Below are 57671 nucleotides of genomic sequence, written 5' to 3' on the forward strand. Positions count from 1 at the left end.
TTCCATTGCAAGGAAGATCGCTTCCATTACAAGGAAGATCGCTTCCATTGCAAGGGAGTGGGTAAATACTGGCTCTTTTCTGATAATGCGAGATTGAAAAGGCGATGTCTAGCGACAAGCCGCTCTGCGTCTACGCTTTGTTGAGATAATGCGATCGCCCAAATATCAAGCCGGATTTTTCGAGTTGGTGTTAAAACTCAATTCTATGAATATAGTCCGTCAACTGATACAAAGTGATGCGTATAAGAGCGATCACCAGCCCTCGTTCTGTACGAATAATAGCTTCCATATTACGCCACACAAAACCGTCCCTCTCCGGCTTGGAGAAAGACGGATCAGTTATAAAATTCACTGTTCACTGATTTAATGGCTACAGCTAGCTAGCTTCGTTTTAATGATTACCTTTACATCCACCTTCGTGATGATGGTGGTGATGACCATCGCCATGAGAACAGCCTTGTAAATCTTTGCTCATCAGGTTTTCAGCCATTTCTCGGAAGGATTCATCTACAGGCTGTAAACCAATCCAAGCATCAAGCTTTTCGACATCAAACCCTACCTCGCGGCGATCGCCTACTTGAATTAACGGACGGCGAATTAATAGCGGATCTTGCAGCATCAGCGATAAGGCGGTATCTGCATTAATGTTTTCTGGAACCACCTCACCAGATTTTACCCGTGGCGCGCTACGATTAAACCATTCGGCTACGGGGCGATCGCCAAAAAATGAGCGCAAACGTTTGGCTGTCCAAGGTTCTGTAAGTAAGCTATGCGCTACTACTTCATGGCCTGCGGCTGTTAGTAAAACTTTCTGTTTTGTACCACCTTTACAGCCTGGTTTTTCATAAAAAATTACTCTAGCCATTTAGCGATCTCCTAGTTATGTCTGTTGTAAGGTGAGTGATTTTAAACGCAGAGAGACGCTGAGGAAAGCGCAAAGTAACGCAGAGTTATTTAACAAGCCTAAAACTTTTTAGCGATATGAGCCACTGGATCAAACTCAAATCTTTCCTTTGGATCGGTTTCTCCATAAATGTTAAAAGTCACAGTCGGTTCATCTCCTACTGCTTGCACACAATGAATTGCATCAGGAGTAAAGCTAATAATATCTCCCGGTGATAAGTTGACCTCTCCCGTTTTTTCAATTTTATTTTGTGCATCTGGGCTAGGGTTTCGCCGCCAAAAGGTATTTTTTTCTTGACCTTTTAAAACAGCGACTATTCCCCAAGTTCCATGATTGTGAATCGTCGAGAATGTTCCTGGTGCAAATGTTACTGTTTGCACTGTTAGGGGAAAACCTAACTCATCATAAAGAAGTAGAACAGATTCTCCTGCTTTCGGTGAAGGTTCTAAATATTGACTATTTACCCAGTAAGAATTAACAATCAATCGCCTTACCAGCATCCTAAGTTCTGGAAGGCGACTTGATTCATCATCAACATTATTGAGAACATCTTCTACCTCAGTCAAAAACCGATAAAGGCGATAATTCTCACGCAGCAAATCCCATGCTCTCGCAGATTTACAAGCTTGTAACTTGCCGTCGCCAGTTACAAGCCAATCCCTACCTTGCATAAATTTTAACCCATAAATCGAAAAGAGTTTAGAGGAAAAACAGGCGCAGGGGGATTTATGGGAGTAATTATAGGTATAGGCTGAATCGGAATAATAGGATTAGCAATCAAAGTAGGAGGAGTAACGGAAGATGATGAGAGAGGGTGATAAAAAGATGGATTTTTGGATAAAAAATGACTCATAGTTGTTGAATTTTGCCTCTTCAGTTTTAGTAAGATGCGGCGAAGAATCAATCATCTTCTTCCGGCGGTCGTGTGAGGATATCTAAGAGAATTCCCGCTCCAAAATCATTGTTCTCGTCTATCTCTTTTACTCTGCCGCTGATTATTTTAGCTTGCTCAATATCTCCTAGCTTGGCTAATACTAATCCAGAAGCAGCATAAGCATTCAAATACAGTCTGATTTGGGAATCTTCTTTCCGAATAACTAAAATTGGCTTTAGTTGCTCCCAATCATCAGGAAATTTTTCTGCTTCTTTAATTTTATCTAACAATTGCTTTGTTGTTTGTAAAGCTAGAACATAATTATTTTTGTAATAAAAATACCTATATGCTGCTACTAAAACCTCTGTATATTCACCAGTTTTAGCTATAGCTTGTTGCATATATTTCTCTGATTTTGATGTATCCTCCCAGGTCTGTGCAGCCAATATCAATAACTGTTTGATATCCTCTGGAACTTGGAACCATGAGAATTTGTTTGTATCAACTTGCATATTGGGGATTGGGTATTAGGGATTGGGGATTGGGTATTGGGTATTGGGTATTGGGTATTGGGTATTGGGTATTAGGAATTGGGTATTGGGTATTGGGTATTGGGTATTGGGTATTGGGTATTGGGTATTAGGAATTGGGTATTGGTAATTGCTATTGTCCCTAGTCCCTAGTCCCTAATCCCCAGTCCCCAGTCTCTTCCAGTTCCCAATTCTTTAAAACAAAGTGAGAATGTACACTAAGGTGAAGAGAACAATCCAGATGATGTCTACAAAGTGCCAGTAAATTTCTGTCATTTCGATGAAAGTATGATTGGTTGTAGAATATTCACCGGGAAGACGCGATCGCCACAATACACGTAATATCAATAACAGTCCCACAAAAACGTGCAAACCGTGGAACCCAGTCATGATATAGAAGCAGTTGGCGAAGACGTTGGTAGTCAGACCATATCCTAAAGTTGAGTACTCATAAACCTGACCACCCAAGAAAATTGCACCCATGATTGCAGTAATTGTGTACCACAGTTGCATTCCCTTGACGTTATTCTTTTTAATCGCCTTATCACCGAAGTGAATAACGAAACTGCTGGATACCAGGATAATGGTGTTAATCGTCGGTACAAGTAGTTCTACTTCACTACCTTCTGGAGGCCAAACTGCTGTAGTACCTCGGAAAAACAAGTAAGTGGCAAAAAATCCCCCAAACATCAGGGATTCAGAGGCGAGAAAAGTCAACAATCCCCAAACTCGTAAATCGGGATGATGCTCTTCGTGATGTTCGCTCGTTGTTGTCGCTATGGTCATATTGTAGTTGTGGAGAGAAGGCAGAGGGCAGAAGGCAGAGGGCAGAAGGGAAGAGTGTTTCTATCTCGTGCTTGTCGTTCTTCTTCGCACCTTTGCGCCTTTGCGCCTTTGCGTGAGACAAAAAAAGATTTGGTTGAAGGTGGGCAAATTGCCCAACCTACAATATTTCTGTTAGTAGCAAGTAATAAATACTTAACTAAGCACTAACTTCCGGCGTTCCTACTGGCACACTATCATGGCCGTAGTCATAAGGGCCGTGAGTCACAACGGGCAACACTTCCCAGTTTTCAATCGCTGGTGGTGAGCTAGTTGTCCATTCTAAGGTCAAGGCTTCCCAAGGGTTATCACCTGCCAAAGGCCCTTTCATCCAACTTTGGATGATGTTAATGGTGAAGGGAACAACTGAAAGCCCTAAGATAATTGAACCAATGGTACAAAGCTGATTGAGGTCAACAAATTGTGGATCGTACATTGCCACTCTGCGAGGCATTCCTTGCAAACCCAATTCGTGCATCGGTAGGAAGGTGAGGTTTGTACCGATCAAGGTGAGGGCAAAGTGAATCCGTCCCCAAGTTTCATTCAGCATTCGTCCGGTCATTTTGGGGAACCAGTGATAGATACCTGCGTAAATCCCAAACACGGAACCGCCAAACAAGACGTAGTGGAAGTGTGCCACTACATAATAAGTGTCGTGGACATGGACATCAAAGGGAGCTGTTCCCATGGTCACGCCGCTTAAACCGCCCATAACAAACATCGACAACAAGCCGATCGCAAACAACATGGCGCTGGTAAACCGGATTTTTCCACCCCAAAGAGTCGCAACCCAACCGAAAATCTTCACGCCAGTGGGAACAGCAACGATTAAGGTAGAGATGGTGAAGAACATCCGCATCCAACCGGGTGTACCACTCGTAAACATATGGTGTACCCAGACGAATAAACCGACAACGCAGATTGCCAAACTCGAATAAGCGATCGCTTTATATCCGAAAATTGGCTTACGGGCGTGAACGGGAATGACTTCGGACATAATGCCGAAGATGGGCAGAATCATTAAATATACTGCCGGGTGAGAATAGAACCAGAATAAGTGTTGGTAAATAACAACGTTACCGCCTGCATCTGGTTTAAAGAAAGAAGTGCCAAAGTTGAGGTCAAACAATAACAACACCAAACCGGCTGCTAACACTGGTGTAGAGAGGAGTGCTAACACGGAAGTTGCCAAAATTGCCCAGCAGAATAAAGGTAGTTGATCCCATTTCATGCTGGGAACCTTCATCATCAGGATGGTAATGACAAAGTTCACCGAACCCAAAATTGAGGAAGTTCCCACCAACACGATCGCCAAAATCCACATACTTTGAGCGATTGGTGCTGTAACTAAGCTTAAAGGTGGGTAAGCTGTCCAACCAGATTGAGAACCGCCAAAGATAAAACTACCTAGTATTAACAAACCTGCTGGTGGGTTTAGCCAAAAGGCGATCGCATTCAGTTTGGGGAAAGCCATATCTCTAGCACCAACCATCAGCGGTACTAGGAAGTTACCAAATCCCCCAATTGCACTTGGGACAATCCACAGGAAGATCATGATCGTCCCGTGATTGGTCATGAAAGCGTTGTAAAGGTTGGGGTCGAGGAAATCTGATTCTGGTGTTGCTAGTTCAGTACGGATGGCGATCGCCATCAGTCCACCAATCAGATAAAACACAAATGCGGTCACTAGGTATTGGATACCAATTACCTTGTGATCAACATTAAATGTAAAGTAATCCTGCCATTTCCACGCCTTCGGGTGGGAGGCGTGACCAACCACCACTGGCGGTTTATCTTCTGGTGGCGTATTCCGCGGAAATTCTACTTTTGTCATATTTTTTACTGTTACGCAAAGTCCAGGGTCAAAAGTCCAGAGTCTAAAGCAATTCCTCTTGACCATTGGCTCTTGACTCTTGACTAATGACTTTTGACCAATGGCTCTAGAGTTGCTGCACTCACTCCCAGATCATGAACATGGGGAGCAAGAAATTCTGATGTTGATAAATTGGCTGGGTTAATAGCAACAGCTTGATGCAAGTCTTGCTTTTGAGCAATTTGGTTTTCTGTCAGCCAGCTATCAAACTCTTCTGGTGTGTGGACAACTACCTGCGATCGCATTGAGCCGTGGTAACCACCGCACAATTCAGCGCAAACTACAGGATATGTACCTGGTTTGGTAGCGACGAATCGCAATTGGGTAGGGATACCGGGAATTGCGTCTTGCTTTAACCGGAAGTTAGGAACCCAAAATGAGTGAATTACATCTTGTGCTGAAAGATTGAGTTGCACATCAGCACCAACCGGAACGTGCAATTCTCCAGTAGTAATGCCACTATCGGGATAGTTAAATATCCAGGCGTACTGCATCCCTTGAACATCGACAGTTAAGTCGGCTGCTTTATTTCGGGTTGCAGGACTAGCACCAATGCCGATTGTGGGTGCAGTTGCCGATTCTGAGGGATTATCCAGGGTAGCAGCTATTGCACTTCCGCTCGTATGAGCAACATGAGCCGCACCATGAGGATGACCGACTGCTTCAAATCCTCCCATTCTGTTAAAAACATCTACGCTGTAGATGCCTAAGCAGAGGACAATCAGTGATGGGATTGCCGTCCAAAAAATTTCTAAAGGAACGTTACCTTCAACTCGCACGCCATCGGTATTATCTCCCCGACGGCGACGGTACTTAACCAAAAAAATCAGAATTGTTCCTTCTACTACCAAAAAAAGAGCGATCGCAATGGTAAACATGATATTAAAAAATCCGTCTACCATAGGCGCTTGTAGTGACGCTTGTACTGGTAATAGACTGTGGTGTTGACCAATCCAAATGCTGATTGCTGTAACTAATATTCCAGCAACCAAAGTCCAAAGCGAAACAGGAATTTGTTCCATATCTACTACCTGCTCTGTAAAACGCCGTCAAAAGGGATTGGGTATTGGGTATTGGGTATTGGGTATTGGGGATTGGGTATCGGGTATTGGGGATTGGGTATCGGGTATTGGGTATCGGGTATTGGGCATTAAGTAAATTTTCCTTGTCCCCTTATCCCCTTTTCCTTTTGTCCCCTTGTCCCCTTGTCCCCAGTCCCCAGTCCCCAGCCAGTCCCTTCATCTACAGGGCAGCGTTTTTGTTTTCTCTCACTATTTTTCTAACTTACGCTTATAGAAATTGGGGGAATTTTCCAGATTTTTTTCATATCTTTTCCCCCAAAAAAATTCCATATATTCTTCAGTTCCTATAACAAAGGAGTCTGTGGCTTATAGAAAAGCTATTCAGGAAGGCACTATCAGCCCTATTATTAATTAGGCTAAATTTGCAGCAAGTATAAATTGGTTAATAGATAACATTTTAAGATTTACGCATTTGTTTACTACAAACTTTTTGCCAGTTTGAGTAAATATCTAGTGCAGCGAAAGAGTGCTGAGTCTTGAGTGTTGAGTAAAGATACTAGTCCCCAATCCCCAATCCCCAATCCCTAATTCCCAATGCCCATAACATTCCCCTCTAATACCTTGCTTTCTTGAATTAATGCCTCCTTGAATGCACAACTACTTTGACAAATGCCAAACAACCTTAATTGTTTAATGCGGCATGGGTGTAACAGTTCTTGGGACAAATCCGCGCACAAGCTTGGCAACCAATACAGTTTTCTGGAGAAGCAACTGTCATTACTTTGCGTTCAATTTCTTCATCATCTTCATCTTCGACAAATTCGCCTTCTTCATTGAGTGCCTTCAAATCCAACACATTATACCCACATACTTTAACGCATCTGCCACAGCCGATACATTTGTCTTTATCAATCTCTTGGGCAAATTTGGGTGTCCAAGCTTTACCTCCGAATGTCAATCCTGTTAGTTGTGCCATGTATAATCCCTCGGCAATTTTGCCTACAAACTGTTTGTACTTTGATTATCATCCTAACTTAATCTTAATTCTCTATTTTTGTCATTAAAGACTTATTTTTGTATAGTCAAAATTTTATGACTTTTGTACCAAGTATTAATTATTTTTTCTGAACTCGTTTAAATGCAATACTTTGCCAATAATTGTTAGCTAGATTAATTCTATCAATGCTTGTTAAACATTTAAAATTATCTAGTAATCCTAAACGGTAGGGTGGACAATGCCCACTCTACAAGAATTAAAATTTTTGACGAACGTACTATTTAGGTATCCTATATCTTGCCTTCAGGGATAATATACTCTGATTGCTAGAAGTAAAAATCAATTAAATAAATATTTGCTGGGTATAAGAAGATGGAATTTATCCAGTTGGTTATTTGATTTAATAAAAATTTCCTTGCCTGGACATAGAGAAATTACTTAAATAGTATGTAAATATACAAATTTATGTTTTATTATAGGACTCATATTTGATTTTTGAACAAAATTCAGTACACCTTTATTCCTTCTTCCCAGTCCCCAGTCCCCAATCCCCAGTCCCTTACCTCTACGAGTGATTCAGAAATCAAATCGGATTGCTATAGTTGTATTCCTATCTCTTCATTATTTGTTTCGTAGATATCAATTGCAAACTTAACCCTATCAATATTTGATACAAATTTTGTAAAAGCGAATGTTATCTTTGGACATTAACTCAAATTTTAAAAGGAAATTCTTGAATGAGGAAAAATGTAATCTTTATAGCAGAATATTAAGCAATGCAAAATATTAAAATTCTTAATAAATAAAATGAAGACTACTAATAAAAATCCTAAATGTTTACCAAAAACTCTTCGGGTAAGGTTTTATAGTCAAATAAAAACAGTTTTTAGGGCAGTTATAAATAAAAAATATTAAGAAGTATTTCTAAGCTCATTATGAACAAACTCATCAAAATGGTTATGAAATGTATAGTAAATAAAGAACTAATATGAGGCTTAGATGAAGAGCCTTAAATAGCTTCCAACTGGATGAAAAGTCTAAATACGGATGTGGGTGATTAGTGAGGCAAGAAAAAATTTTTCTTGTTTAGGAAATAATTTGCTAGCGAGTCGTGAATATTATGAAGAAAAAGGACACATCCAGGGGAGACTTGAGCCAAACATCTCAACGAGAATAGTGGGAAGTGCATTATGCCTTATACAATTCCTAATAACAGTTGCGTTGGATGTGACAATTGCCGTCCCCAATGTCCTACGGGTGCAATCAAAATCGAAAACAATGAATACTGGATCGATCCTGGTCTTTGTAACAATTGTGAGGGTTATTATCCCGAACCGCAATGTGTAATCGCTTGCCCTACTAAGTCTCCCATTCCTTGGCAGGCAAAAAAGGGAAGATGTAAAGTAGAACCAAGAGATGCTACTAGCCCAGATTTATTTTCTAATGGCAAGAATCACCCATTTGCTTCAGCAATCGTTATTTGGGAAGCTTGCAATGTACTGGCACAGAGAACATCTCTACATTGGGAAATCGATGAAGCAGGGTATTTATGTTATAGCCGACAAGTCAAGCAAGGTAGAGGTGCGATCGCATTTCATATCCAAGATCCATTCAATGTCAGTACTCGCATAACAGAGTTAGAAGCAATTGAGGAACTAGATATTAGAGCAGCTTGCATACATCTAATTCTAGCAGCTCATGCTACAGTCCTTGAGCAACCTTGGGAGCAAGAATTTTCCATTGATGAACGACAATTAGAGAAATATTTGGGCTTAGAGAAACGCAAAGACCTAAGCAAAAATGCCAAGCTGGGTTTAATGAAAAACATCGTGCAGCAAGCTTGCTCATTGATAGTTTCCATTGACTGGCCCCAACAAGGTCGAGTTCAAAGATTCTCAGTTGCAGGAAGCCGCTTGTGGCACTTACTAGACATTGAACACCACTTTCAAGAAGACGATCTGGGATGCAAATACTTAGTTGGGCTAACTTTCAAAGTGAAAGCAGGAATCTGGGCACAGCATTTCTTAAATAAACAAGCTTGTAAGGAGCGAACTGCATTCTATCAATATGGCAACTTACCTAAAACGCTATTAACTACAGTTATGAGCATTTGGCAGCAACATGAAGGAGCAGTAAGATTAATGCTGTGGTTGCTGTTTAAAACTAAAATGGGTAGAGAGCAACGTATTACAGTTCCCACTTTACTGCGTGTTGCTTATGGTGAGGAAAAAGTTACCCTAGCTTCCAGACAAAGAGAAGAACGCAAACGTCTGTTGCGGACTTTTGAAAGTGATTTGGAAATGCTCAATCATTATGGAGTTAAACCACTTTTCGACCCGATTACTTACCCGCTAGAAATCCAACCGTTGTGGGCAAAGTTAGTAGATTTGCCGGAAGATCCAGAAGCAGCATTAGAATTTTGGACTAATGATGGTTGCGGTGCAACCCGCCTCACAGATACAGGCCCCCGTGGTAAATGGAATCTGCTAATGAATGCGCGAATTTTATCCTTTCAACTACCACCAGAATGGGAGCAACAACACTCAGACTCAGAAAAAAAGCAGCGACGCACAGTAAATAAAACTAAAAGAATCCCCAAAATCACAAACGACTTGCTTGGCGAACAGATTTTGCAAGCGCGAAAAAATTTGAACCTTTCCCAAAGAGAGTTAGCAAAGTTGACAGGTAAAAGCCAAAGCTGGATTCGTGATGTCGAAAATGGTCGTTTAAAAGCCAAGTTAGAAGACCAAGCACTGTTACGGAAAGTGCTGAACATGGCTTAATAGATTAGTTCTGTCTTGCAGTTTAGTAGAAACATCGCCGTGTTATTTAATTGCATCGGTCTACAACTCAATTGCATTGGCTTGCAATTTAATTGCATCGGCTTGCACAAATTAAATTTGCCCTTGAGAACGCTGGAATTTTCAGGTTGTATTGGTTTGGCGATCGCAATTTTAGAATACATCAAGCAATTAAGTTCTATATGCTACTAAATTATTGACAATTCAGCCACTTCAGGAAATACAAAGGTACTGCTAGATAGCGATCGCTCTGTACCAGTTGTGTAAGTCCTGTTTGAGTAAAAAGCTCGACATTCCAAGTTTCAAGCTTGACGTTCCAAGTAATGAAGTGCTGAGTGCTGAGTAATAATTTCTCCCCTTGTCCCCTAGTCCCCTTCCAATCCCCAATCCCTTTTACGCCACAACTTTCATTGGCAGGTTGACAATGAAGGTAGCCCCTTGCCCAATGCCTGCACTTTCAACAGTAACTGTACCACCATGTAATTCTACTAAGTGGCGCACGATCGCCAGTCCTAATCCTAACCCACCATGAGGGCGTGTCTTGGAGCTATCAGCTTGGCGAAAGCGGTCAAACACATAAGGTAGGAAGTCGGAGGTAATGCCTTCTCCTGAATCACTTACCCGAAGTTGCACGAGGGAATCAAGGCGCTCTAGTTGCACTTCCACTCTACCTCCGTTGGGTGTAAACTTGACGGCATTAGAGATCAAATTCCAGAAAACCTGTTGTAAGCGGTCACCATCGCCCACTACTATCCCTATATTTGGATCAAGTCTGCATTCAATCTGAATTTCCTTAGCATCGGCAGCTGGACGTATAGTATCAATGACTGCTTCTACCACCGATAGAAGTTCTACTTTTTCTAGACGCAAGCAGAGTTTACCTTGAATAGTTCGGGAAACATTCAAGACACCTTCTATCAAGTGTGCCAAAGTTTTAGTATTGCGGTCGATAGTCTCTAAGGCACGAGCAGTAGTAGTTTCATCAAACTTGCGGGTTCTAAGTAGGTGTATCCAGCCAACCATAGCATTGAGAGGGGTGCGGAGTTCGTGAGAGAGTACGCCTAAAAACTCATCTTTGAGAAGGTTTGCGGCTTCTGCTTGGGTGCGTGCTACTTTTTCGCGTTCTAGGAGTTGTTCACGTTCTTGCTCTGCGAGCTTGCGATCGGTAATATCAATCATGAACCCATGCAATAGCTGTGACCCATCTTCACCCCTTACCACATTAACAATGTCATACAGCCATACTACTCTGCCATCTGCTGCTAACATTCTGTATTCAAATTCGTAATCATCTAATGACTGCGAAGATTCTGTGCAATAGTTAATTGCCCATTCCCGATCTTCTGGGTGGATGTGTTCCTCCCAAAAATTGTTGGTGTACCAATCTGTCAATGGATAGCCAAGAATCTCAACAGTTTGCGGCCCTATATAGGTAAAATTCCCTGTAATGGCATCTATCTCCCAAGGAATCACGCGCACCTTTTCTGTAAGTTTGCGAAATCGTTCTTCACTTTGTTTGAGAGATTGTTCTGCTTGCTTGTTCTCCGTAATATCGTTAATTAGGGCAACAAATCCCTCTGTTTCTCCCCCTTGACTGAACTGAGGAACATAAGAGATATTCACATAACGTTTGCTGCCATCTGGGGCGAGAATTTGGGTTTCGTAATTTACTGGTTTTCCTGATAAAACTGTTTCTATATACGGACGAATTGAATCATAAACTGAATCGCCCACAACATCTTTGATGTGCTTGCCATAAAGTTCCGAAGCTTTAATCCCATACCATTCTTCGTATTTTTTATTATTAAAACGGTAGCGTTGTTGGGCATCAACATAGGAAATAAATACAGGTAAAGCATTTGTAATTAGCCGCAGTTGCTCTTCATGTTGACGTAGTGCTTCTTGTGCTTGTTTTTGAGCAGTTAAATCTAGGGAAAAAGCAATAATTTCTTCTTGCTCAACATCAGATCCCTGCAATAATGCACGACCGATGAGAATGGGGACGCGACTACCATCTTTGCGGATATATTCTTTTTCAAAAGGAGGGGCAACTCCATTTTTCCTCAGTTCTTCTGCTGCTTGGATATCTAAATATAGATATTCTGATGGAGTCATGGCATCCCAGCGCACTTCACCTGCAAGCATATCTTCTAAGGTGTAGCCTACCATGTTTAAGAAATAATCATTAGCATATTTTATGCGTCCGTTGAAGTCACCAAAGGCAACTCCAAAAATATTTGACTCTACTAATCGCCGAAAACGCTTTTCACTTTCTTGAAGTGCCTCTTGAGATAAGCGCAAGGCAGCGGCAGAGCGTTCTGCTGCATGACGGCTATTATTCAGCGATCGCACCATAGCAAATAGTACTAAACTAATTGCTGCCCCAGTAAACCCAATATAAGGTACTAAATTTCTTAGCGACAGCGAATTCATTTCAGGCTTTGAAGTGAAAACTATCGTCCAAGTCCGTCCGGCAATTGCAATAGTTTTATTTGTTTGAAACCGGGGGTTCTCAGTATTATTGCGATAAGAATATAGCAAATTATCTGGTTTAATTTCCGTGCCGTCATAAATGTCAAAATCAATTAAGCGTTGTTTTTCGCTGCCAAAAATATCTTGCAGCAAATCACCTGCACGATACGGACTGTAAACAAAGCCGAGTAAATTTGCTCTGCGTTCACTTACTGTATTGGTTCTGATGCCGTTACGGTAAACCGGAATGTATATTAAAAAGCCCGCTTGCTTGTGGCGATCAATTTCTTGTACTAGGGTGACTTTACCAGATGCTGCAACTGTGCCACTATCACGGGCACGTTCCATTGCCGCACGCCGCACTGTATCCGTGAACATATCAAAACCGATGGCTGCCTGATTACGCTGATCCAACGGTTCTAAGTAAATAATTGAGTGATACTCACTGCGGGGAAAATTCGGCCGGATGCTAAAGTTTTCTACTCCCTGCCTTTTCATCTCGCTGATGAGTGCTGTTAATTCTTCTGGACTAACTCGCCGCGAAAATCCGATTCCCTGTATCCCTGGATAGCGTTCTCGTAGGTTAAGTTGCTTAACAAAGGTGTGGAACTGTGCCCGACTTACTTGATCATTAACAGCAAACACAGCACTACCTGCCCCTGACAAGGCGATGTAAGTATCCAAGCGATTTTGAATATTGTCCTGGGTGCGAGTAATTGCATTCTGGAAACGGAACTTATCTTGAGATTCCGCTGTCATCGCCACTAAAAATGTGGCTCCAGCAGTAAGCAGCAATGTTCCTACTAAGACAAAATAGGAAGTCCCGGCAGGATGCTTAAAAATGGTTTTCAATGATAAGTCCGGTCGCATACGAAGCTTTTACTCATAATTCTTGACAGAGGACAGGTGAAAAATTGGTAGTTCGTAGTTAAGTTTTGATGGTAATTTAGACGCCAACCAAAACAGGGCTGCTTATAGATACAGGGGGACTCTAACTGGAATTTTAATTACGAATTACAAATTAGTAATTACTAATTGTGTTAATTTAGTACTACCTCACAGTACAAATGCCACCAACTAAGGATGTTGTCTGGAGTAACAATAAATAATGAAATGCTAACTGATAGCAAGTAATCTACTTCCAAGAAGCGATACCAGTAATTAACCCCGGCGTCAGACAAAAACAGCGGTAAAAAGGATTGCCTCAGTAGCGATTTTAACAAAAGTAGCATTGCTACTGCTACATTTACAGAACAAAATGCCACAGCATAAAGCGTGACAAAGAAGTATATTCCTTCCAATGTTGCCTCTCCTTTGGTGTAGCTAGCTGTAGGGACTATTTCCGAAATTAGCTAGAGCAAGCGATCGCTTAACACTTATTATGCATTGGATAAATACATAGCCAACATTTGTTTATTGCGTATCTATCTAAAGTAGTAATAAGCAATGTTAGTTAATTTTAGGCAATATTCTAACAACCGTTGAAATTATATAATTTTTAGTTTTTATCTAACAAACAACAAAAGATATAGGACTCATATTTAATTTTTGAACAAAATTCAGTACACCTTTATTCCTTCTTCCCAGTCCCCAGTCCCCAATCCCCAGTCCCTTACCTCTACGAGTGATTCAGAAATCAAATCGGATTGCTATATAATTAGCAGTTCTTAATTAAGCATCTTCTAAAAGAATATAATTTTCCATGATAGTTTAACTGAATTTTACACAAAAATACTTACATTGTGATACAAAAGCCGTGTTTTCTAATAGTTAGGTATTTTTTACAAGCTTAGAAATCGAGCTAAGGGTAAAAGTGAAGAGTGAAAGGGATGGAATTTTCCTAACAAAATTACAAAAGGCAGGTTAGCTAGAAACGCTACAGCACATCTAATTAGATTTTGGTGCAGTAGTTGGCAAGAATGATGTACATTTTGCGCTATTAGTAATTAAATGCGAAAACGTAGGGAGAAAGCTCTAAATGGCTCGCACCCCCACATTAACTTTTGATCGTGGCACACTAATTTTGCATCCACCTCCACGCGGCAAAGCTTGGATGGATTATGCGACATGGGATGATAGGGTAGAAAAATTTCGTCTACCGGCAATTAGATATCGCTGTTTAGTGGAAGCACTACAGGCGGAAGAGGTTAATTTTAACGATGAAGCGAAGGAATTTTATGCTTTAGATTTGGTTCCGAGTCTGGAAATGGAACCCTATCCCCACCAGAGTGAAGCGTTAGCAGCGTGGAAACTGGCGGGGAGGCAAGGTGTAGTAGTGCTTCCTACCGCAGCCGGAAAGACTTATTTGGCACAAATGGCGATGCAAGCAACACCGCGCACGACGCTGATTGTAGTGCCGACTTTGGATTTGATGCATCAGTGGTATGCTCACCTAGTAGCGGCGTTTCCCGATGCTGAGGTGGGTTTACTGGGGGGTGGTTCGCGGGATAAGTCACCTATTTTGGTTGCAACCTACGATAGTGCAGCAATTCATGCAGAAAGCTTAGGTAATCAATATGCTTTACTCATTTTTGACGAATGCCATCATTTACCGACAGATTTTAATCGCGTAATTGCAGAGTATGCGATCGCACCCTATCGTTTGGGACTGTCAGCTACACCAGAACGTACCGATGGTAAACACGCTGACTTAAATATCCTCATTGGTAGAGAAGTATATCGCAAACGCGCTGAAGATTTAGCAGGAAATGCTTTAGCAGAACATGAAATAGTCCAAATTAAGGTGAAATTATCCCAACATGAGCGCGAAAAATACAACCAATTAATTCAACTACGCAATGATTTTTTGCGAGAATCCCGGATTTCTTTGGGAAGTATTCAAGGCTGGCAGATGTTTGTACAAATGAGCGCGCGATCGCAAACTGGCCGTAGAGCTATGTTAGCCCACCGCGAAGCCAAAGAAATCGCCTTGGGGACTGATGGCAAATTACGAATTTTGGCGAATTTATTAGCAGAACATTTCCCGCAAAGAATTTTAATTTTTACTGCTGATAATGCCACGGTTTATAAGATTTCTCAAGAGTTGCTAATTCCGGCAATTACTCATCAAACACCTGTAAAAGAACGGCATGAGATATTAACAAAATTCCGTGAGGGTGAATATAATACCTTGATTGCTTCTCATGTGTTGAATGAAGGTGTTGATGTGCCAGCAGCTTCGATTGCGATTATTTTATCTGGTACAGGTTCAACAAGAGAATATATTCAACGTTTGGGTAGAGTTTTACGTAAAGGAAATATCGAAAATAAGCAGGCGATATTATACGAAGTGGTGGCTGAAGATACGAGTGAAGAAAGAACTTCCGCGCGGCGAAGAGGGATGGACAAGAGTAACGAAGCGCAAAGTTACAAAGGACACGAAAGAAAGAAAGATAAGAAAGGACATTTGCAAGTTATATATGGAACTGGTAAAGAAAAAAGTGCTAAAGCTGCGGAACAATTAGAAATAAAATATTCCACAAATCGCAACGAAGAACCCCCCGATTTAACATAGTCAAAGTAATTCGTAGTTAATTACGAATTACGAATTACGAATTATTCAACTATCATGTTACCCACAGAATTACTAATGCACCGCCACAACGGTGAAGAAATCATCCCCAAGCGATTGAAGATAGATGATAAACATTTAAATTTAGCTAATGAGTTAATTACTTATTTTCAAGAAGCCGTTGGTAAAACTCAAGGTATGTTGGAACGCCAACTAGCAGATTTTGAAGGCGATACTACAGATTACCGCGTCAAGCGGGGTTTGGCTTATATTCTTAAAAGCAGCTTTTGCACCTTTGAAGTGGTGAGTCCCTTAGAACCACCAATGTTAAGAGAAAGGGTGTTTGCATTGTCTGCCAAATCTGTTCCTAGTCGAGAATCAACACAACAGACTTTGAGCAAAATTGCTGATGAGTTAAGTCATGAGCTGGAGCGAGAAGTTTTACCAGAACAGGTTCATAATGGGCTATATGCTGATTTATCTGAAAATAAAATTTTGACTGTTTTCGATGCACCCACACCGCAAAATTTGTTGCATCGATATAATTTATCACAAGTGCAGGGAGTATTTTATAAAGCTAGTCAATTAATTTTAAATGCTCATCGCAATGTTCCCGGAGAATATAAGCTGTTATTTCGCTATCTCAAATTATTTCAATTGATGGCTTATATTGAGGGCGATGCTGACCACGGGTTTACAATTACCATTGATGGGCCGACGAGTTTATTTAATCCTAGTACGCGTTATGGGTTGGCGATCGCTAAACTTATTCCTGCCTTACTACACGTTACTAGATGGAGTCTTGCTTCCACCCTGCAAACCCGCGACGCCTACACCAATACCTGGAGAACTGGACGTTTTACCCTCAATTCCGAATGCGGTTTAGTATCTCATTACTCCCCAGGTAAACCCTACGATAGTATGTTAGAAGCATCCTTTGCTGATAAATGGGATGCTCTAAAATCTGAATGGGCATTAGAGCGAGAAGTTGATTTAATTCCCATTCCTGGGAGTGTGATGATTCCCGATTTTCGCTTAGTACATCCTGATGGCCGTAGCTTTCTATTAGAAATTGTCGGTTATTGGCGACCTGAATATTTACAAAAAAAGTTTTCTCAGGTGCGACGTGCTGGACGTGATGATTTAATTTTGGCAATTTCTGAACGGCTAAATTTAGAGAAAGCTGGCGTGAAATTAAATGATGTCCCCGCCAGAATTATTTGGTTTAAAGATAAATTATTACCAAAAGCTGTGTTAGCTGTGATGGATTAATCAAGGAGAAATTATATGAGAAGTATAGAAACAATTGCCACAGTTACAAAAGACGGGAAAATTACAGTGCAACTACCGCCTGATATTCCAGAGGGAGAACATCAGGTAGTGATAGTAATTGATGAGAAGCCTTTGGCTGAGAAAGCAGAGAAGAAAGAAAAGCGTCCTCCTTTAAACTTTCCTGTGCATAATTGTGGACTTTGGCCTGAAAATCTTTCTTTAAGACGCGAGGATATGTATGGTGATTGGGGACGGTGATTCTATTTTTCTAGACACAAATATCTTGGTCTACGCTAGTCAGATTCAGTCTCCATTTCACCAAGTTGCAATGGAGGCTATCCAAGATTTTTATAATGCAGGAGTTGAGTTGTGGATTAGCCGACAAGTGTTGCGGGAATATTTGGCTACGCTTACCCGTCCGCAACAATTTGCCAACCCACTACCCATTGCAATAGTAATTCAGGATCTTCGCTATTTCTATAACCGCTTTCAGGTGGCAGAAGATAACTTCTTGGTGACGGAAAGATTGCTGACACTCATGGAGACAATTTCTATTGGTGGTAAGCAAGTTCATGATGCAAATATTGTTGCCACAATGTTAATTTATGGTATTCCTAACCTACTTACTTACAACACAGTTGATTTTGCTAGATTTTCTGAGTTAATTACTGTTTTACCATTACAAACATAAAATTTTTACACAAGTAGGGTGGGCATTGCCCACCTTAATAATCCCAATATTTTTTGCGTCTCCAATACTCAGCAACTCTCGCTTCCCACTGTTCCCAATAATAGTTAATAACATCTGGTTCCAACCAAAAAACCTCTGCTGGCATCTCTGGAATCGCTACAACCAACAGCGCATGATTTATTTGAATACCATAATCTTGATAATACTTGTTAGCTGCTCCTATATATGCTGCAAGTTGCAGTGGATGTTCATATAATCGCTCAATTGAACCTTTAGGTTTATCAGCTGTTTTCCACTCGCAAACACAAGGAATGCCTTGATAGCTGGCAATACAATCAACTTTGCCAGAATAGCTCAAATCGTAGTGAAAAACTGAGCCTTCAACGAGCCTAATTGTGTTGATTTCTTGTAAAACTGGCTTGATACTTTCCCAATAAGGGCGACTGGCTTCTGAACAAACAGGATTTTCACCAAGAAGATAGCGCTCAATTTGCTTGTGTGTCTTAGTTCCGCGACGACTCGCCGCTGTGGTAATGCGGGATGCTTCTTCTGTACCAACACGCGCTTTCCAGTTTAGTAATCTATCACGATCTGCTTGGGGTTTGGTGGCATTAAGTATAGTCGTCACGCTGGGAAGGCGATTTCCCTTAGCATCTATATAATATTGTTTGCCATTTTCTCTCAGAGATTTGGCATCAATGCGTGGTAATAGTTGGATATCAAATTGCATTAGTAATTTGTAATTGAGAAAGTGGCGATTATAAATCGCGGTTCATTTTGCACCAGGCAAATCCTCTCAAATCCAGAATAGACTACATGGGGCTACAAATTTACAGGTTTTGTGCAAAGCGTACCGTGATAAAACTTAGACACGCCTTAGTAAAGCTTACCGAAGGTATCGCCTAGACTTAAGGGACTTCCAACTAAAAAAATATCCCATCGCATTAAGTGCAGGGGAGCAGGGAGCAGGGGGAAGGAACAGTCGCGTTGAACCAGAAATTGGAATAATTTATTTTTTGGAGTTCCCTAAATTCATATTGAACTAAGTAAAAATGCCATTCGGCTTACTGAAAATGAGCTTTTACTTTCTCAAAAAGAACTTTTACTTTCTCAAAAGGAGCTTTTGCTTTCTCATTTTAGTGTTTTCCGCAAGCAAAAGAAGCTTTTACTTTCTCAAAAGGAGCTTTTACTTTCTCATTTTAGTGTTTTCCGCAAGCAAAAGAAGCTTTTACTTTCTCAAACCCCAGTTTGCTTTCTCATTTTGGTGTTTTCCGCAAGCAAAAGAAGCTTTTGCTTTCTTAAACCTCAGTTTGCTTTCTCATTTGAGTAATTCACGCATTCATTTTGGTATATCATTGAACCGAAAGCTTGCGATCGCCTAAAATGGAATCCATTCCAACTGATCTATCCATTCTTCCACCTCAGTAGTCTCCCAAACCAGCAATAGTTCTTGTGCTAATTGCCCTATTGGTATTCTCGGACGCAACCAGAACAAGCCCCAAATATGCCTATCTTCTGCCCAATGTGCTTCTAGATGTGCTGGCATACTAGCGCGATTATCTGTTACCAACAACCTTTGAGATAACTCCAGATAACGTAAAACATCGGGGTCTAAAGTCCCCAGTTCTGGTGCATTACTCTCACCTACACGCAAAATATCTATAGAACCCATTTGAGATCTATACAGGAGGGCAATCGAATTTGGCTGAACTACGAGCTAAGTTACAAATTTTATAGATTGATCGTCAGGATTTTTTCCTTGCTTTTTTTGTCGCTCAACACGACTGTATTGTAGGGTAATGTATCCGTTCCCAGCGGAATTGGCAGCCTAAAACTGGGGCTTTTATGATCGAGTTCGCCTAAATCAATGCTTTTCGTTATATCGCCATCTGTTGCCAGATAAGCGGTAAGTTCGCCTTTATAATCTTCAATTAAAAAGTCTCTAAAGAAAACGACTTCCCCACCCTCAGGATCTATACCAAGGATGACCGTACCGCTGAAAGTTGCGCCTTTTCGTTCTTCATCAACCGTTGCCATTGTGATTTCCGAGGGGTCTTGACCGGACATATCTGCCATAAACTTTTTCCTGGGCGAATTCTCAACAATTGAAAATGATTTTACAAGAGCGCTATGGGCGATCGCAAAACTCTCAGGACATATTTCTGCATCGGTCTTGCAAATGTATAGCCAAGTTACTTCTGGTTATACGCCTAATTGGAAGATTGAGTAGGGATGAGTAGGGGCTGAAAGCGATCGCGAAGCGTTGCTGCAAAGCAGATCGCATCGCAGAAACCTGATAGAGGGGAGACGTTGAGAAGTTTCCGGATAACTTGATCCGACCTACCCATTCTTGAGTTGATAGAAGATACCATCTAAGATTTGTCGCTTTGTCCACTTTGGTGGTCTGGTTTACTTTTTCTGCGGCAATAGTGGTTCAATGATTGCCCACTCTTTGTCGGTTAAGCTGCTGGAGTACGGCATTTATTTCTCATTTTACCCGTTCTTCCAAGATCCCAAATGGGTTCTATAGTGGGGTTGAGCCGGAGAACAGCTACTTTCAAACGCGGCGACAAATTTTCATCGAGCAAAAAACGAACCTTCACAAAGCGTTTACCTGCTGTTCAGTTTTTTGAGATTTTAATGTTCTGAGGCGTTGCACCAACGGTGAAGGATTAGCAACAGATTCTTGATAACGCTGCTCACGCCATGATGCTAGACGTAACAGATAAGCGTCGATTTGAGCGCGATTATGGAGGTAGAAAGTAATAGTAGCGTGAATTTGCTCCAAACTCAGAGTGGGTAGATTAGCAACAATCTCTTCTGGTGTATATCCTTCTAAGTAATAATCAAGTACATTATCAATGCCGATGCGGTGTCCTTTCAAGCGAATATCATCGGGGGATACAAAGTCAAAATAATCTTCTAATTGCATCGCTTCACCCCTAAATCTAGTTGATTGCTTTATTATCTTGCCTCACAGCCTTGAATAATGATGTTGCAAAGGCAAGCTGAGGAAAATCTACTGCAAGTCTACACTTCACTTCAGATTTTAAACCCACAAGCGATCATTTATCAGAGTTGAGAAATAAATATAATTGCAATAGCTTTGGTAAAATTTATTGTGAAACGCTGTGCGATCGCTAACCCACATTTAACACCAGTCTCATTTTACTTATTCTGATGTTTAATTTGCATATCTAGATATTATAAAGCTCTTGTAGGATAGGCATCTTGCCCATCCCACAACAATATTATGAGATAGCTCAAGATTTTTTGGACTTTTTTCGTGCTGCATCGCGTACCTGTTGATTGAGTAGATACCCAAAGCCAGCTGCTTCTATGCGTTTTACGAATTCTTCACGAGTGTTACCAAGTGCTTTAGCAGTAGCATCCAAGTTCCAGTTATATAAACTTAGCTGACTGAGTAAATAAACTCGGCGGGTTTGGGCAGCAGATAAGCGATAAGTTTTAAGGTATTCCAATTCACCATTTTCTCGGACGATCGCTTCTCCAATATGGTTTTCTTCTTTGAGATGCAGATTTGTGATAAATCTTTGCAGCACAAACGGGCCAGCAGTATAAACTCTTTGAGAATTGAGTTGGCGTTGTAAAAGTCCTTCTGCCATGAACCCTTGAAACGATGCCCAATCTGATCGCATTTTGGCGATCGCACTTCTCAAATCTGCCAAACTATTAATCTTAGACTCATCTACAGACACATCCATAGGAAAATTTGTGTCGTAAAGTAAGCTGTACTCATAAATCAACTCTCCATAAAAATCCTCTAGCAAAGACTTATGCAAAGCCCGGTAGTCTTCTGGAGTTGGAACTACAAAAGCTGATGCTAAAGTTTCGGCAACAAATACTAAAACTCCCACCTGTTTTGGATGAATCTCAAACACGCGTAAAGCATCTTCCAATCCAGCAATATAACGTCCACTAACAGATGTTTCGTAGCGCGAACCCAATCCATGAGCAAGAGCATACTTGGAATACTCACTCCAAGCAATATCGGGGCCTGAAAAAAACAGCGATAAAAAACCTTCCATTGCTAAGTGCAATGACAGAAATCTCAGTTGGTTTCCTGATTCCCGCTTTGCCATGCGATGCATCAACCGCACACTTGCACAACCACAATCTAAACTTTTACCATCAGGCTTTACCATCTGTCCGCCAAAAGCAGCTACCGGGCTACCATCATCACTCCAAGACATGACTAAACCGTGGGGTACATAAGAGAAATATTTCATCCCTGGTTCTGTTATCTCACCATCTAAGGAGACAACGGTGATGTCTTCGTTATAAGAACGCCGCAATAAACGCAAGTCTCCACGCACCTGTCGCCGCAGTAGTGGCACAATACGCACTGATCCCCATACTTGCGAAGGTGCAATTTCTAATCCTTTTAAGGATATATCTGTTAATAATTTTTGTTTGGTTGCCATATTTGATACCAATTTATAATTCGTCGGGAGTGCGTGGCAAAAATATTTATTTGCGCTATCTTTTGTCACCTTGCGCCGTAACATCAGGGAAATCAACCAATATGGTTCAGTTTTATTAGTATTCCCGGAAGATCCCCCCAACCCCCCTTAAAAAAGCTACGGTGTACACACAAGTCTTTGAAAGTTGCCCCACAGTCTTTTGATCCCCCCAACCCCCCTTAAAAAGGGGGGCTAAAATCCCTCAAAGTCCTCCAATTTATCGGAGGATAATGACGGATATACAATGATTTCGGTTTAGTACACAGATGTGTGTACACCGTAGCCTTAAAAAAAGGGGGGCTTAATTCCCTCCTTAAAAAGGAGAGTTAGGGATGATCAATTCTTATCTGAACTGTAATGGGCAATAAATCCCATAACAAGGAAGATTTTAAGGAAATAATCAGAAAAATCGCTGAAAGAGTGAGTGCATGAATGTATTTGGGCAACCTTTGAGTTATATAATTGCATCGTAAATCTCAAGCCATATCGTAATAGGAAATTACTATGTCACAAGAGAATGTGGAACTGATTCGCGGACTCTATGATTCCTTCAGCAGAGGTGACGTCCCGGCGGTGCTAAGTCAGATGGATGAACAAATCGAATGGAGAGAAGCTGATAACTTCATTTACGCGGATCGTAGCCCTTACATAGGGCCGCAAGCGATACTCGAAGGGGTGTATATGCGTCTTGGTACTGAGTGGGACTCTTTCGCCGCCACGCCTGCGGAGTTTTTTGATGCTGGGAATCACGTTGTAGTGTTGGGTGCGTATACGGGGAAACACAAACAGACACAAAAACAAGTGCAGGCACAGTTCGCGCACGTTTGGGGCGTGAAAGAGGGAAGCGTGGTAAGGTTTCAGCAGTATACAGACACGAAACAATTTGCAGATGCTATTGCAGCATAAACTCGCGGGTTATATCTTCACAAAGTGTGAGATAGAAAGCTCAACTTCCGAGGTACGAACTCGAAGTTTTGTGTTTTTAACTTGAAGTTCCGTGTTCTGAACTCGAAGTTTCGTGTTTTTAACTTGAAGTTCCGTGTTCTGAACTCGAAGTTTCTTGTTTTTAACTTGAAGTTCCGTGTTCTGAACTCGAAGTGTCGTGTTTGAAACTAAAACGTTCTTGTTCTGAACTCGAAGTGTCGTGTTTGAAACTAAAATGTTCGTGTTTTGAACTCGACGTTCCGTGTTCCAAAGTTAAAGCTTCAACTTCTCTTGTTCATCACTTGCCAACATTTGCTGTACTCGTTCAGCCAAATACGCTTCCAGTTCTGATAAAGCGGCAGAACCATCAGCAAAGCGGGCAAAACCCAGCATTGTCGGTAAATCTTCTGCATCTCTCAACCCCACAGTTGGGATGGTTGGGCTAAGGGCACGCAAAGAAAAATCCTCGGAATTAAATACAGGATTGCAATGAATAATTGAAGTCCGCCGCCAAGGATCTAACTTGCTGCGATATACCCTTAACACTTCTGCCGCACCTTTGGGTGGATAGTTTTCGCAACCATCCGAGACAATCACTACTAAATCTGCGCCCGATCCCAAGGCTGCTAATAGTGGCGTTGCCAAATCAGTTTGTCCGTGGGCATATACTTGCAAAGCATCTGCTGTGGGGACTGTCCAAAAAGGACGATATTCCTTTGATGCGGCTTGTAGCAAGTAGTGAGTAGCAACAGCTACACCCAAGGGACGGCGACGCTTTTCGCTAGATCCAGAACTGGAGTAGCTACAATCCAAGACTGCTGCAACTTTTCCTAGTTTGAGTGGTGCTTTTTTTAATACTAACCTTGCCGATCGCTCCATTGCTGAGTTAAATACATCCCATTGCTGTTTTCTGGTTTCCAAAGGCAAAGACAAGATATACAATGCCAACTTAGTTAAGGGAAGGCGTCCAAAATCTAAGTCAATTTCAACTTTTTCAGTTCGTTCTGCTGCACCTTGCAAACGCAACTTTTCGCCTACAGTCATCTGCTGTTGAATTCTGGACAAAAACACATCGCGTTTAACTTTGTGTTTTACTGCTAACCCTTCAGCAACGGTAAACGGCAACTCATAAATTGCTTCTGCGCTATAGTGTGCTTGGCGAAACTTCTCAAATAACTCTGTTTCGTAAACCTTTTGTTTCCAGTTACGGAAGAGAAAATTACCCAATTCACCATGAAGTTTCAGGTGAGCATGGACAGCGATCGCTCTTACTTTTGGGCGATACTTGACAGCATGGAAATTTATATCACGCCGCATACTTAGATAATCACGGGCGATCGCACGGCTGCGACGGTTGTTAATTCGTCGTTGACGCAACTGTTGCAACACTCCCCAAGCCCGTTGTGGTGGCAAAGCATTAAGTGCATGGGCTATTAATGCACCTTCCTCTTCCTTATGTTGTGGCAATGTATCCTTTCCCGTTGCTAACAGCTTGAGAATAATTTGCGCTTGATTAAAATGGTTAATACCTGCGGCTAAAGAACGGGCATAAAGTAAGCGATAATTGCCAAGAATATAATCATGTAAAAAGTCAATTGATACGCGTTGCCCATAAGCATCATCATAAAATTCACGCTGTCCTGTGCAGGCAAGACAAGCATTGATGAACATTACTAAATCTTCTCGCGCCACCTGTTCGACGCGGTTTGTATAGTTGTTAGCCATAATGAATTTTGAATTTTTGAAGCTGTTCGGGGAAAGTCGGCACGACTAGGTTTAACAACTTAAAAGGTTGGAACGGAAGTCATACTCAAGTCCCGCGAACAGCAAGACTGAAAAATTTGAGATAATCAGATTAAACTATTTGGAATTTTTGAAGCTGTTCGGGGAAAGGTCGGTACAACTAGGTTTAACAACTTAAAAGGTTGGAACGGAAGTCATACTCAAGTCCCGCGAACAGCAAGACTGAAAAATTTTAGGTAATTCTAATTAAACTTTCATAGAGCAATACGGTTCAGATAAATCTTTTTTCCTTCCCCCTGCTCCCTGTTCCCTGCTCCCCTGCCTATTATTGGATGCTGTTCGGGGAAAGGCGGCACGACTAGCTAGGACGATTTTAGAGTTCGGATTCGGAAGTCGCACCAAAGTCCCGCGAACAGCAAGACTAAATAATTGGAGAGTTAAGCGTAACAGAGTTGTTCAGCTTTTGAGAGCTGGTGAAGCAATAATTCCGCAGATTTGCTCAGTGCAGTTACGAAAATACCTGATTCGCTTTCTGTATCTGATGTTAGCCAAGTGCCTTTAAGAATAACTTCAATAGAAGAGGCATCGCAAGGACAAAGTTCTAAAATATTTTCTTGATTGAGTTTCTTTAAATCTGTTAAATGTGAAAATTCAGCAGGCAATAAAAAAGCAGCAGTACTTGGTTCAACATGAAGCTTAGTCGCAGAATGTACAGCCATGATGACTCTTTTATTTACCCAATCTGTTAAATTTTCTTCGAGATACTCTAGGCTAAAGCTATTTTCGGTGTATGTAAGTTTTAACATAATGCTAATCGCTCTTTAGTTTTTAGTTGTATAATTTGGTTCGCTCATCTATATACTCAGAATATTTTAGGGAAACTCCCCTAAGCCAACAGAGCATTAAATAGTGGAAAAGCTTGTAAAATCCGGCTTAGACGGCTAGGGGAAGTTGCTCAACTTCGGGGAATCCCCGAACTTTGTCTAGTTTTAAAACTACGGCGATCGCCAGATCAAGTTATAGCGCAGACAAAAAAGCGATCGCTAAGTATGAGTTAATCAAGAATTTCCTTTTATTATACTAGTGAAAGAATCTATGCTTTTTGTTACAAAAATATTGCTAAAAAATATAAGTTATGTATGATATGTTTGGGGTTTTGAATTATGCTAAGAAATATCAATATTTAAAACGTGATACTTATAACAAATATATTGTTTAGTAGATTTTTTGAGTTAAAAAGAATGCTGAAAAACAGCAATAATTGATACAAGTTGAGTTTCGCAAAATATCATCTTCATTACAACTTAAAAAAAAAATTATAGGGACAATGGGTGCAGACACAAACACTATTGTTTTGCGCTCGGAGACGAATAGAATAATGGTTGCGATCGCAGAAAACGTTCAGCATCGGCTAACTATACAGACTGTAGAAATTGCCCCTAACACAACGGCGATACGCTCTCTCGACTGGGATCGCGATCGCTTCGATATCGAATTCGGACTGCAAAATGGTACGACTTACAATTCCTATCTAATTAGGGGTGAGCAAACAGTTTTGGTTGATACTTCTCACCAGAAGTTTCGCCAACTGTATTTAGACACGCTTAAAGGTCTTGTGAACCCCAAGACTATTGATTACATTATTGTCAGCCACACAGAGCCAGATCATAGCGGCTTGGTTGAAGATGTTCTTCAGTTAGCACCTAGAGCCACTGTTTTAGCTTCTAAAGTTGCCTTGCAGTTTTTGGAAGGTTTGGTACACGAACCTTTTTCTAAGCGGATTGTTAAAAGTGGCGATCGCATAGACATTGGCAAGGGACACGAAATTGAATTTGTGAGTGCGCCTAACCTGCACTGGCCAGATACAATCTTCAGCTATGACCGCAAAACGGAAACCATCTTCACTTGTGATGCTTTTGGGATGCACTTCTGTGACGAACGCACCTTTGACGAAGACTTAGAGGCGATCGAAGCTGACTTTAGATTTTATTACGATTGCTTGATGGGCCCCAATGCCCGCTCATTACTGAATGCGATGAAGCGGATGGACGACCTGGGCAAAATTAAAATTATTGCCAACGGTCACGGCCCGCTACTGTACCACAACCTAGATGTTCTAACCGAGTGCTACCAAAGTTGGAGCCAAAGACAAGCGAAGGCAGAAACCACCGTTGGCTTGTTTTATGTCTCAGAATACGGCTATGGCGATCAGTTAGTTCAGGCACTTGGTGAGGGTATTCAGAAAACTGGAGTTGGGATCGAAATGATCGATCTGAGTTCCGCTGAACCTCAAGAAATCCAAGAACTAGCAGGTAGAGCAGCTGGCATTATTATTGGTATGCCTCCAACTACTGCCGCTGCTGCTCAAGCTGGTATTAGTTCGCTGTTATCTGTTGTCAAAAACAAGCAAATGGTTGGCTTGTTTGAGTGTTACGGTGGGGATGATGAACCCATTGATACACTGCGGAGAAAATTCATCGACTTGGGTGTGAAGGAAGCATTCCCAGCGATTCGGATTAAAGAAGTTCCCACCGCCGCTACATACCAGCTATGTGCAGAAGCTGGTACAGACTTGGGACAAGTGCTGATGCGCGATCGCAACATCAAGCAAATCAAGTCCCTTGACGTCAACATGGAAAAGGCGTTGGGTCGGATTAGCAGCGGACTATATATTGTCACCACTAAAAAAGGTGAAATCAGCAGTGCAATGCTGGCATCCTGGGTAAGCCAAGCAAGTTTACAACCTCTGGGATTCACAATTGCCGTTGCCAAAGACCGGGCTATTGATTCCTTAATGCAAATAGGCGATCGCTTTGTTCTCAACGTCCTCGAAGAAGGCAACTATCAAGAACTGAAGAAGCATTTCCTCAAGCGTTTACCTCCTGGTGGCGATCGATTTGCTGGTGTAAAAACCCAAACAGCAAAGAATGGTTCCCCAATTCTCACAGATGCCTTGGCATACATGGAATGTGAAGTGCAGAGCAGCATCGAGTGCAGCGACCACTGGATTTTATATTGCACAGTCCAAGAAGGTCGTGTTTCCAAATCCGATGGACTGACAGCAGTGCGCCATCGCAAAGTAGGTAACTACTACTAACCGAAAAAGTTCTGAGTGCTGAGTAACAAGTGCTGAGTTGTTCAGATACTGCACTCAGAACTACTGAAAAAGGCTTCCTTTTTCCATCCTCCTGTTTCGCTATGGGATATTACTCAGCACTTCATTACTCAGCACCACTGACATGAGATTTCCCAATCCGGTAATCGGCTTCATTCAATCCGCTAAAAACTGGGCAAAGTCTACCCGGTTTTTCCAGTTTTTTACCCAACCTCACGCGAAATCTATGAACAATTCCAAGCCTCGTGACGTACAAGTTCTACCCATCGCTACAAATACTAAAGTTCTCAGAGCACGTAGTTGGTCACGTTTACGGTTTGAAATTGAATATGCATTAGAAAGAGGCACTACCTCCAATTGTTATTTAATTGAAGGTGATAAAACCGCAATTATTGACCCACCTGCTGAAACCTTCACCGAAATTTATCTTGAAGCATTAAAGCAGACCTTAAATTTAAAACGCTTAGATTATGTGGTTTTGGGGCATTTTAATCCCAACCGAGTCACAACTTACAAAGCTCTTCTAGAACTAGCACCGCAGATCACCTTTGTCTGTTCTTTGCCTGGTGCTGCAAATTTACGTAATGCTTTCCCAGATGACCATCTGAGTATTTTAGTGATGCGGGGGAAAGAAACTCTAGATTTAGGTAAGGGTCATGTTTTAAAATTTGTCCCCACTCCTAGTCCGCGTTGGCCAGAAGGACTTTGCACCTACGACCAACAAACCCAAATTCTCTATACAGATAAACTGTTTGGCGTTCATATTTGTGGCGATGAAGTCTTCGATGACAACTGGGAGACATTCAAAGAAGACCAGCGCTACTATTACAACTGTCTGATGGCTCCCAACGCGCTGCATGTAGAAGCAGTTTTGGAAAAAATCTCAGATTTGCAGGTAAGAATGTATGCAGTCGGTCACGGGCCTTTGGTACGTACTGGCTTAATCGAACTTACCAAAGCTTACGCAGAATGGAGCCATGCTCAAAGAACGCGGGAAATATCCGTTGCTCTACTGTATGCCTCAGCTTATGGTAATACAGCAACTCTAGCGCAGGCGATCGCGCTGGGACTGACTAAAGGTGGAGTTGCAGTCAAATCGATCAACTGCGAATTTGCTCCGCCTGATGAAATTCGCTCTACTATACAAGAGTGTGATGCCTTTATTATCGGTTCTCCGACCATTGGTGGTCATGCACCCACTCCGATTCATACTGCTTTAGGGATTGTCTTAACAGTTGGTGACAACAGCAAACTTGCTGGGGTGTTCGGTTCCTACGGCTGGAGTGGTGAAGCCTTTGATTTAATTGAAGGTAAACTCCGAGATGCTGGTTATAGATTTGGGTTTGAGACTTTGAAAGTTAAGTTCAAACCCGATGATGTCACTCTCAAATTCTGTGAAGAAGTAGGCACTGATTTTGCCCAAGGCTTGAAAAAGGCGAGAAAAGTTCGCGTTCCCCAACAATCTGCGACTCCCTTAGAACAAGCTGTTGGTCGGATTGTTGGTTCAGTTTGTCTGCTTACAGCTAAACAAGGAGAAGTATCTACCGGGATGTTGGGTGCTTGGGTTTCTCAAGCCACTTTCAATCCACCTGGAATAACTGTTGCTATTGCCAAAGAACGAGCGATCGAATCCCTGATGTATCCAGGCGGTAAATTTGCCTTAAACATCTTGGAAGAAGGTAATCATTTAGATTACATGAAGCATTTTCGGAAATCTTTTGCACCAGGAGAAGACCGATTTACTAACTTTAGCACCGCAGTTGCAGATAATGGCTGTGCTGTGCTTACTGATGCCCTAGCCTATCTGGAATGCTCGGTCAGTCAACGTCTAGAATGTGGCGATCACTGGGTAGTGTATGCAACTGTTGATAACGGCAAATTACTCAAACCTGATGCGGTAACTGCTATCAACCATCGTAAAACGGGTACTCACTACTAAACCTCCAATAGTATAAGTTACAACTTATATGTTTGCATTTGTGTGTGATTTTTTACAATAAAATTCTAGTACAGCTTGCTTGATCTATCCGGTTTCAACCGCGTTAAATGTCTGCAATTTATTCAGCAATTGTTAGACAGTAGGCGCTGGTATAAGCCTATCTAGCAAAGCTATACAGAAAGTTATTGGTCATATTCCATCTACCATTCTCATGTGTAGGTGGATTTATTTGTTGATGCACAAATCAGGTTGAAAAGCCTCAGTTACTTCTAATTACATTGCGTTACGTAATATACTTAATATTTTTGGCTAATTGTATTTTATATTACAAAGATGCTGTAAATAATTGATTTTATCCGGTCACAACAAAATATATACTTACGTATCTACATCAAAACTTAATCTTTACATTATTAGAAATTCATATTTCCTTGAATGCACTTGTACTTTAATAAAAGGTTAATAAGTCGTTAATTAAAGAAATATCAATGTATTAAGGCTTAGTCTAAATCAGTACTGATCGTGTGAAGAGCCTGTAATGCGGATGTTTCTGTTGCAAGTGAAGAATTAAAACCGGGATTTAAAAATGATTAGCCACTTAGACATGAAAGAGATTCAACCTCAGCAACTTGGCATGTGCTTGGTGGAAGCCGATCTGATTACTCCAGAAGAATTAAAAATAGCGCTCAATGAACAAAAGGCAATTGGAAAGCCGTTTGCAGAGATTTTGGTAATGCTTGGTTTTGTCAAGCAGCAAACCATTGAGTATTTCATAGAAAACATACTATTGTCCAAACAGCATCAAATACAGACACAGACAAGCAATAACACAGACGTAGCTTTAAGTGAGCAAGCCAATTCTACGCAAATAAACGCTATGTTCGCAAAGCCGCGATCGCATCAGTTGCAAGCGTATCTTTACCCCAAAGGAACAGCCAAATTCCTGCTGAAGATAGTAGTTTTTTTGACTATTGCCAATCTAATAACAAGTCTCTGCCAACTATATTTACCCGACTACCCTAGCAGGGATTTTTTAAAAATGATCTTCAACCTTGATGGTGAAACAAATGTCCCATCATCGTACTCAGCATTAGTAATACTATTTTGTTCTGTTCTGATGGCAATCATTGCCCAAACTCAGAAGTTAGCCGGAAATCAAAATTTCCGTTCATGGATAGGATTATCTGTGGTTTTTGCTTATTTATCCATAGACGAATTCATGAGTATTCATGAACTACTAATTGAACCACTACGCAACGCATTAAATACCAGAGGTGTTCTTTATTACGCTTGGGTGATTGCTGGTGCTGCCTTCGTACTCATATTCTTGATACTGTTTGGGAAATTTATTTTTACTCTTCCGGTAAAGACACGAAACTTATTTTTCCTTGCTGGGACTATCTACGTAATGGGTGCATTAGGTTGTGAGCTAGTAAGTGGCTACTATGCAGACTACTACAATAGCACTGACATAATCTTTGTCTTAATGACAACTGTAGAAGAGGTTCTGGAGATGCTGGGTATGATTATCTTTACCTATGCACTGTTGTCTTATATAAGTAACCATATGAAAGGCGTGGATGTGGGTTTCCACATTCTTGCTCCTCGGAAGCAACAATTAAGCTCTTGAAGTTATCTATGTAGCAAAGATAAAAGTTTTGTATCGTTATTACAAAGATACTTAACTCGCGCCTTCGGGGTAGGGGACAGGGAACAAAAAATCGCTAATTTTAAAATTTCCTTATTCCCTCCTAAAGCGAAAAACCGTGGGTATAAGTCCCCCGCCTACAGGCGGTAAGCGCCCTTCTAGAGTTTAAATCTCCCGCCACACAGGTGACCTGTTCCCTCTTTAAATGCCCTAACCTGTAGCGTGCTACAGGTTATTTTGGCTTAAAGCATAGTCAGACAAGAATGAGGGAAAAATTCAAAAATTAGAGATAGAATCCGTTTGAAGAGGAATTTTGGAGCTAAGGGTAGCTTTATTAATTTTTGAAATAATATTTATTAATTTTCCGCAATTGCCACCAGGACGATTATATATATATTGTCTTATCTTGAAATGTACTGCTACAACGCTTGATAGTATTCTACCTTTCTATGGCTCCAAAATTCACCAAGATTCAATTTCCGCTCTGGAATTATCTCAACCAGCCCTTATTTAATCGTCATACTAAATTGATATGGAATCCCTATCACTTCGCTTCTATTTGGCGAATTCAACTTCTAGAACGGTGCTTGACTAAAGAATGTGATGCTAAGGGGCCTCAGCAGCATTAGATGGCTATTAGCAAAAGCTGCTGCATTGACTTAAAGTTTATAAACTAAGCCTCGTACTGTAGACGAGGCTTTTTGCTGTCAAGCAAAGCACTGACAGTCATGTCTGCCATAACATTAATTGCAGTGCGGCAGCGACCAGACAGAACTTACGCACTCAGATCCCCCAACCCCCTTAAAAAGGGGCAGCCCTGCGCCCTTGCGGGTTCCCCGACTCCCTCAGTGGCGTGGCTTTAGACGTTCCCCCTTTTTTAAGGGGGGTTAGGGGGGATCAGGGTTTCAGACTTCAGTGCGTAAGTCCTATATGATACCCTCGCATCGACCTGCATAAAATCAGTAGTAGGATAGGCATTGCCCACCACATCAGGGTTTTAGTGGGCAATACCCATTTTACTTGTAGGATTTGGGCGGAGTTTGAATCTCCGTCCATAATTTTCCCACTCGCTAATCCCTAATTCCTAATCCCCCCTCTAGTAGTAATGTTGAATATCTACTACCAATAGACTGCGCTACAACCAATGTTTTGGATAAACTCTACCTGGCGTTGCACTACTATAGATAACTGTACAAAAAACAATCACTACAGAACCCAACAAAATAGGCGTTAACACATAGTTCCAAGAGGCATTATTTAATACTCCTAGCAGTGCAACCGCCCCAGATGGCGGATGTACAGTTCGAGTCAGTTGGGTTAATTTAATTGTGGTTGCAACAGCCATAGCCATTACCCAAGGGGCTGTGCCAAATAACTGAACCAGCGTGACGCACACTATAGCTGCAATTAAATTGCCACCAATTACATTGCGTGGTTGAGCTAAGGGGCTATCTGGTACGCCAAACACTAAAACTGCTGTTGCTCCAAATGGCGCAGCGATGCATGGATAAGAGGTTTGAACTGTTAAATAAGCCAGAATAGCAATCCCAATAAATGCTCCTAACCAAGATAGAAGAATATGTTGAATAGAAAAATTGGGCTGATGATGAACACTACCAAATAAAGCGCGAGTTTTTTTGAATAGCCTGTAGTTTAATGCGATAGTTTTTTTGAAATTGGTTGTTTTAGGAAGTTTGTTAACAGAGCGTTGCATAGTTCAAATTAACTGTTGAAAGCTACGTTCAAGGCAACAAACTCCTAATTACCTCACTAAACAGCACCAAAAAACTATCGCAACTGTTTTCTAACAAGGAATACAGCCCACGACTCTCTGAAGTGCTATTTATGGAGCTAACTTATGAGTTTGTAACTAAAGTCAGGATATCTTAACAAATCTCATAAAGCAAGAAATTTAGTATCTTTCAATACAGAAAATTATTTTTTATTTGAATTGAGGGTAAGTTATATCATGTCCGGTTGATTAGTTATGATTCCCACATCTGTGCAAAAAGCTGAAAACTCTTCTTCCCCCTGCTTCCTTGCGGTCTTGATGATAAGCCTTTAACCGGACACGATAGGAGTCGGCTGTTGAGTTTAATTTGCGGCTTTGGCCAAGCCATCGGCACTGCGGCAGGATTTTCATATATTACTGGCAACCAAGTCGCTCCTGGATATTCGTCCTCTAGTCCTTGCAGTTTTTCTCTAGCAATACGAACTGCAACATATAAAGACTGTCCTGAAGAAAAAGCTTCTAGAAAATGCTTTAAAAATGCTCGACAATATCAGGTACAGGTTGGCGCATCACAATTATTTGCGGAATGTGCAAATCTTGTAGTTCTCGCGCTCATCCCAATCCATCACAGGAGTTAAAAATTGTCAACTGCAACCCTTTGGCAACGGCATTTCTCAAAGCATACTTGAGTTCGGCAATTGTTAAGCTATCTTTCTCATTAATATAATCGCAACTCACAAGTTATTTCGTGACTTTTGGCAAAGGGGAAGTAATTTCTGCTTGTAATCTAAAAGCTCTTATTTCCTTGCTTGTGACAAAGCTTTAACCTTCCCTTCGCCTAGCACGTAAGATTTAGGTCGGTTAATTGCTAAATTAGTAATAAAAGCAGCATTAGCTGGGTTGGGGTTCCCTACGCCGAGGGCAATTTCCAAGCTAACTGCAAGCACTAAGGCGATGAGTATTTGCAATGCCAGAGGGATACGTACTCACCAACTGCGGGTTTTGGTCTCAAGCGAAGTAATGCTTTCTGGTTCACTCATTGCTAGATGCTGGTTAATTATTCTGATGTGACTATTAAAACATTACTTTCGGAAGTGAAAATTACCCAAACGCGTTAATCTAAGATTTCGTTGCTCTGTCTGTAAAATTCTGCTTGATGGGGTATGCCACCAAAATGCCCCTAGAGATATTGCTTGTGCTTGGAGACGTATATGTCCTTTGTGCCTTTACATATTCATAGTGACTATAGCTTGCTTGATGGAGCAAGTCAGCTGCCGGAGTTGGTGGATCGAGCGATCGCCCTGGGGATGAAAGCGATCGCCCTGACCGATCATGGTGTTATGTATGGGGCAGTGGAACTCATAAAAATCTGCCGTAGTAAGAATATTAAGCCAATCCTTGGCAATGAAATGTATATCATTAATGGCGATATTGAAAAGCAAGAACGCCGTCCTCGTTATCATCAAGTTGTTTTAGCTAAAAATACTAAAGGCTATAAAAATTTAGTTAAATTAACTACTCTTTCCCATCTTAAAGGTGTCCAAGGAAAAGGCATTTTTTCTCGCCCTTGTATTAATAAAGAGTTATTAAAACAATATCATGAAGGTCTGATTGTCACTAGTGCTTGTTTAGGTGGTGAAATTCCGCAAGCAATTCTTAGTGGTAGGCCAGATGCAGCTCGTAAAGTTGCTCAATGGTATAAAGATGTATTTGGTGATGATTATTATTTAGAAATACAAGACCACGGCTCCCAGGAAGACCGAATTGTTAACGTAGAAATTATTAAAATTGCCCGTGAGCTAGGCATTAAATTTGTTGCTACTAATGATTCTCATTTTATTTCTTGTTACGACGTTGAAGCCCATGATGCCTTGCTATGTATTCAGACTGGCAAGCTAATTATTGAAGAAAATCGGATGCGTTATAGCGGCACAGAATATCTCAAATCTGCTGAAGAGATGAAGCTGCTATTTCGTGACCATTTACCTGATGATGTAATTGCCGAAGCGATCGCAACTACTGAAGAAGTTGCTGATAAAGTCGAGCCTTACCAGATTATGGGTGAGCCGCAAATTCCTACCCCCCCCATTCCCTCTGGCCACACCGCTGATACTTATGCCGAAGAAGTTGCATGGAGCGGACTTTTAGAAAGATTAAATCGGAAATCCCGCAACGAAGTCGATCCAATCTACAAAGAGCGGTTGGAATACGAACTAAAAATGATTCAACAAATGGGTTTTTCCAAATACTTTTTAGTTGTATGGGATTATATCAAATTTGCTAGAGATAATAATATTCCTGTAGGGCCTGGACGGGGTTCGGCGGCTGGTTCGCTAGTTGCATACGCTATGCGAATTACTAACATTGATCCTGTGCATCATGGTTTACTATTTGAGCGCTTTTTGAACCCAGAACGGAAATCCATGCCTGATATTGATACGGATTTCTGCATTGAGCAAAGAGATAAAGTTATTGAATATGTAACTGAGAAATATGGTGCTGATAAAGTTGCTCAAATTATTACCTTTAACCGCTTAACTTCTAAAGCTGTCTTAAAAGATGTCGCCAGAGTATTAAATATTCCCTACGGCGAAGCTGACAAAATGGCGAAATATATTCCTGTAGTGCGGGGGAAACCAACTAAACTCAAGGTGATGGTTTCAGACCAAACCCCAGCACCAGAGTTTAAAGAAAAGTATGATAACGAGCCTCATGTTCGCCATTGGATTGACATGGCGATGCGAATTGAAGGAACTAACAAAACTTTTGGTGTTCATGCAGCAGGTGTGGTAATTTCTGCCGATCCCCTTGATGAAATTGTGCCTTTACAGAGGAATAACGATGGTTCCGTGATTACTCAGTATTTCATGGAAGACCTAGAATCCATGGGTTTATTAAAGATGGACTTTCTAGGTTTGCGGAACCTGACCTTAATTCAAAAAACGTTGGATCTGATTGAAGAAACGAATGGCTATCGTGTTGATCCTGATGAAATCACACGTCAAGAAAGAAAAGCTCAGAAAATATTAGCCAAAGGTGAACATAGCACTCTACCAAAAGATGTGCAAAAAACTTATGCACTATTAGAAGCAGGTGAACTAGAAGGAATATTTCAATTAGAATCTTCTGGAATGAAGCAAATAGTGCGAGATTTGAAACCTTCTAATATCGAAGATATTTCTTCAATTTTGGCGCTTTATCGACCAGGCCCATTAGACGCAGGACTAATTCCTAAGTTTATTAACCGCAAACATGGTCGAGAAAATATTGACTATGAAACTGCGATTTTAGAACCGATATTGAATGAGACTTATGGAATTATGGTCTATCAAGAGCAAATTATGAAAATTGCTCAGGATATGGCTGGATATTCTTTAGGACAAGCTGACTTGCTGCGCCGTGCAATGGGTAAAAAGAAAGTTTCTGAAATGCAAAAGCAGCAGGAAAAGTTTATTGATGGTGCAACCAAAAACGGTGTTAAAAAGCAAGTAGCTGAAAAATTATTTGACGATATGTTAAAATTCGCCGAATATTGCTTCAGCTATGACACGGAAGTTTTAACAGTAGAATACGGCTTGCTTCCCATTGGTGAAATTGTTGAAAAAGCTATTGAATGCAGCGTTTACAGTATTGATGAGAATGGCAACGTTTATATGCAACCTGTGGCACAATGGCATAATCGCGGTCAACAAGAAGTGTTTGAGTATTGTTTAGAAGATGGTTCTATTATTCGCGCCACAAAAGACCATAAATTTATGACTATTGATGGGGAAATGTTACCGATTGATGAAATATTTGAACGGGGGTTAGATTTGCTACAGGTTCCACGATTACCAAGATAACAACTAATACCAATAATTAATATTGGATGTTTAAAGTAAGAAAATTAGCACCCTTAGTTTCTTACTTTAGTTTCTACAACCGAGTCGTATCAACAGTTTTGAAAGCCAATGCTGGGCATCTCTATTATGCGGTCGAAGCTGGGGAAGCTGGCGAGAATCTAGTTTAAAACACTGGAATGCGATTTTGAAACGATTAATAGAAAGATTATAGTTAAAAAGCTGTTAGAGATAAAAATAATTGATATGTCGGCAATGATAAAAGCTATTGAGCGCATTGCAACCTACTATGCAAATTTCGATGCTCCAACAAGTCTTGACATGAAAGTGTTTTATTGGATGTTGAATAATGGATATGATGCAGTAGGAAAAGATGTACGGGAACTGCGAAAGACTCTTAGCTCTGAAACTTTTCAACAAATAGTATCTAATTACCCTACTCCAAAGTTAACTCTTGAACAAATACAAGAAATTACAAGAGATTATCCATTTCAGTTGCCTTTAGAAATAATTGATTTATACCAAAAAGCTAACGGTTGTTTACCTATTGATTTGGCTGACACATCAAAAGATTGGAACTCTCTTGATAACTACTTTGAGTTTCCCTTGATTACTGATAATTCTTTCTTTTCGTTGGAAAAAGCTATGAGTATGTACAAAGCTTTAGCACGTCAAGCTATGCACGACGACAAGATTGATCCACGCTGGTTCCCCATTGATTGTTTTGAGGATTTAATATTAGCTGTAATTGGTAGTGAACAGCAGCAGGTTACTTCACCTGTAATTAGCTTCTATGATAGTGATTTTCTCCCAAAAATTGAGTGGCCGAGTTTGACCAATATGTTGCTGGCTTGGGTTGAAATTCGAGAACAAAGCTTAAATGAGCATGAGCATGAATTTGAAATTGAGAAGATACATAAAAAATACGGCAAGGGCAAAAGTAAAATATAGTGATAAAGCAATGCTTCAGTACAATTACACAGCACTATAGAATTTCGGGACAGACTCACGTCAATTTAGCAGTAAAGTATATTCTCTACGCTAGGAGGAAAGCATTCTTGATTGATGTATTTCTCTGCTCCTAGGCTTTGGCTATGATGCTCTCAACCTCTATTGTCTTTTTAATACCAATGCAGTCAAATTGCGAAGTACTGAAACTACTTTTTTAGATTTCTTGTCATGTTTCATTACTAACAAATCAGGCTCCGAAAGGTCAGTCAATAGTCCTTTTTGTGGTTCATAGAATTGGAACTGCATTCCGTAACGTTGGTTAGGCACGCTATCGTCAATTGCTTTTACTGCGTGGAATGATTGGCGTGTCTTGAAAAATAGAAGAAAGTTGTTTGGCTTATACGGCGCTACTTTTTGAACTATGAAGTCATCCGGGGAATAGTGATTATTTCCCCAACAACGCACCATCCGATCTTTATGTACGCACAGTTGCGTTCCGTATTCTTCAAACCCATCTCTATCGGCAAATGAGAAAATACATGTGAAGACACGAGTTGGTATATCGGTATGCGGTCCTATGTAATACCCAGGTTCATGCCGTTGTAGAAAAAATTCCTTTTTAAAGAGATCAAAAAAATCTTCTGATTCTACTAGTTCTCCAAATCTTATTACAAAGTATTCCTTGTATTTATTAAAAATCAATCTTTCAAACCATTGTTCGCTCAAAAAACACCTTTTTATTTGCTCCCAAAACTTCCGCTCTTCTTCGTCTGCTGCAAACTCGTCATGAGAGTGAAAGTTAATTTGCTTTCTAGCATAATAAGGTGTGCTAGTTTTCATAGATGTCGACTCTTTTTTACCAATCCATTCACGCCCTAGATTTCTCTTGAATGGGTTATATTCAATAATTTTTGTAAAAATTTCATCAGGAAAAAAGTTTTCAATAATCAAATGTGGAAAAGGGTATGGCTGTACTTCTACCTCAGAAATCTTAAGTTCAATGTGATTTCGCATTTCTTCGATCACGATTCTACACCTCAAAAAATAAAAATGTAATTATTTAAAACTATCACTCTTCCATCACTATGGGAAAATAAAAATCGAAGGTAACTTTTAAACATTAGACAGCTATAGGGTTTGGAGCTTTATTTTCTAACATTATTGTCAAAATCACGTTTTTCGCCTGAAAGTCTTGCCTAGCAATGATTTTATTTTTTACTCTGGTGAGAGTGATGGAAGAGCGCTATAGCAATCCGGAATCATTCGTGAGAAAATACATAGACTAAAATTTAGCTTCTTTTTTAACTAAATTAATACGTAAAAATCTGAAGATAATTCCTGTAAAAGCCTTTATTTTAGCCATAATCTAATTGTCATATTTTTGACTTAGCGTTAATAAATTAAGATAGTGTTTTCTCATGAATTACTTAGGATTGGTATATGACAAAATACAGATAAAATAAGTTATGTTGTAATTTAATATTACGCTAGATTCTATTTAAAAGATATTTTTTCATGTTTATCTAAGCGTTTGTTCTTAATTATTATAGTAACATAGCGTTTAATATTTTTCGGATATATACTCTTATAAGCGCTCTTTAATCACTCTAAGCAGAGGAAAATAATAAATGCCTAGATTCCGAAGGGTCAGGAATAGCACCAGGCTTTCGATTCATTAGAGCAATTAGTATGAGAAAAACAATGGATAGAGGTGAAATGGGAAAGACCCTGAGCCAAGATTTAAGGAAATTAAAAAATATGAAAGGTTGAATGACTAGGCGTAAATTTTTGAGCAGATTCTTCCTGCTCTGGAAATCTAGACACAACTGGTCTGTCGCTTTATTTACGCCTTGTTCTGGATGATTGTTCAAAACTTGAGAGTGAAGACTAACGAGAAGATAAGCACTCATAACTATTCCCCACCATTTCTGGATTTGGGAATAGTCAGTCATCCGAAAATCAGCCCAACATACCGCCTGAAAACTTTGTGTACCAAGGTTTTCACAAATAAAGGGGTACATTTACGATACCACGACCGAGCAAGGAAGTTGCGAAACATTGGCAGATGAAAAGCCTCATAAATAGGGATTTTTAACAAAGTAATCAAATTTTTCTTAATTGGTTTTCTTACTTGCACCCAATTTTAGAGAATTGGTATGAAGTTTTGACTACGAAAGTTTTATGTCATTTTGCGGAATCTCAAGTGACTGAGGAGTATAAACAAAAGCAAGTAGTTAAATATACACTTGCTTGAGAATTGCTATGCGCGATCGCCTAAAATACCTCACCTTGTTGGTGGTGTTGCTTCCTCTGTTCTCTGTGTCTCCCTCTCCTCTACTCCAATACTCTCCTTTAACAGCACAAGCGCAGACACCTCAAGATCGCAAAGCTGAGGCTGCACAACTTTATAACTTAGGTTTGCAACAGTTCGATCGCGGACAGTATCCCGAAGCTTTAAAGTCATATCAACAAGCTTTAGCGATAGCCAGAGAAATCAAATATCTTCAAGGTGAAGCGGTAATTTTAAATGAGATTAGCGCTGTCTATCGCAAAACAGGAAAGTATCCCAAAGCTATAGAAATTTTAAAGCAAGCTTCAGTAATCCTTAAACAAACTGGCGATCGCGCTGGGGAAGGAGCAATTATTAATAATATTGGCTTGGTTTACCGTTATTTAGGGGAGTATACCAAAGCCTTAGATTACTTTCAGCGATCGCTAGCGATTACTAAAGAAGTTGGCAACAAAGCACAGCAAGCTTCAATACTCAACAATATTGGGTCAACATACAGCAGACTTGGACAGTATCCTAAAGCATTGGAGTTATTTCAGCAAGCGTTAACCATTCATAAAGAAGCCGGCAATAAACCCCAGCAAGCAACAGTTTTCAATGACGTTGGGTCAGTTTATCAAAACTTGGGAGACTACACCAAAGCATTGGAGTTTTATCAGCAAGCCTACGCCATTCACAAAGAACTTGGTTATAAAGCTGAGGAAGCAATTAGTCTCCACAATATTGGTTCAATTCACCAAAACTTGGCACAGTATCCCAAAGCCTTAGAATTTTATCAGCAAGCTTTAGCTATTAGTAAAAAAATTGGTGATACAGCACAGCAATCAACAACGCTAAACAATATTGGATTAGTTTATGAAAGTTTGGCAGAGTATGCCAAAGCATTGGAATTCTATCAGCAATCTTTAGTAATTGATAAACAAATTGGTAACAAAGCTGGAGAAGGAGTAGTTATTAACAATATTGGGGCTGTTTACCGTAACTTAGGGCAGTATGCTAAATCATTAGATTTTCTCCAGCAAGCTTTAGTAATTCGCAAGCAAATTGGTGACAAAGCTGGCGAAGGAGTAAATATTGCCAATATAGGAGAAATTTACCGCAACTTAAAACAACATTCCCAAGCACTGCAATACTTTCAGCAGGCTTTAGCCATTCAAAAACAAATTGGTGACAAGGCGGGTGAAGGGACAACTCGCAATAATATTGGCGAAGCTTACCGTGAATTAAAAGAGTATGAAAAAGCCTTGGAATATCTCCAGCCAGCTTTAGTATTACGTAAAAAAATCGGTGATAAGGAAGGGGAAGGACAGACTATCAATAATATAGGAGAACTTTACCGCAATTTAGAAAAATACGATAGCGCCTTGGATTATTTTCAGCAATCTTTAGTAATTAGCAAACAAATTGGCGATAAGGCTTCGGAAGCAGGAAATGTCAACAACATTGGAGAAGTTTACCGTAACTTAGGACAGTATGCCAAAGCCTTAGAATATTTTCAACAAGCTTTAACTATTGTCAGAAAAATTGGCGACAAGGTAGGGCAAGCGAAAACTCTCAACAATATTGGGTTAATTTACATTCATCAAAGCCAATATCCTGAAGCTGAGAAAACTCTCTTTACTGCTGTCGGAATTTGGGAATCTTTACGACCAGGATTAACTGATGCTCAGAAAATCTCATTATTTGAAAGCCAGAACATTACTTACCGTTCACTACAACAATGTTTAGTTGCTCAGAATAAATTTAATTCTGCATTAGAAGTAGCCGATCGCGCCAGAGCTAGAGCATTTGTTGAGTTATTAGCCTCGAAGCAATTAGAGAAACCAAATGCTCAATTAAATATCAAACCTTTAAAACTCCAAGAAATTCAAAACCTTGCCAAACTAGAAAATGCTACTTTTGTTCAATACTCAACGTTGCAGGACAAATTACTCTACATTTGGGTAGTCAAACCCACAGGAGAAATTTCTTTTGAGCAACTGAAGCTAGAAAAGTTTCTCAAATCTTCTCTACAAAACCTTGTGGTTAACAGCCGCAGAGGAATAGGTGCAAGAGGTAGAGGCGTCGCTATTGAAGCTACATCTGGCGGTAAGCAAAATCAAGCTCGTCAAAAGACACAATTAAATAAACTTTATGACTTACTGATCAAACCGATCGCTCAATATCTACCTAAAGATCCTAACGCCCGTGTTATCTTCATTCCCCAAGAATCTCTATTTCTCGTACCGTTCCCCGCATTACAAGATGACCAAGGCAAATACTTAATCGAGAAACATACTATCTTGACAGCACCAGCGATTCAAGTTTTGGATTTAACTCACAAACAGAAGCAAAAAGTTAACCAATCCGCAAAAGACTTTTTGGTAGTTGGTAATCCTACCATGCCCAAGATTCCTATTGCTGATGAGCAGTTAGAACCTCTTCCTGGTGCGGAACAAGAAGCAATAAAGATTGCAGATTTATTCAAGACGCAAGCAATTATTGGTACCAAGGCGACAGAGACAGCAATGGTACAGAAGATGGCTCAAGCTAAGATGATTCACTTTGCTACCCACGGCTTACTTGATGATTTTAAGGGTTTAGGCGTACCGGGTGCGATCGCTCTTGCTCCTAGTAGTAAAGATGACGGTTTACTTACAGCCAGCGAAATTCTTGACATGAAACTCAATGCAGAACTGGTTGTACTTAGCGCTTGTAACACTGGAGGTGGAAATATTACAGATGATGGCGTAATTGGTTTATCACGCTCTTTAATTACTGCTGGCGTTCCTAGTGTTGTTGTATCGCTGTGGTCTGTACCAGACGAGTCTACCTACTTTTTGATGAACGAATTTTACAAAAATCTCCAACGCAATCCTGATAAAGCGGCGGCGCTCAGACAAGCAATGCTCACCACGAAAAAGCAATATTCTAACCCGATTGATTGGGCTGCTTTTACCCTAATTGGTGAAGCTGAGTAGAAGATATGAAGAGGTGAATTTTTGAGCTTGGAAACTAAAGTTTCGAGTTCAGAACACAAAACTTCGAGTTCAGAACACGAAACTCCGAGTCCACAACACGAAACTCCGAGTCCACAACACAAAATTCCGAGTTCGGAACACAAAACTCCGAGTCCAGAACACGAAACTCCGAGTTCGGAACATGAAACTCCGAGTCCAGAACACAAAACTTCGAGTTCAGAACACAAAACTCCGAGTTCAGAACACAAAACTCCGAGTCCAAAACACGAAACTCCGAGTTCAGAACACGAAACAAGCAAGAAAGCCTTCTTGCACCGTTGTCCTAACTACGTTTAGAGCAATTTGCAGTTAAATAGACCACAGTATGGGCACAACAATTTTGTGTCCTTACAATAATTTAGTCTTCAAGCGTGTATTCCATACTAATGAAAAGTTCTGTAATTACCTGCAAATGAGCATTAGGCAAGATAAAATTGCCGCCGTTGGCATTTGAGATGTAGCGATCGCTTGGAGATGAACCTTAAAAAATTAGTAATATGTACATATACCTAATTTTTTCACTAGTTAAAAAGCTAAACCTGAACTCTTGAGTGTGGAGTATAGACTAAACTAGTTATTTGTAATGTAGTGTTGTAAAACTTTATTGGCTAACTGTTTTATGGTTACCAGACTTTCAGCAGTTGTTTACGGAATGGCAACAGCACCAACTGTAGCTCCTGAACGGTCTACTCAAGTTACCCGCAAGCTATATCCGAATTATAAAGTGATTGTTTTAAACGATGACTTTAATACATTTCAGCACGTGGCTGAGTGTTTGATGAAGTATATTCCGGGGATGACCAGTGACCAGGCTTGGGATTTGACCAATCAGATACACTATGAAGGTCAAGCGATCGTCTGGGTTGGGCCTCAAGAACCGGCAGAACTATACCACCAGCAATTGCGTCGAGCGGGTTTGACAATGGCTCCTCTAGAGGCTGCTTAATTATCATGGGCAAACCTACTGATGGCAGACTAGTCTGGAATCACTCGACCCACATTTGTGGTCTCATCCCAATTTTAGAACGTCTGTGTCAGCAGGATGGGATTCAAACCGTCACGCCTGGAGTAATTGGGCGGGTTAGAGGACATAGCCCTAAAATGCAGCTGCGGGTGTCTGTGCCGATTCGGGGCGGTTATAAAATAATCGCACGGCAAGGTAAGACAGTGCAGGAAGTGTTTATTGTGACAACTTTGGCTCAAGATAAACTTGAAGATGCGATCGCGATCGCTATGAAAAGTTAACCATCATTCTATATAGTCAATAGTCCATAGCCTTTCGACTATGCACTGTTGACTCTGAACTATTCTTCCACATGATGTACTGCAAATTTGTGTAGTGGCAGACTCAGGATGCAAGAAAAAGTTAAAAAATATGACAGAGCAGTAGTAATTCTTAAAGACATTAGTATAGGTTCCCAGCTAGATAAAGCTATTTTCTCCAAGCCAAAAGCAACACAGTAGACTAGCCAGTAAGTAAAGCTCATTCTAAATAGAATCTGCTCTGTTTCTTCCATATCATCTTTTTGCTGTTTGCTGTCCCACAGTAAGATTAGTCCGACGATACAAGCCACAAAGGAAACAGCAACTACAAACTCATGACACAATACATTTACCGAATGCATTTGCGTTGATCCCAATATTTTTCGATTGAGATTCAGTCTAAAGGAATAGTCCTGTAGACGGCACAAAATAGTTACAAACTGCAATAGAATACTACGAATTCTGTAAAAAATTGCAACAATCACTTATTGCACTCAGCTAGAAATTTTTAATTTCATGTCAAGTAAAGGGCGACAGAATGTAAAAGCTGTTGACAATACCATTAGTAGTTAATGTTGATTAATGTGCCCAATTATCCCGCCATTTAACTGTGCCTTGCTCCACTAAAATCCAGCGACGGCTTACGAGATTTTCGCGCAGAGGCGGCTGATTTTCGCGCCAGAGAGCATATTTGTAGCATATTGCTTTCCCCGCGCTCTCATTGAAAGGAATTTCTCCGAACCAAGTATTGTTATTGATATACTCTAAAGCGTAAGCTTTGCTAATATCCCAATTACCCAACTCAGGGCAATCGCCTGTTACTACAACTGTCTCTCCTGGCTGGGTTTTAATGCCATTTAATTGTGCCCGGACAATTGTTTTTCCTTTCACGCGCTCCCCTAAATAGCTGAGAACAATTAGTTCTTTTGGCTCCAATTTTAAACCGAAAATTTTGCCATTTTTTACTTCTAAATAGCGATTCGTTACAATACAGTTATATTCACCATCTTCTAATTCGGTATTCTCTACATCAATAGTGATTGCGTCTCCTTTATTGATTGCTACAAAACAGCGATAATCTCGATAAGTCCGCAGATAAATATAGACATCAGATGTCAGATATTTTTGTTTCTGGCTTCCGAGAGAAACCGCAGGGTTTAAACGTCGCAATTTAGATAATAACTGAATATCTTTATAAAGCTGTGTATCTGTGTCCCATGTCTGCATCATAGGACGGTTATAAGGGTCATTACCGCCATTAGTATTATTATGTAAATATTGCTCTGTTCCATAATAAATACAAGGAATTCCACGACAGGTCATCACTACAGCTAATGCCAATCGCAAAAGCTGCGGATCGGGATTCAGGCTTTGAAAGCGAGGCATATCATGATTATCAATAAAGGTAATCAATTCTGTAGCCGTATTGTAAAGATAATCGAGATCGAAAACTTCCTGAACTAAATGAAATCCGCCAGTTAATCCTTGAGCCAAAGCTTCCCGAATTGCTCCGCACAAACCAAAGTCTAAAATCGACATTCCAGACTCATTGGCAAATTTAATTGATTGGGCATTTTTAGGATTACTAAAACCCCATTCTCCAAAGATAAATACAGAAGGTTTATGGGTTTGAATATCACTATTAAATTCTTGCCAAAACCAAATTGGCATATGCTTTACAGTATCAACTCGCAAAGCATCAACACCTCTATCTAGCCATTGTTTGATTGCGGTTTTAATATAGTGACGATAATCAGAATTACTTTCGTTAAAAGTGGCTAATCCTGACATTTCATAATACAAAAGCTGCTCTTCATTTTCCCAATCTGTGATTTCAGGATTATGATGATACCAATGTTTAACATCATTATAAAAATCAACAATTAAAGCTCCATCCTCATAAAGTTTGCCTTTTTCGCCGTTGACATCAGGGCTACTGTGGTTACAAACAATATCCAAAATCAGTTTCATACCTCGGTCATGCAACCCAGAGATTAATTTATCAAATGTGTTATTTTTAAATAAGGAATTTTCTTCATCAGTAGCTAAGAACCTAGGGTTAATACGTTTAAAATCTTTTGTCCAATAGCCATGCATTGCAGCATTTTCAAACTGTAATGCTTCTACTTGCTCAAATAAAGGAGAAATCCAAATAGCTGTAACTCCCATATTTTTGAGATAATCTAATTTATCAATAATTCCTTGTATATCTCCACCCCAATATTTACCCCACTTTTGCTTAGTCGAGTCGTAAAGTTCAGGATTAAGACCTTCATTATTACTCGGATCTCCATCATTAAAGCGATCCACAATAATGAAGTAAATTGTTTCTTGGCGAAATTCAATTGCTCTCGTAAAGAGAAACTCAAAATCTGAAATCGTTTCTGATGTTACTGTATCGGTATGGAAGCCAGCAGCAGCTTTAGTAGCTTGAGCTTTAATCTCAGAATGGGATGAAGAAATTTCCACCATAATCTTACTTAAGAAATCCTAACAGTTTTGTATTAGCCAATTAAATTTGAACTAGCGCTAGTTTAAATATTTCCTAGTGAGTAGCTTTATTTAAGCGTTATCATCCAATATTATTATGCGATCGCACTCATCATTTAATATCCAGTATATATGTATTATTAAATACTAAAGCAAAGCACAATTTAAATTTATCACTTCAGTTTTGGGGATAAGTTGCGATCGCCAGATATTAACCCTAAGACTTGTCTGCTTTACCTGCCGCAGTTTTTTAGCTTCGTCGAACTTACATTAAAGCAGAGGTAAGATAGAAATCTTCCTCTGCTTAGAGTGATTATGAAATAATAAATAATGAGTGGGAGAAAGCATACCAGTCGCCTCGCTCTCCCACCCTGCCATTTACCGCTGGAGCGAACAGAAATATCTACACTACATACGTTGCCTTTTATTTTAAGGGCTAATGTGTAGTTCAATGGCAACGTTCATACACATTGAATATTTCCATTGCAGTAAATGTCAATCTTAATTATTAATATTTGAATTACCAAGTGAATGGTTACAGATATTATTTTTAATTATGAATTGATTGCCAAAATCTTACTAGTAAAATAGTGTCTTAATAAAGTAGCTTTATGGCTTGGTAGACCCTGATAACAACACCCTTGAAGTCGTTTATCTTCTAAACTTTAACTTAGCTTTTTTAATCTTGGTTGCCAAATTGGCAATTTTAAAATTTTCTAATTGTTCATCTATAACTTCTATAGCAATCCAATGGGATTCCTGAATCGCTAGAGGCAGGGGACAGGGGACAGGGAAGAAGAAATAAGCAAAAATCAAATAGCGACACATAAATTATAGGACTTACGCACTCAAGCCTGAAACCCCGATCCCCCCTAGCCCCCTTAAAAAGGGGGGAACGTCTAAAGCCACGCCACTGAGGGAGTCGGGGAACCCGCAAGGGCGCAGGGCTGCCCCTTTCTAAGGGGGTTGGGGGATCTGAGTACGTAAGTTCTGAATTATTCGTAAGGGCACAACGGGCGTTGTGCGACGCCACTTCCTACCCTGCGGGAAGCCCTTCGGGTGAATCCTACGGATACGCTGCGCGAGCGGCAGTTGCTTCAAGTCGGGGAACCCGCCCAACGCACTGCCTCACCGCTTCGCGCCTACAAGTTTGGCAACCGAACGGAGTGGCTCCCCTACCCATATGTCGCATTCTTTTTTAAAATTGGTATAAATTTGTATTAAATGCAACTTATAAGACAAAACTAAAGGCATGGTGGTGCCATGCCTTTACTTGCAAAATAGTTAATTTGACAGATTTTTCTTTTGGAACGATATTATTACTTGCGTAATAAAGTAGGCAAGGAACTTTGTTTACGAAGATCCAATAAATCTGCTAAGGACTCTCTGCTTTTATCCAGACGATGCCTGTGATCTGGAGGTAGAACTGTCATCAAAGGCTTTGTGTTAGCTTGCATTGACACAAGGGGTCTTAGTGATGGCGATGGTACAAAGACTGGTGGATTTCTGAGAGTTTGTGGTTCCAATCTTTGCTGTTGACCTTGTACCAAGCTTGTCTGATAACGTTTCTGCTTCTGGGCTTTTTGACCTTTTGCTGGATGCTTGAGCAATCGCAAAATTATGAAGCAACCACTACCACAGCTGAGGGCGATCGCAGCAATCATCCATAACGGTGTAGGATCGCTAGTCTCAGAGGGCGTAGGAATTGGTTCTTCAAGTACAGTTAATAAATCCGGACTTGTTTCTGGTTCTTCCGGCTGTTGCACAGACCCAGCAGATCCAAGGCTATACAAGGCAAGGACAGCACTGCCGACAAATATTGCTGACAAGCCAATTAATAAAAGCCAAGGATGGCGTGCGAGCAAATTTATCAGAACTTGGGAGTTACTGATTGCACTTGGCTTAGTGTTTGTCAGCCTTGGAGTCACCCTTTTAGGTTGGGTTGGCTTGTACTGTACACTCTGACTATTTTCCATAGATTACTTTCAGATTTGTACCCCTCTAGACCTCGATTGTACTGGAGGAGTTAGCCAACAGGTATCCGTAGGCAAATTTTGGATTTAAGTAACTTTTTTAAGAAGCCTAAGCTACTAAATCCGCTAATTTGCTTGCAAATTTTGCTGTTTTCTTAAAGTAATCAATTTGCCTAACTCTTAGGTTCGGCAACAGAATATCTTTCTAGAGCCAGCTGAATCAACCGATCAACTAATTCTGGGAAAGAGATCCCACTATGCGCCCATAGTTGGGGATACATACTAGTTGAGGTGAAACCAGGTAAGGTATTGATTTCGTTGATTAATATTTCTCCTGTAGCTTCCACGTAGAAGAAGTCTACTCTCGCCAATCCAGCAGCGTCAACAGCGGCAAAGGCTTGTAAAGCCATATCTTGAATTTGACGGCTGATGGCTTCTGGTAAGGGTGCTGGAATGAACAAACCTGCTCGACCTTCAGTATATTTAGTTTCATAATCATAAAAATCGCTGTCGTAAGTAATTTCGCCTACAACCGAAGCTTGGGGATGATCATTTCCTAACACAGCGCATTCTACTTCTCTAGCTACAACTCCAGCTTCTACAATGATTCGGCGGTCATAACTAGCTGCATTATCTAATGCTGCTTCTAATTCTTGCCGCGATCGCACTTTGGCAATACCCACTGATGAACCTAAGTTTGCAGGTTTGACAAAGCTGGGATAGCCCAATGTCGATTCAATTTCATCACACAATTTCGGAAAAACACAAGGATTTGACCACACTTGCGCCCTAGTCAACGCCTTGTACTTCACTTGAGGTAATCCGGCTTGAGCAAAGGCAGTTTTCATGCCAATTTTATCCATCCCCATTGCCGAACCTAAGACCCCAGAACCAACAAAGGGAACTTGGATCAAACTGAGTAATCCTTGAATTGTCCCGTCTTCTCCATTAGGCCCGTGCAGAATCGGAAACCACAAATCTACTTCTTGTGTTTGTGGTGGAAATTGCCACAGGTTAGGAGTAATAGATTGATTTTGAATAGCAGCGCCGGATGCTAAAACTTGTTGGGCGACTTCCCCTGCTTGCCAGAATCCGTCCTTTTGAATATAGAAAGGCAATATTTCGTACTTACTAGCATTTTGCTCTGCACTCAAGGCTTTAGCGATCGCCCGTGCTGAACTAATCGAAACTTCATGCTCCCCAGAACGACCGCCAAACAGCAAACCCACCCGCAGTTTAGTCATCTTCATTACCTCTTAGCGCCATCACGCAGATAGCCTATCACACCCTGCTGAAAAATCTTTATTAGTTATCAGTTATCATTTAGCAACCTGTAAACTGTTAATTGATTAGCAATTACCTCAAAATCGCAAATGATTTAGATGCGTTTGTCCTGCAACATAAACAGGAGTAATTGTCTGAGCTTAACCAACCCTGTTAAGATGCCTTGATGTCAGAAACACAACATCACCTAAAGAAAAAACTTGGATGGTCTTTGGATGAGCGAGATCCAAGATTCATCGAATCGCTAATGCCACTTGTAGGGTGGTTTTATGACCACTATTTTCGAGTGCAAACTAGTGGTTGGCATTATGTTTCTCCCCAAGAAAAAGTTTTATTTGTCGGCTCCCACAATGGCGGGCTGGCTGCTCCTGATATGGTGATGATGATGTATGACTGGTTTCGACGATTTGGTGTAGAAAAACCAGTCTACGGTTTGATGCATCCTACAGCTTGGGAGGCGTGCCCCCCAGTGGCGGAACTGGTAGCTAAGGCGGGAGGAATCGTAGCTCATCCCAAAATGGCTTATGCTGCCTTGCGTTCTGGCGCTAGTGTGCTAGTTTATCCCGGTGGTGCTGAAGATGTCTTCCGACCGCATTCTTTACGTAACCAAATATATTTTGCTGGGCGAAAAGGGTTTATCAAGCTAGCACTGCGGGAGAGAGTACCGATAGTACCTGTGATTTCCACTGGCGCTCACGATACGCTAATTGTGCTGGCTGATTGCTATAAAATTGTGCAGCAACTCCATAAGTTAGGGATGCCTTGGCTATTTGGGATTGATCCGTTAGTATTTCCGATTTATTTGGGCTTACCTTGGGGATTAGCACTTGGCCCATTGCCCAATATTCCATTGCCTGTACCTATCCGCACACGGATTTGTCCACCGATTAAGTTTGAATATTATGGCAGAGAGGCAGCGTGCGATCGCCAGTATGTCAACGAATGCTACGAAATAATTGTGAGTAAAATGCAACAAGAATTAGACCAGCTAATAGTACTTAACCGACAACTTTAATTAACTAAGTTTAATGCCTCATTTCTTGAGCAATAATGGTATCAATTTCTGAAGTATACCAATTACAGGAAGAAAGACGTGAGCAGAAATCGTTAGCAAGAATCGACGGAAAGTTTGGATATCGAAGGGCCAAACTGGAAATTTGTCAGTTAAAGAGTAGAAAGCTCGTAGGTTCTTAATTTTTTCAGTACCCTGTTTGAGGGTTTCTGCATCACCAGTCAGGCTGGCATGAATCTGGGAGTAATCAGCTTGAAACTGCCGAGCAATCTCGCGTAAAAGTTCTTCTTTTGCTTTCCTCATACCTCTGTGAGCCGCTAATAAAGGCCCAAAGAAACATACTATAGACAATAAAATATCTATTGGAATAATTAAGTAAATAAACCAGTAATTTTGTCCAGTACCTCGTGTAATGAACTGATACACAATCAAGCTAACCATCATACCTAAAACAGCTGCTAGATAAGCGGTTTTTAGTGCATAATCACTCAGAGAGCGGAGTCCACCACAACGGTCGGGATGTAGGGGATTAACGTTAAACTCTTTTCTTTCCAATTCCCTTTTCAAAATGTGATGGAGTATCCATATATTCGTAATCAAGTTGAGAATCAACATACTACCTATGTAAACTACTATCAAGGTAGCAATTGTAACCATCAAAATCGGCAGCGGGTGTGAACTAGTCCAACTGTTTTTCAATCCGAATCGAGTTGCGAAGACGAAAATACTAAAAATCACAGCACTACTAAGTGCTAACAGTTTACGCCATTGAGGTTTATAAGCATTGAGAGCAATCTGATTAACTTTTTCGATTTCTAATTCGTCAATTTCCAACACATCAGAAGCTTCAAGTTCCTGAATTACCTTATCTATTGCTTGAAAACTCTATAAGTAATAGCCGAGAACAACGGGGTTAATTAATAGTGCCCATATCCAGGGAAACATATCCTGAAGCAGTCCCTTCTGTCCCTGTGGTAACCATAATGTATTGCTTGCCCAAGCGGTGATTAAATAAATTCCAGTACCGATTGCAATGCTTAATAACCCAAACGTAAGGGGAGAAAGGTTAAGTTTTTCCACTAATAAATATGCAATAGGATCAAAACGATAGAGATTTCGTTTCTGCAATGATTTGAGAATTGTCATATTTGATTAAAATTTTATGTGTAGTTAGTCCGAGATTATACTATAAGAAATATATTTTTATAGTTAGACTAAAAATTAATTAATCTGGCTTGAAGTTTAACTTGCAAACAAATTATTAACATTACCAGTTCATCAGGATCGATGATGCTCAAAAACCAATCTCATCAAAGCGCAGGATTGGCTATTTTCCTAGTTATCTCTGCTGCTAGTATTGGTATCGCTGCTAGATTTTTTATCCCAGGCACAGTAGGACAATTGTTATTTATTGTAACGAGAATTTGGATACTAGCACTACCTTTAATATGGTTCTTCTGGGTTGAACGAGGCAAACTCATCGTGTCGCTACCATCACAAGGAGAATGTCTAGCTGGGGCGGTTTTAGGAAGTCTAATGTTTGGGATGATTCTTAGTACCTACTGGCTTGTTTGGCAGCACTGGATCAATATTGTTGATGTGCGTTCAAAAGCGCAACAAATCGGTATTGCCAGTCCTACTGTATATCTGCTCAGTGCATTCTACTTTACTGTTATCAACTCTCTAGCTGAAGAATACATCTGGCGATGGTTTATTGGTCGTAAATGCGAAATTCTTTTTTCTAGAACCGGAGCTATATTTTTCACTGCGTTATGCTTTACATTACATCACATCATTGCTTTAGCAGCGTATACAGTAAACTGGCTTGTTGTCGTTGTAGGTTCTCTTGGGGTTTTTATAGCTGGTGCTATATGGTCGTGGTGCTATTTAACCTACCGTTCCCTTTGGGCATGTTATATCAGTCATTTACTAGCAGATTTGGCGATCGCCCTTATTGGTTGGCATCTTCTGTTCGGTAATATGTAGCAGTTTTGATGAATGGAAAATTATCGGGCTTTTCAGCTCTAAACCTATTTTGATTTTTAAATGCTTTAAGTTGCAATATGGAAATTGTCGTGACAGCCAAACCTAAAAACTTGCCCACAAGCTCAAACACAAGTTATTAACATATCAATTTCTAATTAATATTGAGCATCAACGGATAACTAGCGAAAATAGATTATTTTACAAAAGGCAAAAGGTCAAACTCTTGACGAATTTCTAAAAGCGATCGCTCTAGCAGCGGTTCAAAATTCAAGAAAGGAACATAACGCCGACGCTTACGAGTTTTGAGCCACATCTGCGTTAATTCTGGCAGTAATTGTGGCAAAGTTAAGAAAATTGAACTATACAACCACAAAACACCATGCTGCTTAATCAAGTCCTCATACATGACGCGAATTGCCGGACTAATGGTTGGATCTTTGAGCGTTTGTAAGTGGTCATGAAACTTGTAGTCGCTTGTCCACCAAGTGAGGGGCAACAACTTAAGTTCATCATACATTCCCGTATCGCACCCGTAGGTGACATGACTGGCATCGTGCGCTAGCAAAATTTTTGCAAATTCTGGTGGCAGATCTTGAGGATTGGTGATATTCGGATTCACCGCATAATATTCATCGAGTCCTTGCTGAAGAGTCTGGGTGCTGTGTTTATCTTTATAGCGCGGGCGAGGACACTGGCTCATAGTACGATTCCTAATTCTTTACGAAACCGTTTCGTAAATTATAATAACATCTATGACTGATACCAATAAAAAGTCACAAGGAAGACCCCGAAGTACCCAAGCTCATCAAGCAATGTTGCAAGCAACCTTAGAATTGTTGGCAGAATTTGGTTTTGATGGTATGAGTATTGATGCGATCGCTGTTCGTGCTGGGGTTGGCAAACCTACTATTTACCGACGTTACTCTTCTAAAGAAGAACTAGTTGCTGATGCGATTGAGAGTGTTAGGCAAGATGTCGTAATTCCTAACACAGGTAATCTCTGGGACGATATTGATGAATTGATTCAGAATGCTGCACAAATTACCCTCAGTCCTTTGGGGCGAAAAACTGTTGCCATGATTATCAACAGTGCATCAAACAATTCTCAGTTTGCTCAAATCTACTGTACAAAATATCTACAACCTCGAAAACAAGCCTTTGCTGTTGTCCTTGAACGAGCAAAAGCCAGAAATGAGATTCAGGCAGATTTAGACCCAGGATTAGTCTTTGATACGATGAGTGCAATTATGCTTTATGCACTAATATTTCAACCTACACCTGAATCATGGGAAGCATACGTTCGTCGTGCCTTGCGTCTTTGTATAAGCTAAAATCCCAAATGGGTTAATGCAGTGGGTGTTTGTTGTTCCTATCTTAGCGAACCTGTACACAAATTCAAAGGCTAGCACCGCGACACGGGAAGCTGTAAGCGTTGTCTATCAAACTGTTCATCAGTACCGCGTTCGGTTCATTCAACAAGAATCTTTCTGCTGACTCATCGATAATATATTGGCGATCGCCAAGAGTTTGAAGCTATGAATCAAACGCTGTGGCAAGATTGTTCTTAAATTTTTAACAAATATTCTTACGATGGATTTAGGAACTTATTAAGCCAAAAAGTCAACTCATATGGCTGCAGAAAATCTTCTGGCCGCCTTGTCTACCAAGGTGTATGAGCAGCTCAAAAACAAAATGGAGCAGGTTGAGCTTTCATACGGTGAGATGCTCCACCAACCCGGCGAAACTATTAAAGATGTCTACTTCCCTCTCACCTGCCTGATCTCGGTCACCATCACGATGAACGACGGCAGCACGGCTGAGGCTGGAGTGGTCGGCAGCCGCGAGATGGTAGGGATCAACGCCTTCATGGGCGGGAGCGAAACGACGCAGACCGAGTACATCGTCCAGGTTTCCGGCAAAGCGATAAGAATGAAGGCATAGCATCTGCTCCAGGAGTTCGACACCAATAAGTCGCTGCGGGACGTGATGCTGAAATACACGCAGGCCTATATCGCGCAAATCTCGCAGAATGTTGCTTGCAACCGCCTTCATACTATAGAAAAACGCCTGTGTCGCTGGCTGCTTGAGTCCAGTGACCGTCTTCACTCGGATGAACTGTTCCTGTCTCATGAGTTCTTCTCCCATATGCTGGGCGTGCGCCGCTCCAGCATCACCGAAACCGCCAACCACCTGGAAAGGAAAGGTCTCATCGAATCCAGCCGAAAGAAAATTAAAACCATTGATCGGCAAGGGCTGGAAGAGACCTCCTGCGAGTGTTATGGGGTAATCAAAGACGAATACGATCGCCTACTAAAGTTTAAGCTAGAGAGATAACACATTAAGCTCTTCTACCTTTTGCTAACCGAGTGAGGGTCGAAACAGCCGTCTGATGTGGTTAAAACCCAATCAGAAATTGCAATGACCCCTTGGCGACGTAGCTCTTCCCGTTTGCGACGTAGCTCTTTCCATTCGCGGCGTTGCTCTTCCCATTCGCGGCGTTGCTCTTCCCATTCGCGGCGTTGCTCTTGCCGTTTGCGACGTAGCTCTTCCCATTCGCGGCGTTGCTCTTCCCATTTGCGATGTTGCTCTTCTTGTTCACAACATTGCTCTTCCCATTTGCGACATAGCTCTTCCCATCCGCGACGTTGCTCAAAGCTATAAGTGGGCATAGGGTTATAGGGAGAGCCAATAAAAAGAATATCCCGCCGGCGCTGTCGCCCCCAAGAGCGACAGCGCAAATATATCTTCGCTTTGCCCAAAATATTTATGATACGGCGGGACATTTTTTTGTTTGCAAGTGCCATAAATCACCTTTAGGCTTCGCTTTATACGTCCATTTGAGCGAAAAGTGATCTCAAAAATCTGCACGGTTTCGTACACTAAGCCTACAATCACTATCGTCAGGTTGCTTGCTCGCAAATAAAATTGAGCGATCGCATTCAGTTGATTCAGCAAGAATCTTTTTGCTGGCTCATCGATGATATAATTGGCGATCGTCAGAGGTTTGAAGCTATCAACCAAACAACGCCGATTTTATCCCATCAAACGAAGTAGGCTGTTCCAGTTAAGGGCAAAAATACATCTGCCATTACTGACTGTTTACCATTAGTGTTAACAACCAAATCTAAGAGTCCGTTAGCGTTGGGGTCAATGAGCTGTTTGCCGACAAAGTTTGGCACAGTTCCAATGATTCTTTGGTCAGAAACTGATTTAACAGATGCAGATTGTCCACCAATGGAGACTTTAGTATTCCCCAAGTTACCGAAGTTTTTGCCACCTATAACGAATGTATTACCACCTACTGCTGGCGCTCTCCAGGGGAATAAATCGTAGACAGTAGGATCTACCGCCGAAGGATCGTTAGGAAGCGCAACCGTAATTGAGTTGTCAGTCAAATCAACGCCGACAATCGCACCTCCAGGCCCATGTTTGATATCTAAACCATCTGCAACACCAGTCAGGGTAGTAGTTTGTTGCACTTTCGTTCCATCTGCCGAGAGTTTGATGTTATAGAATGTGCCATTCCATTGCTGGGCAATTAAATTACCTCGCATTTGGTTTTGGAATGTTGTGGCACGATACTCGTCAATTCCATTGGTTGAAGGAGAGAAAGTTGTCAGTGGAGCTGTATATACTCCTGAAACACTGGCTTTCTCTGCTCCATAATAAGTGTTCTGGCGATTGTCAGAGCGTCCACGATTTCGATTGGGATGACCGTAGTATTCACCTGCTTTGATCAGATTGAGTTCATCTGGGGCAGAATTGGTAGTTGTTGGTGTTTGAGTTGTAGCCGAGGTAGAGATGTCTCCAAATGATGAGTTGTAACCATTGTCTGTGGCATAAATTAATCCTTTTGTGGTGTAAACTGCACCAAAGGCATTACGAAGTCCACTAGCGTATACAGAAACATCTACACCAGATTTGACTTTTGCTATATCTCCAAAGACCTGACTATCTGCCGGATTAAAAGTTAATTCACTAGGAATCTCATAACCAGGTGGTAGAGGATTTGGTAGTTCGTACTTAATCTGCCCATTGAAGTTAGATTTGGAAATTTCAGCTTTGAGGATAGCAGCCGAGAAAGGAGACTCTGGAATACCACCTATATTGTCATTGGTAATACCTGCATTAGTATTGCCACCAACATTAATGTATAAATCACCTTTGTTATCAAACGTTAAAGCATTAATGCCATGGTCATGGTTTGAAACCGGTAGCCCTGTAATTAAA

51 protein-coding genes and 1 pseudogene (1 of these 52 running past the window's edge) are annotated in these 57671 nt (G+C 40.8%); 23 read left to right on the forward strand and 29 right to left on the reverse strand.

Annotated elements, in window-relative coordinates:
- Positions 1-391 precede the first annotated feature (391 nt).
- The 3 genes from AC5JL8_RS31635 to AC5JL8_RS31645 form a co-directional block, all read right to left on the reverse strand.
- The gene (locus tag AC5JL8_RS31635; RefSeq protein WP_495883629.1) at positions 392-865 is read right to left on the reverse strand and encodes an ArsC/Spx/MgsR family protein; all 474 of its coding nucleotides are present in this window, start codon (positions 863-865) and stop codon (positions 392-394) included.
- A gap of 98 nt (positions 866-963) precedes the next feature.
- A complete protein-coding gene (locus tag AC5JL8_RS31640) occupies positions 964-1575 on the reverse strand; it encodes a cysteine dioxygenase family protein (RefSeq protein ID WP_495883630.1) in 612 nt (203 codons plus the stop codon).
- Between the two features lie 229 nt (positions 1576-1804).
- Positions 1805-2290, reverse strand: coding sequence for a hypothetical protein (locus tag AC5JL8_RS31645; protein ID WP_495883631.1), 486 nt, complete (start codon positions 2288-2290; stop codon positions 1805-1807).
- Between AC5JL8_RS31645 and AC5JL8_RS31650 the strand changes: the two genes are divergently transcribed.
- The gene (locus AC5JL8_RS31650; protein ID WP_495883632.1) at positions 2263-2421 is read left to right on the forward strand and encodes a hypothetical protein; all 159 of its coding nucleotides are present in this window, start codon (positions 2263-2265) and stop codon (positions 2419-2421) included. The genes AC5JL8_RS31645 and AC5JL8_RS31650 overlap by 28 nt on opposite strands.
- An 82-nt stretch (positions 2422-2503) precedes the next feature.
- Here AC5JL8_RS31650 and AC5JL8_RS31655 read toward each other — a convergent pair whose 3' ends face one another.
- The 4 genes from AC5JL8_RS31655 to fdxB form a co-directional block, all read right to left on the reverse strand.
- Positions 2504-3094 carry a cytochrome c oxidase subunit 3 gene (locus tag AC5JL8_RS31655; protein ID WP_495883633.1) on the reverse strand — a complete coding sequence of 197 codons (591 nt, stop codon included), beginning with the start codon at positions 3092-3094 and terminating at the stop codon, positions 2504-2506.
- Between the two features lie 196 nt (positions 3095-3290).
- Complete coding sequence (ctaD, locus tag AC5JL8_RS31660; RefSeq protein WP_495883634.1) at positions 3291-4964, reverse strand: cytochrome c oxidase subunit I; 1674 nt, start codon at positions 4962-4964, stop codon at positions 3291-3293.
- An 83-nt stretch (positions 4965-5047) separates the two neighbouring features.
- A complete protein-coding gene (locus tag AC5JL8_RS31665; RefSeq protein ID WP_495883635.1) occupies positions 5048-6025 on the reverse strand; it encodes a cytochrome c oxidase subunit II in 978 nt (325 codons plus the stop codon).
- Positions 6026-6707: 682 nt separating this feature from the next.
- Entirely contained in the window at positions 6708-7001 is a 294-nt protein-coding gene (gene fdxB, locus AC5JL8_RS31670) for a ferredoxin III, nif-specific (protein ID WP_495883636.1), read from the reverse strand.
- Positions 7002-8212: 1211 nt separating this feature from the next.
- Between fdxB and AC5JL8_RS31675 the strand changes: the two genes are divergently transcribed.
- Positions 8213-9805, forward strand: coding sequence for a helix-turn-helix domain-containing protein (locus AC5JL8_RS31675; RefSeq protein ID WP_495883637.1), 1593 nt, complete (start codon positions 8213-8215; stop codon positions 9803-9805).
- A gap of 411 nt (positions 9806-10216) precedes the next feature.
- Here AC5JL8_RS31675 and AC5JL8_RS31680 read toward each other — a convergent pair whose 3' ends face one another.
- Positions 10217-13165 carry a CHASE domain-containing protein gene (locus tag AC5JL8_RS31680; RefSeq protein WP_495883638.1) on the reverse strand — a complete coding sequence of 983 codons (2949 nt, stop codon included), beginning with the start codon at positions 13163-13165 and terminating at the stop codon, positions 10217-10219.
- A gap of 170 nt (positions 13166-13335) precedes the next feature.
- Complete coding sequence (locus tag AC5JL8_RS31685) at positions 13336-13596, reverse strand: hypothetical protein (RefSeq protein WP_495883639.1); 261 nt, start codon at positions 13594-13596, stop codon at positions 13336-13338.
- A 677-nt stretch (positions 13597-14273) separates the two neighbouring features.
- On the opposite strand from AC5JL8_RS31685, the gene AC5JL8_RS31690 reads away from it, so the two are divergent.
- Genes AC5JL8_RS31690 through AC5JL8_RS31705 form a run of 4 tightly spaced genes read left to right on the forward strand, consistent with a single transcriptional unit; the run spans position 14274 to position 17769 of the window.
- Positions 14274-15809, forward strand: coding sequence for a DEAD/DEAH box helicase family protein (locus tag AC5JL8_RS31690; RefSeq protein ID WP_495883640.1), 1536 nt, complete (start codon positions 14274-14276; stop codon positions 15807-15809).
- Between the two features lie 54 nt (positions 15810-15863).
- The gene (locus tag AC5JL8_RS31695) at positions 15864-17078 is read left to right on the forward strand and encodes a DUF790 family protein (RefSeq protein WP_495883641.1); all 1215 of its coding nucleotides are present in this window, start codon (positions 15864-15866) and stop codon (positions 17076-17078) included.
- 15 nt (positions 17079-17093) lie between these two features.
- Entirely contained in the window at positions 17094-17336 is a 243-nt protein-coding gene (locus AC5JL8_RS31700; protein ID WP_495883642.1) for a hypothetical protein, read from the forward strand.
- Entirely contained in the window at positions 17317-17769 is a 453-nt protein-coding gene (locus AC5JL8_RS31705) for a type II toxin-antitoxin system VapC family toxin (protein WP_495883643.1), read from the forward strand. Before AC5JL8_RS31700 ends, AC5JL8_RS31705 begins: the two co-directional genes overlap by 20 nt.
- 34 nt (positions 17770-17803) lie before the next feature.
- On the opposite strand, the gene AC5JL8_RS31710 is transcribed toward AC5JL8_RS31705, so the two are convergent.
- The 5 genes from AC5JL8_RS31710 to AC5JL8_RS31730 form a co-directional block, all read right to left on the reverse strand.
- Positions 17804-18499: a PD-(D/E)XK nuclease family protein gene (locus AC5JL8_RS31710; RefSeq protein WP_495883644.1), complete on the reverse strand. Its 696-nt coding sequence runs from the start codon at positions 18497-18499 to the stop codon at positions 17804-17806.
- Positions 18500-19147: 648 nt separating this feature from the next.
- Positions 19148-19441 carry a DUF5615 family PIN-like protein gene (locus AC5JL8_RS31715; RefSeq protein ID WP_495883645.1) on the reverse strand — a complete coding sequence of 98 codons (294 nt, stop codon included), beginning with the start codon at positions 19439-19441 and terminating at the stop codon, positions 19148-19150.
- Between the two features lie 59 nt (positions 19442-19500).
- On the reverse strand, positions 19501-19845 hold the full coding sequence (locus AC5JL8_RS31720; protein ID WP_495883646.1) for a hypothetical protein: 345 nt from the start codon (positions 19843-19845) through the stop codon (positions 19501-19503).
- Positions 19846-20368: 523 nt separating this feature from the next.
- Positions 20369-20701, reverse strand: a complete 333-nt coding sequence (locus AC5JL8_RS31725; RefSeq protein WP_495883647.1) for a DUF433 domain-containing protein — start codon at positions 20699-20701, stop codon at positions 20369-20371.
- A gap of 331 nt (positions 20702-21032) precedes the next feature.
- A complete protein-coding gene (locus AC5JL8_RS31730; protein ID WP_495883648.1) occupies positions 21033-22214 on the reverse strand; it encodes an ARPP-2 domain-containing protein in 1182 nt (393 codons plus the stop codon).
- Between the two features lie 543 nt (positions 22215-22757).
- On the opposite strand from AC5JL8_RS31730, the gene AC5JL8_RS31735 reads away from it, so the two are divergent.
- A complete protein-coding gene (locus tag AC5JL8_RS31735; RefSeq protein WP_495883649.1) occupies positions 22758-23159 on the forward strand; it encodes a nuclear transport factor 2 family protein in 402 nt (133 codons plus the stop codon).
- Positions 23160-23450: 291 nt separating this feature from the next.
- On the opposite strand, the gene AC5JL8_RS31740 is transcribed toward AC5JL8_RS31735, so the two are convergent.
- Complete coding sequence (locus tag AC5JL8_RS31740) at positions 23451-24902, reverse strand: hypothetical protein (protein ID WP_495883650.1); 1452 nt, start codon at positions 24900-24902, stop codon at positions 23451-23453.
- Positions 24903-25357: 455 nt separating this feature from the next.
- A complete protein-coding gene (locus AC5JL8_RS31745; RefSeq protein WP_495883651.1) occupies positions 25358-25726 on the reverse strand; it encodes an alr0857 family protein in 369 nt (122 codons plus the stop codon).
- Positions 25727-26298: 572 nt separating this feature from the next.
- On the opposite strand from AC5JL8_RS31745, the gene AC5JL8_RS31750 reads away from it, so the two are divergent.
- The 3 genes from AC5JL8_RS31750 to AC5JL8_RS31760 all read left to right on the forward strand — a co-directional run bounded on the left by AC5JL8_RS31750 (position 26299) and on the right by AC5JL8_RS31760 (position 31604).
- A complete protein-coding gene (locus AC5JL8_RS31750) occupies positions 26299-28017 on the forward strand; it encodes a diflavin flavoprotein (RefSeq protein ID WP_495883750.1) in 1719 nt (572 codons plus the stop codon).
- A gap of 244 nt (positions 28018-28261) precedes the next feature.
- Positions 28262-29974, forward strand: coding sequence for a diflavin flavoprotein (locus tag AC5JL8_RS31755; protein WP_495883652.1), 1713 nt, complete (start codon positions 28262-28264; stop codon positions 29972-29974).
- 586 nt (positions 29975-30560) lie between these two features.
- Positions 30561-31604: a DUF8692 domain-containing protein gene (locus tag AC5JL8_RS31760; RefSeq protein WP_495883653.1), complete on the forward strand. Its 1044-nt coding sequence runs from the start codon at positions 30561-30563 to the stop codon at positions 31602-31604.
- 1153 nt (positions 31605-32757) lie between these two features.
- Here AC5JL8_RS31760 and AC5JL8_RS31765 read toward each other — a convergent pair.
- The 3 genes and pseudogenes from AC5JL8_RS31765 to AC5JL8_RS31775 form a co-directional block, all read right to left on the reverse strand.
- Positions 32758-33336 (reverse strand): HPP family protein, encoded by a 579-nt coding sequence (locus AC5JL8_RS31765; RefSeq protein ID WP_495883654.1) that lies wholly within the window; start codon positions 33334-33336, stop codon positions 32758-32760.
- Positions 33337-33733: 397 nt separating this feature from the next.
- A pseudogene (locus AC5JL8_RS31770) lies at positions 33734-34080 on the reverse strand (CHASE2 domain-containing protein); the annotation flags it as partial.
- A gap of 71 nt (positions 34081-34151) precedes the next feature.
- Entirely contained in the window at positions 34152-34301 is a 150-nt protein-coding gene (locus tag AC5JL8_RS31775; protein WP_495883655.1) for a hypothetical protein, read from the reverse strand.
- 264 nt (positions 34302-34565) lie between these two features.
- Between AC5JL8_RS31775 and AC5JL8_RS31780 the strand changes: the two genes are divergently transcribed.
- The 3 genes from AC5JL8_RS31780 (at position 34566) to AC5JL8_RS31790 (ending at position 38144) form a co-directional block, all read left to right on the forward strand.
- Positions 34566-37196: a DNA polymerase III subunit alpha gene (locus tag AC5JL8_RS31780; RefSeq protein ID WP_495883656.1), complete on the forward strand. Its 2631-nt coding sequence runs from the start codon at positions 34566-34568 to the stop codon at positions 37194-37196.
- Between the two features lie 26 nt (positions 37197-37222).
- Positions 37223-37363, forward strand: coding sequence for a hypothetical protein (locus AC5JL8_RS31785; RefSeq protein WP_495883657.1), 141 nt, complete (start codon positions 37223-37225; stop codon positions 37361-37363).
- 76 nt (positions 37364-37439) lie between these two features.
- Positions 37440-38144, forward strand: coding sequence for an SMI1/KNR4 family protein (locus AC5JL8_RS31790; protein ID WP_495883658.1), 705 nt, complete (start codon positions 37440-37442; stop codon positions 38142-38144).
- 159 nt (positions 38145-38303) lie between these two features.
- Here the strand turns inward: AC5JL8_RS31790 and AC5JL8_RS31795 are convergent, their stop codons facing one another.
- On the reverse strand, positions 38304-39170 hold the full coding sequence (locus tag AC5JL8_RS31795) for a 2OG-Fe(II) oxygenase (RefSeq protein WP_495883659.1): 867 nt from the start codon (positions 39168-39170) through the stop codon (positions 38304-38306).
- Between the two features lie 1236 nt (positions 39171-40406).
- Between AC5JL8_RS31795 and AC5JL8_RS31800 the strand changes: the two genes are divergently transcribed.
- The 4 genes from AC5JL8_RS31800 to AC5JL8_RS31815 all read left to right on the forward strand — a co-directional run bounded on the left by AC5JL8_RS31800 (position 40407) and on the right by AC5JL8_RS31815 (position 44678).
- Complete coding sequence (locus AC5JL8_RS31800; RefSeq protein WP_495883660.1) at positions 40407-43394, forward strand: CHAT domain-containing protein; 2988 nt, start codon at positions 40407-40409, stop codon at positions 43392-43394.
- Between the two features lie 21 nt (positions 43395-43415).
- Entirely contained in the window at positions 43416-43730 is a 315-nt protein-coding gene (locus AC5JL8_RS31805) for a hypothetical protein (RefSeq protein ID WP_495883661.1), read from the forward strand.
- 322 nt (positions 43731-44052) lie between these two features.
- Positions 44053-44379, forward strand: coding sequence for an ATP-dependent Clp protease adapter ClpS (gene clpS / locus AC5JL8_RS31810; RefSeq protein ID WP_495883662.1), 327 nt, complete (start codon positions 44053-44055; stop codon positions 44377-44379).
- Between the two features lie 5 nt (positions 44380-44384).
- Positions 44385-44678, forward strand: coding sequence for a DUF2103 domain-containing protein (locus tag AC5JL8_RS31815; RefSeq protein ID WP_495883663.1), 294 nt, complete (start codon positions 44385-44387; stop codon positions 44676-44678).
- Between the two features lie 59 nt (positions 44679-44737).
- On the opposite strand, the gene AC5JL8_RS31820 is transcribed toward AC5JL8_RS31815, so the two are convergent.
- The 4 genes from AC5JL8_RS31820 to AC5JL8_RS31835 all read right to left on the reverse strand — a co-directional run bounded on the left by AC5JL8_RS31820 (position 44738) and on the right by AC5JL8_RS31835 (position 50403).
- Positions 44738-45058: a hypothetical protein gene (locus AC5JL8_RS31820; protein WP_495883664.1), complete on the reverse strand. Its 321-nt coding sequence runs from the start codon at positions 45056-45058 to the stop codon at positions 44738-44740.
- 217 nt (positions 45059-45275) lie between these two features.
- Positions 45276-47168 carry an alpha-amylase family glycosyl hydrolase gene (locus AC5JL8_RS31825; protein WP_495883665.1) on the reverse strand — a complete coding sequence of 631 codons (1893 nt, stop codon included), beginning with the start codon at positions 47166-47168 and terminating at the stop codon, positions 45276-45278.
- 1337 nt (positions 47169-48505) lie between these two features.
- Positions 48506-49162 (reverse strand): hypothetical protein, encoded by a 657-nt coding sequence (locus AC5JL8_RS31830; protein ID WP_495883666.1) that lies wholly within the window; start codon positions 49160-49162, stop codon positions 48506-48508.
- A gap of 170 nt (positions 49163-49332) precedes the next feature.
- Complete coding sequence (locus tag AC5JL8_RS31835; RefSeq protein ID WP_495883667.1) at positions 49333-50403, reverse strand: D-alanine--D-alanine ligase family protein; 1071 nt, start codon at positions 50401-50403, stop codon at positions 49333-49335.
- A gap of 206 nt (positions 50404-50609) precedes the next feature.
- Here AC5JL8_RS31835 and AC5JL8_RS31840 point away from each other — a divergent pair, with 206 nt between their 5' ends.
- Positions 50610-51458, forward strand: a complete 849-nt coding sequence (locus AC5JL8_RS31840; RefSeq protein ID WP_495883668.1) for a lysophospholipid acyltransferase family protein — start codon at positions 50610-50612, stop codon at positions 51456-51458.
- Positions 51459-51476: 18 nt separating this feature from the next.
- Here AC5JL8_RS31840 and AC5JL8_RS31845 read toward each other — a convergent pair whose 3' ends face one another.
- The gene (locus AC5JL8_RS31845) at positions 51477-52292 is read right to left on the reverse strand and encodes a hypothetical protein (protein ID WP_495883669.1); all 816 of its coding nucleotides are present in this window, start codon (positions 52290-52292) and stop codon (positions 51477-51479) included.
- A 48-nt stretch (positions 52293-52340) separates the two neighbouring features.
- Positions 52341-52601: a hypothetical protein gene (locus AC5JL8_RS31850; protein ID WP_495883670.1), complete on the reverse strand. Its 261-nt coding sequence runs from the start codon at positions 52599-52601 to the stop codon at positions 52341-52343.
- A gap of 141 nt (positions 52602-52742) precedes the next feature.
- On the opposite strand from AC5JL8_RS31850, the gene AC5JL8_RS31855 reads away from it, so the two are divergent.
- Entirely contained in the window at positions 52743-53441 is a 699-nt protein-coding gene (locus AC5JL8_RS31855) for a CPBP family intramembrane glutamic endopeptidase (protein ID WP_495883671.1), read from the forward strand.
- 193 nt (positions 53442-53634) lie between these two features.
- Here the strand turns inward: AC5JL8_RS31855 and AC5JL8_RS31860 are convergent, their stop codons facing one another.
- Positions 53635-54141 (reverse strand): hypothetical protein, encoded by a 507-nt coding sequence (locus AC5JL8_RS31860; RefSeq protein WP_495883672.1) that lies wholly within the window; start codon positions 54139-54141, stop codon positions 53635-53637.
- A 52-nt stretch (positions 54142-54193) separates the two neighbouring features.
- On the opposite strand from AC5JL8_RS31860, the gene AC5JL8_RS31865 reads away from it, so the two are divergent.
- From AC5JL8_RS31865 to AC5JL8_RS31875, 3 genes are all read left to right on the forward strand, one after another.
- Positions 54194-54772 (forward strand): TetR/AcrR family transcriptional regulator, encoded by a 579-nt coding sequence (locus AC5JL8_RS31865; RefSeq protein WP_495883673.1) that lies wholly within the window; start codon positions 54194-54196, stop codon positions 54770-54772.
- 298 nt (positions 54773-55070) lie between these two features.
- Positions 55071-55382 carry a cyclic nucleotide-binding domain-containing protein gene (locus AC5JL8_RS31870; RefSeq protein WP_495883674.1) on the forward strand — a complete coding sequence of 104 codons (312 nt, stop codon included), beginning with the start codon at positions 55071-55073 and terminating at the stop codon, positions 55380-55382.
- Between the two features lie 45 nt (positions 55383-55427).
- Complete coding sequence (locus tag AC5JL8_RS31875) at positions 55428-55775, forward strand: Crp/Fnr family transcriptional regulator (protein WP_495883675.1); 348 nt, start codon at positions 55428-55430, stop codon at positions 55773-55775.
- A gap of 14 nt (positions 55776-55789) precedes the next feature.
- On the opposite strand, the gene AC5JL8_RS31880 is transcribed toward AC5JL8_RS31875, so the two are convergent.
- Positions 55790-56245, reverse strand: coding sequence for a hypothetical protein (locus AC5JL8_RS31880; RefSeq protein WP_495883676.1), 456 nt, complete (start codon positions 56243-56245; stop codon positions 55790-55792).
- Between the two features lie 121 nt (positions 56246-56366).
- Between AC5JL8_RS31880 and AC5JL8_RS31885 the strand changes: the two genes are divergently transcribed.
- Positions 56367-56495, forward strand: coding sequence for a hypothetical protein (locus AC5JL8_RS31885; RefSeq protein WP_495883677.1), 129 nt, complete (start codon positions 56367-56369; stop codon positions 56493-56495).
- On the opposite strand, the gene AC5JL8_RS31890 is transcribed toward AC5JL8_RS31885, so the two are convergent.
- Positions 56483-57671 carry the end of a malectin domain-containing carbohydrate-binding protein gene (locus tag AC5JL8_RS31890; RefSeq protein ID WP_495883678.1) on the reverse strand. The gene runs 1202 nt beyond the window's last position, so 1189 of the gene's 2391 nt are visible here — the last part of the coding sequence; its start codon lies beyond the right edge, outside the window; it ends in the stop codon at positions 56483-56485. The two genes, AC5JL8_RS31885 and AC5JL8_RS31890, sit on opposite strands and share 13 nt — an antisense overlap.

Source organism: Mojavia sp. (genome assembly GCF_059505145.1).

Coding starts and splice junctions, on each gene's coding strand:
- AC5JL8_RS31855 (WP_495883671.1), top strand. CDS start 52,743: ATGATGCTCAAAAACCAATCTCATCAAAGCGCAGGATTGGCTATTTTC.
- AC5JL8_RS31755 (WP_495883652.1), top strand. CDS start 28,262: ATGAACAATTCCAAGCCTCGTGACGTACAAGTTCTACCCATCGCTACA.
- clpS (WP_495883662.1), top strand. CDS start 44,053: ATGGTTACCAGACTTTCAGCAGTTGTTTACGGAATGGCAACAGCACCA.
- AC5JL8_RS31640 (WP_495883630.1), bottom strand. CDS start 1,575: ATGCAAGGTAGGGATTGGCTTGTAACTGGCGACGGCAAGTTACAAGCT.
- AC5JL8_RS31750 (WP_495883750.1), top strand. CDS start 26,299: ATGGTTGCGATCGCAGAAAACGTTCAGCATCGGCTAACTATACAGACT.
- AC5JL8_RS31635 (WP_495883629.1), bottom strand. CDS start 865: ATGGCTAGAGTAATTTTTTATGAAAAACCAGGCTGTAAAGGTGGTACA.
- AC5JL8_RS31880 (WP_495883676.1), bottom strand. CDS start 56,245: ATGGCACTTGCAAACAAAAAAATGTCCCGCCGTATCATAAATATTTTG.
- AC5JL8_RS31785 (WP_495883657.1), top strand. CDS start 37,223: ATGTTTAAAGTAAGAAAATTAGCACCCTTAGTTTCTTACTTTAGTTTC.
- fdxB (WP_495883636.1), bottom strand. CDS start 7,001: ATGGCACAACTAACAGGATTGACATTCGGAGGTAAAGCTTGGACACCC.
- AC5JL8_RS31865 (WP_495883673.1), top strand. CDS start 54,194: ATGACTGATACCAATAAAAAGTCACAAGGAAGACCCCGAAGTACCCAA.
- AC5JL8_RS31680 (WP_495883638.1), bottom strand. CDS start 13,165: ATGCGACCGGACTTATCATTGAAAACCATTTTTAAGCATCCTGCCGGG.
- AC5JL8_RS31840 (WP_495883668.1), top strand. CDS start 50,610: ATGTCAGAAACACAACATCACCTAAAGAAAAAACTTGGATGGTCTTTG.
- AC5JL8_RS31820 (WP_495883664.1), bottom strand. CDS start 45,058: ATGCATTCGGTAAATGTATTGTGTCATGAGTTTGTAGTTGCTGTTTCC.
- AC5JL8_RS31860 (WP_495883672.1), bottom strand. CDS start 54,141: ATGAGCCAGTGTCCTCGCCCGCGCTATAAAGATAAACACAGCACCCAG.
- AC5JL8_RS31780 (WP_495883656.1), top strand. CDS start 34,566: ATGTCCTTTGTGCCTTTACATATTCATAGTGACTATAGCTTGCTTGAT.
- AC5JL8_RS31700 (WP_495883642.1), top strand. CDS start 17,094: ATGAGAAGTATAGAAACAATTGCCACAGTTACAAAAGACGGGAAAATT.
- AC5JL8_RS31705 (WP_495883643.1), top strand. CDS start 17,317: ATGGTGATTGGGGACGGTGATTCTATTTTTCTAGACACAAATATCTTG.
- AC5JL8_RS31710 (WP_495883644.1), bottom strand. CDS start 18,499: ATGCAATTTGATATCCAACTATTACCACGCATTGATGCCAAATCTCTG.
- AC5JL8_RS31655 (WP_495883633.1), bottom strand. CDS start 3,094: ATGACCATAGCGACAACAACGAGCGAACATCACGAAGAGCATCATCCC.
- AC5JL8_RS31690 (WP_495883640.1), top strand. CDS start 14,274: ATGGCTCGCACCCCCACATTAACTTTTGATCGTGGCACACTAATTTTG.
- AC5JL8_RS31850 (WP_495883670.1), bottom strand. CDS start 52,601: ATGACAATTCTCAAATCATTGCAGAAACGAAATCTCTATCGTTTTGAT.
- AC5JL8_RS31825 (WP_495883665.1), bottom strand. CDS start 47,168: ATGGTGGAAATTTCTTCATCCCATTCTGAGATTAAAGCTCAAGCTACT.
- AC5JL8_RS31760 (WP_495883653.1), top strand. CDS start 30,561: ATGATTAGCCACTTAGACATGAAAGAGATTCAACCTCAGCAACTTGGC.
- AC5JL8_RS31725 (WP_495883647.1), bottom strand. CDS start 20,701: ATGCAATTAGAAGATTATTTTGACTTTGTATCCCCCGATGATATTCGC.
- AC5JL8_RS31790 (WP_495883658.1), top strand. CDS start 37,440: ATGTCGGCAATGATAAAAGCTATTGAGCGCATTGCAACCTACTATGCA.
- AC5JL8_RS31800 (WP_495883660.1), top strand. CDS start 40,407: ATGCGCGATCGCCTAAAATACCTCACCTTGTTGGTGGTGTTGCTTCCT.
- AC5JL8_RS31665 (WP_495883635.1), bottom strand. CDS start 6,025: ATGGAACAAATTCCTGTTTCGCTTTGGACTTTGGTTGCTGGAATATTA.
- AC5JL8_RS31720 (WP_495883646.1), bottom strand. CDS start 19,845: ATGGCAGATATGTCCGGTCAAGACCCCTCGGAAATCACAATGGCAACG.
- AC5JL8_RS31715 (WP_495883645.1), bottom strand. CDS start 19,441: ATGGGTTCTATAGATATTTTGCGTGTAGGTGAGAGTAATGCACCAGAA.
- AC5JL8_RS31675 (WP_495883637.1), top strand. CDS start 8,213: ATGCCTTATACAATTCCTAATAACAGTTGCGTTGGATGTGACAATTGC.
- AC5JL8_RS31735 (WP_495883649.1), top strand. CDS start 22,758: ATGTCACAAGAGAATGTGGAACTGATTCGCGGACTCTATGATTCCTTC.
- AC5JL8_RS31730 (WP_495883648.1), bottom strand. CDS start 22,214: ATGGCAACCAAACAAAAATTATTAACAGATATATCCTTAAAAGGATTA.
- AC5JL8_RS31695 (WP_495883641.1), top strand. CDS start 15,864: ATGTTACCCACAGAATTACTAATGCACCGCCACAACGGTGAAGAAATC.
- AC5JL8_RS31815 (WP_495883663.1), top strand. CDS start 44,385: ATGGGCAAACCTACTGATGGCAGACTAGTCTGGAATCACTCGACCCAC.
- AC5JL8_RS31830 (WP_495883666.1), bottom strand. CDS start 49,162: ATGGAAAATAGTCAGAGTGTACAGTACAAGCCAACCCAACCTAAAAGG.
- ctaD (WP_495883634.1), bottom strand. CDS start 4,964: ATGACAAAAGTAGAATTTCCGCGGAATACGCCACCAGAAGATAAACCG.
- AC5JL8_RS31745 (WP_495883651.1), bottom strand. CDS start 25,726: ATGTTAAAACTTACATACACCGAAAATAGCTTTAGCCTAGAGTATCTC.
- AC5JL8_RS31650 (WP_495883632.1), top strand. CDS start 2,263: ATGAGAATTTGTTTGTATCAACTTGCATATTGGGGATTGGGTATTAGG.
- AC5JL8_RS31645 (WP_495883631.1), bottom strand. CDS start 2,290: ATGCAAGTTGATACAAACAAATTCTCATGGTTCCAAGTTCCAGAGGAT.
- AC5JL8_RS31875 (WP_495883675.1), top strand. CDS start 55,428: ATGCTGAAATACACGCAGGCCTATATCGCGCAAATCTCGCAGAATGTT.
- AC5JL8_RS31740 (WP_495883650.1), bottom strand. CDS start 24,902: ATGGCTAACAACTATACAAACCGCGTCGAACAGGTGGCGCGAGAAGAT.
- AC5JL8_RS31870 (WP_495883674.1), top strand. CDS start 55,071: ATGGCTGCAGAAAATCTTCTGGCCGCCTTGTCTACCAAGGTGTATGAG.
- AC5JL8_RS31835 (WP_495883667.1), bottom strand. CDS start 50,403: ATGACTAAACTGCGGGTGGGTTTGCTGTTTGGCGGTCGTTCTGGGGAG.
- AC5JL8_RS31765 (WP_495883654.1), bottom strand. CDS start 33,336: ATGCAACGCTCTGTTAACAAACTTCCTAAAACAACCAATTTCAAAAAA.